The sequence below is a fragment of the Mesorhizobium sp. BR115XR7A genome (genome assembly GCF_020165315.1).
In the GTDB taxonomy this organism is placed as follows: domain Bacteria; phylum Pseudomonadota; class Alphaproteobacteria; order Rhizobiales; family Rhizobiaceae; genus Mesorhizobium; species Mesorhizobium australicum.
Genome location: NZ_JAIUHW010000004.1, coordinates 110,664 through 168,334, shown reverse-complemented (window position 1 = coordinate 168,334; position 57,671 = coordinate 110,664). Strand labels below are relative to the sequence as shown.

Genomic DNA, 57,671 nt, shown 5'->3' with positions numbered 1-57,671 from the left:
TTGCCCAGGCCAGGAACCAGGTTGGCTATACCGACCTCAAGGCCGACAGGGATGGCATCGTCACGGCGGTAAACGCCGATGTCGGCCAGGTGGTCGGCTCGGGCACGCCCGTGGTCACCGTCGCGGTCGACGGTGAAAAGGAAGTGCTGATCGCGGTTCCGGAAATGGAGATCGCCGAGTTCAAGCCGGGCAAGGACGTCAAGGCGGGCTTTTGGTCGGACGATGGGCTGAAGCTCGACGGCAAGGTCCGTGAGGTCGCCGGTAGCGCCGATCCGCAGTCGCGCACCTTTGCCGTCCGCGTCAGCCTGCCCAACGACCCGCGCGTGCTGCTCGGCATGACCGCCAATATCGAGGCGTCGGCGGCCAACGAAAAGCAGCTCGTGTCCATCCCGCTCAGTGCACTCGCTGAGAAAGACAGCCAGTCGATCGTCTGGACGGTCGATCGTGGCGCCGACACCGTGCATGCCCGTTCGGTCAAGGTCGCCGAGTTCGCCCCCGACGGCGTGCGTGTCGCGGAGGGATTGAAACCGGGCGACGTCGTGGTCGCCGCCGGTACGCAGTTCATGACCGAGAACCTGAAGGTGAAACTCCCCGGCGGCACCGCACAGCAGTCCGCCTCGGCCGAGGGCGACGAAGCCAGCCAGTTGCGCTGACGACAGACAGGTCGGCCGCGCGTTCCCGCGGCCGCAGGTTTCCGGGCGGCGTGCCCGAAGGTCGAGACGTCAAGGCCGATGTACCCCCGCATCGACCCTCGCGTCCCACCGCGATGAGTGTCTCTCCGCTTGAAGAGCAACGCCGCCCGGAAGCCAGTATCGAACGCAGATGATTTCGTTCCGCGCGCGCTTCCTCGAAGCCCCTTTTTCGAAGCACCAAGCGCCGGCAACCAAGCAAAGTGGACCACTTCCGATGACGACCCCCACTGAAGAAAAGCGTCCCTTCAACCTGTCCCGTTGGGCCATCGGCCATCCCTCCATTGCGCGCTTCCTGTTCGGGCTGATCATCATAGCCGGCGCGCTCGGCTTGATGCGCATGGGCCAGAAGGAGGATCCCGATTTCACCTTCCGCGTCATGGTCGTGCAGGCGATCTGGCCGGGCTCCTCAATCCAGGAGATGGAGGACCAGGTCGTCAACAAGATCGAGCGCAAATTGCAGGAGACGCCGCATCTCGATTTCGTGCGTTCCTTCACCCGCGCCGGCAGCGCCATCATCACCGTCCAGATCAAGGGTGACACCAACGCCGCCGAAGTGACGGATGCTTTCTATCAGGTGCGCAAGAAAGTCGGCGATATCCAGGGCGACCTGCCGCAAGGCCTGCTCGGCCCGTATTTCAACGACGAGTTCGGCGACACGTTTATCACCCTGCATTCGATCAGCGGCGACGGCTTCTCCTTTCCCGAATTGAAGAAGTTCGCCATCCAGGCGCGCGATATGCTTTTGACGACGCCCGGCGTCGAAAAGGCCGTCATCATCGGCGACCAGCCGGAAAAGCTCTATATCGACGTCTCGTCCAAGGCGCTGGCCGAACGCGGCCTGACGCTGACCGACCTGCAGAACGCGATCAAGGGCCAGAACAACGTCGACCCCGCGGGTTCCGTCGACACCGGCGTCAATTCGGTGCGCATCTCGGTCGAAGGCGACGTCGCCAAGGCGGCCGACATCCGCGAACTGCGCCTGCGCGCCGGCGGCCAGGTCACCCGGCTGGGCGACATCGCCACCGTCACTTCGGGCCTGGAGGACCCCTTCCAGCGCAAATACCGCTTCAATGGCCACGACAGCGTGCAGCTTGGCGTGGTCATGGCCAAGGGTTTTAAAGTCACCGATGTCGGCAAGGATGTCGAGGCGACCTACAAGCGCTTCGAGGAGGCGCTGCCCTATGGCGTTTCGGTCGACCAGATTTCCGACCAGCCGGGCGTCGTCACGGATGCCGTCAGCGAATTCATGCATGCGCTCGGCGAAGCGTTGCTGATCGTGCTCGTCGTCTCGTTCCTGTCGATCGGCTGGCGCTCGGGGCTGGTGATCGCCATCGCCATACCGCTGGTGCTCGCCGCCACCTTCGCCATCATGTACGAGATCGGCATCGACCTGCAGCGCATTTCGCTGGGCGCGCTGATCATCGCGCTCGGCCTGCTTGTCGATGATGCCATGATCGTCGTCGAGATGATGGAGCGCAAGCTCGAGGAGGGGCTGGTCAAGATCGAGGCGGCGAGCTTCGCCTATTCCTCGACCGCCTTCCCGATGTTGACCGGCACACTGATCACCACCGCCGGCTTCATACCGGTCGGGTTCGCTGCTTCGACGGCTGGCGAATATGTGCGCACCTTGTTCTATGTCGTCGGCATCGCGCTGATCGTGTCGTGGTTCGTGGCGGTCTATTTCACGCCCTGGCTCGGCTATATGATCCTTAAGCAGCGCAAGCATGCCGGCAGCCATCACGACGCCTTCGACACAGGCTTCTATCGTCGGCTGCGTGCCACGGTCAGCTGGGCCGTGCGCCATCGCATCATCGTTTTGGTGATGACGCTGGCAACTTTCGGCACCAGCCTTTGGGCGTTCCAGTTCATCCCGCAGAATTTCTTCCCGCAATCGTCGCGGCCCGAAATTCTTGTCGACCTCTGGCTGCCGGAAGGCACCAGCATCAAGGAGGTCGAGGCGCAGGCCAAGGCCCTGGAAGCCAAGATGATGGACGACAAGGACAAGCGTTTCATCGCCACTTATATCGGCGAGGGCGCCCCGCGCTTCTTCCTGCCGCTCGACCAGCAACTGCGCAACCCGAACTTCGCCCAGATGCTGGTCATGGCCAATGACGAGCCGGCGCGCGAGCGGCTGATCGTCAAGCTGCGCACGGTTCTGGCCGAAGACTTCCCGTCGATCCGTGCCAAGGTCGACCGCCTGTTCCTCGGACCGCCGACCGGGTGGCCCGTGCAGATGCGCGTCATGGGTCCGGACCGCCAGGAGGTGCGCCGCATCGCCGACCAGGTGAAGGCGAAGTTCCGGCAGGATCCCCTGCTCGGCGCCGTCCATGACGACTGGCTGGAGCCCGTTCCGGCGATGAAGCTGGTCATCGATCAGGATCGTGCCCGTGCGCTCGGCGTCACCTCGCAGCGCATCCGCCAGATGCTGCAGGCGACGATGTCCGGCGCGCCGCTTGACGATTTCCGCGACGGCGAGGAGACGGTGTCGATCGTCGCCCGCGAGCCGGATGCCAGCCGCAGCCTGCTGTCGTCGGTCGACTCGGTCTATATCCCGACCGATTTCGGCGGCTTCGTGCCGCTGTCGCAGGTGGCCAAGGTGGTGCCTGTGCTGGAGCAAGGCATCGAATGGCGGCGCGACCGCCTGCCGACGATCAGCGTGCGCGCCACATTGCCAGACGGCGTGCAGTCCAACGACGTCGTCACCAAGATGTACAAGGACATGCAGGGCCTGCGTGACGGCCTGGCGCCCGGTTACAAGATCGAGATCCAGGGCGGTGCGGAGGATTCAGCCGAAAGCCAGGCTTCGATCGCCGCCAAGGCGCCGATCATGCTGGCCATCATCGTCGTGCTCCTGATGATCCAGCTGCAGAACTTCGGCAAGGCGATGCTGGTGCTGGCCACCGGCCCGCTCGGCATCATCGGCGCGGCCGCGGCTCTGCTGATCAGCGGTGCACCGTTCGGCTTCGTCGCCATCCTCGGTGTCATCGCCCTGCTCGGCATCATCATGCGCAACTCGATCATCCTGGTCGACCAGATCGACCAGGACATTGCCAAGGGCATGGACCGTTCCGAAGCGATCGTCGGCTCGGCCGTGCGCCGCTTCAGGCCGATCGTGCTGACGGCGATGACGGCGGTGCTGGCACTGATCCCGATCTCGCGCGGCGTGTTCTGGGGACCGCTCGCCTATGCCATGATGGGCGGCATTCTGGTCGCCACCGTGCTCACCATCCTGGTGCTGCCGGCGGGCTATGCGCTCTTCTTCGGCCGCGAGCCGAAGAAGGCGAAGACCGACCAGCAGGCGCCGGAGCCAGGGGAGATCGAAGGCATCGAACGGCCGCAACTGCCGTTGGCGGCGGAATAAAAAACCGGCCGGTCGATTTGCGACCGGCCGGTTTTCCTTGATGCAATGATTTAGGCCGCAGTCAGACCATCAGATGACGAACACCCAATTCGCGATGAGCATGACCGCCACGCCGGCGACCAGCGTCAGATAGGGCAGCATGCCCGCCTTCTTGACCGAAAGGTCGGCTCCCGCCATGCCGAGATCGGCCAGCATGTGGTCGGGGAATTTGCCCTTGTCCTGGATGTAGTGGCGGAAGCAGAACACCGGGATGATCAGCGCCGCCGTGATCAGTCCGGCCCACAGCGCCATCGGGTTCCACACCTTGGCGCCTGCGCCCATGAAGATCGCGTTGACGTAGGCGAAGATCGCCCCGATCCCCAAGAGCCAGCTCGGTGCTTTCCACGGCCGTGCGATATGGCCGTTGTCGATGCGGTGGATCCAGCCGGCATTGAGGTTGAGGAAATTGAAGATGATGTAGCCGCAGTTCGACACGGCGAGGATGAAGAAGAAGCTCGTCGCGTCGGCCGAGGCGATCGCCAGCACGACCAGATTGAAGCAGAGATCGGTCCACATGGCCCGCGTCGGCGCGCCGTGCTCGTTGACGTGGCTGAGATAACGGGGCAGCCAGCCGTCGACCGAGCCCTGGTAGAGCGTGCGCGACGAGCCGGCCATCGCCGTCATGATGCACAGCACCAGCGCCAGGATCATCAGCATCACCAGCAGGCTGTGGATAAGCCTGCCTCCGCCGACCATGCCGGCCAGCGCATCGGCCACGCCGGAGCCGTCGACGATCGGTGTTGCCAGCATGCCGTTCAAGCCCAGCACGCCCTGGAAGGTGAACGGCACCAGGATGAACAAAAGCATGCAGAGCAGGCCGGAATAGAAGATGGCCTTGAACGTATCGGTACCCGGGTTCTTGAACTCCGACGTGTAGCAGACGGCGGTTTCGAACCCGTAGGTCGACCATGCGGCGATGAACATGCCGCCGAGCGCCAATGTCCAGCCGGCGATGTTCCAGGAGCCGGGCTCAGGTGCATAGGCGGCGGCGAGCGGCACCAGAGGCGAAAAGTTCGACCAGTCGATCTGGCCGGTGAAGATCGGCACCACGCCGACGATCAGCATCGGGATAATGACCAGCAGTCCGATATATTTCTGCACGCTGGCAGTGCCCAGAATGCCGCGATGTTGGATCGAGAAGATGATCAGCATCAGCACCGCGCCGATGAAGAAGGTGGCATTGAGCGTGAAGGACACCGGGCCTAGCGTGTGGCTCCACAGCGTCCAGTTGCGGATCGCCGGCGTCGCGGCGGCGGTCACCGCGGTGATGGCGTCGGCAGGTGCCGTTCCGGCATGCGCGGCGATGTAGGCGACGACATCGGGCGAGGCCTCGGTGAACAGCGGCACCGGCGCCAGCGCATTGAGGATATAGGCGGCGGCGATCGAGCAGCCGAGCGACAGCACCGGCGACCAGGCGAACCAGTTGCACCACACCGACAGCGGCGCGATGAACTTGGAGTAGCGCAGCCAGGCGGTGGCGCCGTAGATCGAGGCACCGCCGGACTTGTTCGGGAACAGGCCGGCGATCTCGGCATAGGTGAAGGATTGCAGGAAGCCCATGATCATGGAGACCGTCCAGATCAGGAACGCCAGCTTTCCCGTCGTGCCGGCAATGCCGCCGATCGAGAACAGGACCAGCGCCGGAACGCCACTCGCCACCCAGAAGGCGCCGCGCCAGTCGATATGCCTGAGCAGCTTGCTTTCGGCAGGCTGGTCCAGGACCGTACTTATTGTGCTCATGTGGATGAGTTCCCCTTTTTCGATGTTCCCCGCCAGTGGTGTCTCGGCTACGCGAAACTTACTCCCCGGCAAATGATCGTTCCGGCCGCAGTGTTTCCACTCAGTCGTATTTTTTTCTTAAGAGTGAAGATTGATCCGGCGCGGCGTCACGTCAAGCGATTTGTGAAACCATGCACATCACGCTTGCGCGCGCGAACATCAAAGCGTCCGGCGGTGCGGCCGGCGGGCGCTTTGCGAGTCCCAAAAGGGCAGGTCAGGAACGTGGTTTGGTCTTTTGCGGATCGTAGTGGGCAAAGGCCACGACCCGAGCCGGCAGCCGCTTGGCGTGGCCGTCGAGCTTGCCGATCTCGACCTCCGTGCCGACAGCGGCATGAGCGACGTCGAGCCGCGCCAGCGCGATGTTCTTGCTCAGCACCGGCGAGCGCATGCCCGACGTGACGACGCCGATCTGGGCGCGCCCGACATGGACGCAGTCGCCGTGGCCGACGGCGACATTGCTGTCGATGTCGAGGCCGACCAGCTTTGTCTGCGGATGATCCTTGCGCCGGATCAGCGCCTCGCGGCCGATGAAATCGTCGGTCTTGCTCTTCAGCGGCACGGTGAAGCCGATACCAGCCTCGAACGGATCGGTCTGGTCGGAAAATTCGTAACCGGCGAAGATCAGTCCGGCCTCGATGCGCACCATGTCGAGCGCCTGCAGGCCCATCGGCTTCAGCCCATGCGGCTGGCCGGCCTCCCAGATCGCGTCGAAGACTTTTTGCGCGTCGCGCGGATGGCACCAAATCTCGTAGCCGAGTTCGCCGGTATAGCCGGTGCGTGAAACGAGGACGGGGATGCCGTTGCCGCCGCCGATCCTGGCGACGGCGAAGCGGAACCATTCGAGTTCCTCGATCGATGGCTGCAGCGGCGAGGTCCACATCACCTCCTTCAGGATGGCGCGGCTCTTTGGCCCTTGCACGGCGATGTTGTGCATCTGGTCGGTGGACGAGCGCACCAGCACGTTGAGGCCGAGTTTTGTCGCCGTCTCGCGCAGCCATTCGCCGGACAGATCGTCGCCGCCAACCCAGCGGAAATTGTCCTTGCCGAGCCGCAGAAGCGTGCCGTCGTCGATCATGCCGCCATGTTCGTAACACATGGCGGAGTAGACGACCTGGCCGACGCCGAGCTTCTTGACGTCACGCGTCAGCGTATATTGCAGCAGCGCTTCGGCATCCGGGCCGGTCACTTCGAACTTGCGCAGCGGCGACAGGTCCATGATCACGGCATCCTGCCGGCAGGCCCAATATTCGGCGATGGCGCCTTCCCTGGCGAACGAATTGGCCAGCCAATAGCCCCTGTACTCGACGAAGTCGCGTGTGTGTTTGGCAAAGCTCGAATGGAAAGCTGTCTCGCGGGTCATTTTCGGTTCCGAATCAGGCGTCATGCGTCTGGCGATCGCTCGCGAGAATTTGTGCTGGCCGGAATAGGTCCGCACGTGGATGTCGGTCAGGTCCCAGCCATTGGCCGGCGTCGTGTCGTCGGGGCAGGCCGAGGAGACGCAGACGATGTCGGTCAGCGCTCTGAGCAGAACATAGTCGCCGGCCCGCGACCATGGCTCGTCCGACACCATGACGCCATGGGCGTCGATCGCCGTGTTGAAGAAGAAGTTGATCGCCATCCAGCCGGCGCGGGGATTGACGCCCTTGCCGTCCAGCGCGCGATTAAAGTTCTCCGAGCAGTTGGTGTGGCCGGGATAGCCGATGTCGTCATAATATTTCGCCGCGCAGGCGAGCGCGAAGGCATCGTGCCGGCCGCACGTGTCCTGCACCACCTCAACCAGCGGTTCCATGTCCTGGTCGTAATATTTCGAATGCAGGCCGGGCATCGGATAGCTCGCGCCCATCAGCGTGCGCGTCGTCGTGACGTCGAGCGGATGGTCGAGCCCCTTGTCCAGCTTGCGGGCCGAGAAACACTGGAAGTCGGTGCACTGGCGCCCGTCGACATCGATGATCTGCAGATAGTCGCCCGCCTTGACGAAATACGATTCCGCCGTCGCCGAATGAACGCGCAAATCGAGCACCGGATCGGCCAATGGATCGGCAAGCCGGGATTTCGTTTTCAGGCGGATCGTGTTGCGCCGCACGACGACGCTGAGCGGCGTCGCTGTGTCGTGCCCGTCGACCAGCATCGGACCGCCGGGTGCGGCGATCAGCATCGCGCCGTCGCGCGCGACTGTGAATGCCTGCTCGGTACCGGCTGGTGTGGTGCCGCCAAACACGCGCACCGCCTCGGCCTGCCCAAGCTGAACCTGGCGGCGTTCGAGGCCGCGGCGCACCGCCGAAAGACTGTCGTCGCCCTCGGTGAGCAGCGCCTTGATGCCGGCGGCATTGCTGTTGGATTTTTCACCGAGAATGCCGGGATCGCTGGCGCCTGACCTGTCCCAGGCCAGCAACTCGCAGGCCTGGCCTCCCTCGACGTTGCAAACCGTGATCGTATCGCCGGCCTCGACCTCGATCAGCACCGCGCCATTCCCCTGTACGGTATAGCGCTCCATGCCGGCCGGCAGCGCGATCTGGCCGGGCCGCAGGATCAGGCTTGGCCTGGGCGGTCCGGCTGTCACGGTGGGGTAGGGCGACTGGCTCATCTCAGCCTTGCGGTTCGAGAAACAAGTTTGCCTGTGTGTGAAATTATTTTAGCAGCAAGAATAGCAGCGGAGCGGAGTTTGGCAAGGCGGGGAAGAAGCGCAGTGCTACGCCAAGTCCTCCGAATGCCCGATCTCGACACCATACTCGGCAGCCGAGTCCAGCATCGTGTGCCACAGGCTTTCGGCGAAGGTCGAAAACACCAGAATGGTGAAAACAGCCTGTCCGTCCGGCGCATCATTGCCGCGCCACAGCGTGACGCTGGTGTGATCCATCGAGGTGGTTGCCGCGGCTCCGACCGGGAACGCCGCCGGATACAGATCGATCGACGACAGTTTGGCGAGCAGGGCGCGCGCCTTGGTGCCGGAAATGCTGATCAACACCCGCGCATGTGACTGGTCCGAGAGCGAAGCCGAGGTCGCGAAAACCGGGGCCAGCGACTCCACCGTGTGTCTGCCTTTCGACAGCACGAAGAACTGATCCGGTCCCGACCAGATGAGCGTGGCTTCGGCTGCTGCGGCCGTCTTCGGTGTTTCCGGCGCCGTCACGCCGAAATGCGCGTTCGCGGCGCTCGCCATCTCGGCCGTCTTGCCGCGCCGCGCCATCACCTGGACAAGGTCGAAATTGCGGATCTCGCTCAGGGTCACGCCGGCGTCGCCTCGCGCGCCGTGTGGACCGGCGACGAGTGCGCGGTGGAGAGGGCTGCGGGTTTCCCAGGAAAACTCAGCCACGCTGGCGCCCTCCATCCGGGTCATAGAAGACAGGGTTGCACAGTTCCAAATCGTAATCCTCGCCGCGTAGCGGATCGTGCGCATGCACGATCTCGCCGAACCGCTCGCGGCCGCGCTCGACAAGTGCAAGCCCGATCCATTGGTCTGATGTCGGCGAAAAGCAGACCGAGGTGACGTAGCCCTGGTCGTTGTCGGGCCCGGGTGTCTGCCCCTTCGGAATGATGTGCGCGCCGGAACGCAGGCGCCGGGCCTTGTCGGTCGGCTTGATGCCGACGACGACCTGCCGATCAGCTGCGATCAGCGCCTCGCGTCCGGCCATGACGCGGCCGATGAAATCCTTCTTGGTCGACATCATCTTGCCGAGGCCGAGATCGGCCGCGGTGGTCGTGCCGCTGAGTTCCGGACCCGCGACGTGACCCTTTTCGATGCGCATGACGCCGAGTGCCTCGGTGCCGTAAGGCGTCACGCCGAACGGCTTGCCCGCAATCATCAAATTGCGCGCCATCGCCTCGCCGTAGCGCGCCGGCACCGAAATCTCGAACGCCATTTCGCCCGAGAAGGAAATGCGGAACAACCGCGCCTTGACGCCGCCGCGCAACGCGACTTCGCGCGCGCCCATGAAGGGGAACCCTTCGTTGGAAAGGTCTTCCGAAGGATCGACGATCTCTTTCAACAGGTCGCGGGTTTTGGGCCCGGCAATCGAAAATTGCGCCCACTGGTCGGAGACCGAGGTTAACTGCACATCGAGTTCCGGAAACAGCACTTGCCGGCAGAATTCGAGATGCTGCATCACCAGCCCGGCCTTGGCCGTGGTGGTGGTGAGGAAATAGTGGTCCTCGGCCAGCCGCGACGTGGTGCCGTCATCATAGACGATGCCGTCCTCGCGCAGCATCAGCCCGTAGCGCGCTTTTCCCACCGCAAGAGTGGAGAAGGTGTTGATGTAGACACGGTCGAGGAAGGTGCCGGCGTCCGCGCCATGCACGTCGATCTTGCCCAGCGTCGAGACATCGCAGAAGCCGACGCCTGAGCGCACCGCCTTGACCTCGCGGGTCACCGATTCCAGCCAATCCTTCTCGCCGGCGCGCGGATACCATTGCGCGCGCTTCCACAGGCCGGTGTCGACGAAGATCGCGCCCTGTTCGGCGGCCCAGTGATGCGACGGCGTCAGCCGCGTGGCGTGAAAATTCTCGTCGCGATGATGGCCGGCGAAGGCGCCGATGGCGACCGGCACATAGGGAGGCCGGTAGATTGTCGTGCCGGTCTCGGGAATGGATTTGCCCGTGACCGCCGCCATGATGGCGAGGCCGGCGACGTTCGAGGTCTTGCCCTGGTCGGTCGCCATGCCGAGCGTGGTGTAGCGCTTCAGGTGCTCGACCGATTCGAACCCTTCGCGCTGCGCCAGCTCGATATCCGATGCGGTGACATCATGCTGCTGGTCGACGAAAGCCTTGCCTTTGCCGGCAACGTGCCAAAGCGGCGCCAGTGAAAAGGCTTCGTCGTCGGCCACCGGCGTGGAGCCTGAGCCATTGCCGTGTCCGGCATCACGTGCCGCAGCCGCGCCCGCCGCAAATCCTTCGCGCAAGCAGGCGCCAAGCCCGAAGGCGCCGTTGGCGGCACCAGCCGCGACCATTCCCGGAGGCGCGCCGTCGGGCACGAAGGCGGCGATATCGTCGCGCCATTTCGGCCGGCCGCGATGATAGGAGGTGAGCCCGACCGCCGGGTTCCAGCCGCCGGAAACGGCAAGCCCATCGGCTTCCACTTCGGCACGCGCGCCGCCGGTGAGTGAGACGGAAATCTTGCGCACACCATTCTTGCCGCCATCGATGCCGCTGACGGAGCCATGCAGAACCGCAAAGCCGCCCTTGCTGGCAAGCGAGCGGTGCTCGGACGAGATTTCGGCGCGCGCGTCGATCACGGCGGCGACCTGCAGTCCCGCCCCGAGCGCTGCCTCGACGGTGCGCCAGCCGTCCTCGTTGTTGGTGAACAGCGCGATGCGTCTCGCCGGTGCCGCGGCATAACGTGCGATATAGCTGCGCATGGCGGACGCCATCATCACGCCCGGCGTGTCGTTGCCGGCAAAGACGATTGGCCGTTCGAGCGCGCCTGCCGCGACGACGCAGCGCTTGGCCACGATCCGCCATAGCCGCTGGCGCACCTGGTGCTCCGGCGGCGAGGGCAGATGGTCGCTGACACGCTCGATCGCGCCATAGGTGCCGCCATCATAGACGCCGAACAGCGTCGTGCGCGTCATGATGCGGACATCAGGCATGGCGGCAAGCTCACTGAGCGTGCGCGCGATCCATTCGTCGGCAGGCATGCCGTCGATCATGCCGCCATCGGCAAGCAGGCGCCCGCCGGGAACAAAGTCCTCTTCACACAGGATGACGCGGGCGCCGCTGCGGCCTGCTGCGAGGGCGGCTGCGAGGCCCGTCGGGCCGGACCCGGCGATCAGCACGTCGCAATGCGCCCACGCCTTGTCGTAATGATCCGGATCGGCAATGCCGGCTGCACGGCCGAGACCCGCGGCGCGGCGAATCGCCGGCTCATAGATCGCTTCCCAGAACTTCGCCGGCCACATGAAGGTCTTGTAGTAGAAGCCGGCGACGAAGATCGGCGCGAACAGCTGGTTGACCGACATCACGTCGAAGGCGAGCGACGGCCAGCGGTTCTGGCTGGCGGCGTCGAGCCCTTCATAGAGCTCCGCTGTCGTCGCCTTGGTGTTCGGCTCGCGCCGTGCACCGCTGCGCAGCTCCACCAGCGCGTTAGGTTCTTCCGATCCCGCGGTCAGGATGCCGCGCGGGCGATGGTACTTGAACGAGCGGCCAACCAGCTTGACGCCGTTGGCAACCAGTGCCGAGGCAAGCGTGTCGCCTTTGAAACCGGAGAAGCTCTTGCCGTCGAACCTGAAATTCAGCGGCGCCGAACGGTCGACGAGACCGCCGGATGTGAGACGATGGGGTTGAGAGGTCACGATGTCCAGCCTCTCGTCGATTCGATGTCATGGCGGAGGGCAGCACTGCCCCTCATCGCCCTGCCGGGCACTTCTCCCCGTATAGTGACGGGGAGAAGGGGGCTGGCCGCTAAGTTGGCTTCCTTCTTGCAGCGCTGGCGATCGGCGAAACCGGGGACGGCAGCACCCCTGTCCCCGTCCCTATACGGGGAGAGGATGCCGGCAGGCAGGTGAGAGGCGGCGCCGAGTTGGCAGGAAATATTCATTTCGCAACCTGCCTCGCCCCGGCACCCGCTGCCGGTTCAACCGCCGAAATCTCGTGCGTCAGCGTGTTGCGGGTGACCTTCAGCCAGGCCCGGCAGCCGCCGCCATGATACCAGTTCTCATCCATCACGCCGGCGATGTTGTCGCGCAGATAGACGTAATCGTAGACCTCATCTTCCGACGCTCCAGGCGCCGGCCGCACCGGCTTGGCGTCGCCGAGATAGGTGAACTCGCCGAGCTCGCGTTCACCACAGAAGGGACAGACAATACGCATGTTTTTCGACTGTCCTCAGTGCAGGTTCGGTTGGGCGCCCTGGCCCTTTTCGTCGATGACAGCACCAGACCGGAACCGGTCGAGCCGGAAGCGGGCGGCCTCGGCGTGCGATTCATCGCGAGCAAGCAGATGGGCGAAGACGAAGCCTGAGCCGGGTGTCGCCTTGAAGCCGCCATAACACCAGCCGGCATTGAGGTAGAGCCCGTCGACCGGTGTCTTGTCGATGATCGGCGAGCCATCCATCGACATATCCATGATGCCGCCCCATTGGCGCAGCAGCCGGACGCGGCCTATCATCGGCATCAGCGCCATGCCGCCCTCGCAGACATCTTCCATGACAGGCATGTTGCCGCGCTGGGCATAGGAATTGTAGCCGTCGATGTCGCCGCCGAAGACCAGCCCGCCCTTGTCGGACTGGCTGACATAGAAATGGCCGGCGCCAAACGTCATGACGCCGGGAATGAGCGGCTTGATCGCCTCCGAGACGAAGGCCTGCAGCACATGGCTTTCGATCGGCAGCCGCAGGCCAGCCATCGCCGCGACGCGCGATGAGGACCCGGCCACCGCCATGCCGACCTTGCCGGCGCCGATCCTGCCGCGCGAGGTCTCGACGCCAGTCACCTTGCCGTTGCCGTCCCTGACAAAGCCCGTGACTTCGCAATTCTGGATGATATCGACGCCGAGTTCGCTGGCAGCGTGGGCGTAGCCCCAGACCACCGCGTCGTGCCGCGCCGTGCCGCCGCGTCGCTGCAGCAGCCCGCCCTGCACGGGAAAGCGCGCATTGTCGAAGTTCAGGAACGGGATCATCTTCTTGACCGCCGCCAGGTCGAGCAGTTCGGCGTCGATACCGTTGATGCGCATGGTGTTGCCGCGCCGTGCATAGGCGTCGCGCTGCGCATCGGAATGGTAGAGGTTGATGACGCCGCGCTGGCTGACCATCGCGTTGTAGTTGAGGTCCTGCTCCATCCGTTCCCAAAGCTTCATCGACAATTCGTAGAAGCCGGTATTGCCGGGCAGGCCGTAGTTGGAGCGGATGATGGTGGTGTTGCGGCCGGCATTGCCGGAACCGATCCAGCCCTTTTCCAGCACCGCGACATTTTTGATGCCGAATTCGCTGGCCAGGAACCAGGCGGTGGCCAGCCCATGGCCGCCGCCGCCGATGATCACCACGTCGTAGCGGTCCTTCGGCGCGGCGTCGCGCCAGGTGCGTTGCCAGTTTTTGTGGCCGGAAAGAGCGGCGCGGGCGAGCGAGAAGATCGAGTATTTCATACGTTCATTCCGAGGTCGCTCGCCCCAAACAGGAACTTTCTTGACGCATCGCCTTTGCCGAAAACCGTGTCACACTTTTCGGTCCGATGCTCTAGATGTCCAGCGTGTGGTCGCGCTCCCATTGCGTGAAATGCGAAGCATAGGAATTCCATTCCTGGTGCTTCAGCTTTAGATATGCCGACGAGAATTCCTCACCCAGCGCCGCCTTGAGCGATTTGTCCTTGTCGAACTCGCGCAACGCATCGAGCAGGTTGAGCGGCAGCTTAGGCGCGCCCTTCACCGTGTGGCCATGCTGGTACATGTCGATATCGTAGCGCTTGCCCGGATCGGCCTTCGAGCGGATGCCGTCGAGGCCGGCGGCGATGATGACCGCCTGCAGCAGATAAGGGTTGGCAGCGCCATCCGGGAGGCGCAATTCGAAGCGGCCGGGGCCGGGCACGCGCACCATGTGGGTGCGGTTGTTGCCGGTCCAGGTCACCGTGTTCGGCGCCCAGGTCGCGCCCGAAATGGTGCGCGGCGCGTTGATGCGCTTATAGGAATTGACCGTCGGGTTGGTGATCGCGGCGAGCGCCGAAGCGTGCTTCATGATGCCGCCAAGGAAGTTCTTGCCCTTGGCGGAAAGACCGAGCTCCATCGAATTGTCGGCGAAGACATTGGTCTTGCCCGATTTGTCCCAGACGGAGATGTGGGCATGGCAGCCGTTGCCGGTCAGGCCCTGGAACGGTTTGGGCATGAAAGTGGCGCGCAGCCCATGCTTTTCCGCGATCGACTTGACCATGAACTTGAAGAAGGAATGCTTGTCCGCGGTCGGCAGCGCATCGTCGAACGCCCAGTTCATCTCGAATTGGCCGTTAGCGTCCTCGTGGTCGTTCTGGTAAGCGCCCCAGCCGAGCGCCAGCATGTGGTCGCAGATCTCGGCGATGACATCGTAACGGCGCATCACCGCTTGCTGGTCATAGCAAGGCTTCGATGCCGTGTCGTACTCATCGGAGATGGTCTTGCCGTCCGGCGAGATCAGGAAGAACTCGGCCTCGACGCCGGTCTTGACGTGCATGCCGTCGGCGGCTGCCTCGGCTATCAGCCGCTTCAGTGTGTTGCGCGGCGCCTGGTCGACGTCCTTGTCGTCCATGATGCAGTTGGCGGCGACCCAGGCGACTTCCGGTTTCCATGGCAACTGGATGACCGAGTCCGGATCCGGCACCGCCAGCATGTCGGGATGCGCCGGCGTGAGGTCGAGCCAGGTGGCGAACCCGGCAAAGCCGGCACCGTCCTTCTGCATGTCGGCGATGGCTTGCGCCGGTACCAGCTTGGCACGCTGGCCACTGAACAGGTCAGTGTAGGAAATCATGAAATATTTGACGTTTTTCGCCCTTGCGAACTCTGCAAGATCAACTGTCACTGAAGTTCCCCATTTCTTATCGATTGTTGGCCCTTAAGCATATGGCCTTCGGCCCTTTGTTGATCAGAAGCCGTTCTTCCCCGGTATCCAGTTGGTGCCGGCCAGCGGCACGCCGGCCATGGCGGCAGCCTCGATCGTCAATGCGACGAGGTCCTCGGGTTCGAGATTGTGCAGGCTGTTTTTGCCGCAGGCGCGGGCGATGGTCTGCGCCTCCAGCGTCATCACCTTCAAATAATTCGCCAACCGGCGCCCGGCGGCCACGGGGTCGACCCGCTTCATCAGTTCGGGGTCCTGCGTGGTGATGCCGGCAGGGTCCTTGCCCTCATGCCAGTCGTCATAGGCGCCCGATGTGGTGCCGAGTTCGTTGTACTCCGCCTCCCAGCGGGGATCGTTGTCACCGAGCGCCACCAGTGCCGCGGTGCCGATCGACACGGCGTCGACGCCGAGCGCCAGCGCCTTGGCCACATCGGCGCCGTTGCGGATGCCGCCTGAGACGATGAGCTGCACCTTGCGGTGCATGCCGAGATCCTGCAGCGCCTGCACCGCCGGCCTGATGCAGGCGAGCGTCGGCTGGCCGACATTCTCGATAAACACTTCCTGCGTTGCAGCCGTTCCGCCCTGCATGCCGTCGACCACGACGACATCGGCGCCGGCCTTCACCGCAAGCGCTGTATCGTAGTAGGGCCGGGCGCCGCCGACCTTGACGTAGATCGGTTTTTCCCAATCGGTGATTTCGCGCAGCTCGAGGATCTTGATCTCGAGATCGTCCGGTCCGGTCCAGTCGGGGTGGCGCGAGGCCGAGCGCTGGTCGATGCCTTTGGGCAGCGTGCGCATCTCGGCGACACGGTCGGAAATCTTCTGGCCGAGCAGCATCCCGCCACCGCCGGGCTTGGCGCCCTGGCCGACGACCACTTCGATCGCATCGGCGCGACGCAGGTCGCGCAGGTTCATGCCATAGCGCGAGGGCAGGTACTGATAGACCAGTTGCTTGGAATGGCCGCGCTCTTCCTCTGTCATGCCGCCATCGCCGGTCGTGGTCGAGGTGCCCGACAGCGTCGCGCCGCGCCCGAGCGCTTCCTTGGCGGGACCGGACAGCGAGCCGAAGCTCATGCCGGCAATGGTGATCGGTATCTTCAGTTCGATAGGCTTCTTGGCGTGGCGCGAACCGAGCACCACGGATGTGTCGCAGCGCTCGCGGTAGCCTTCCAGCGGGTAGCGCGAGATCGAGGCGCCGAGGAACAGAAGGTCATCGAAATGCGGCAGCTTGCGCTTGGCGCCGGCACCTCTGATATCATAGATGCCGGTCGCCGCGGCGCGGCGGATTTCGGAGAGCGTGTAGTCGTCGAAAGTCGCGGATTTGCGCGGCGTCGTCGGCGGGTTGCGATAGGTCATGCTGCCTCAATACGCGTCGGCGTTGTCGATATTGAAATTGTAGAGCGTGCGCGCCGAGCCGTAGCGCTTGAACTCCGACGGCTTGACGCCGGTCACGCCGGCGCGGTCGAGCAGGCCTTGCAGCAGTTCCAGATGCTCGGGCCGCATCTCCTTGGCGATACAATCCGCACCGAGACTGTCGACCTTGCCGCGCACGAAGAGCCGCGCCTCGTAGATGGAATCGCCCAGTGCATCGCCGGCATCGCCCAGGACAACGAGGTTGCCGGATTGCGCCATGAAGGCCGACATATGGCCGATATTGCCGTGCACGACGATGTCGATGCCCTTCATCGAGATGCCGCAGCGCGACGAGGCATTGCCTTCGATGACCAGCAGCCCGCCCTTGCCGGTGGCGCCGGCATACTGGCTGGCATCGCCTTTGACGGTGATCGAGCCCGACATCATGTTCTCGCCAACGCCGGGGCCGGCCGAGCCGTGCACGGTGATGGCGCTGCCGGAGTTCATGCCGCCGCAGTAATAGCCAACGCTGCCGCGCACATCGATGCTGACAGGGTGGTCGACACCGACGGCGACCGAATGGCTCCCTTTCGGGTTGAGCACTTCCCACGCCGTCTCGTTCGAACCCGGAGCCAGATTGTGGAGCGCTTGATTGAGTTCGCGCAGCGACAGGACGTCGAGGTCGAAGACGCGCGCATGGCTGTCGCGCGTTGCCTTGGAGGTTGCCGGCATGAACTCAATGCTCCCAGAAATAAACGGTTGCGGGCTCCGGTTCCCAGACCCTCGCATTGTCTATGCCCGGCAGTTTGGTCAGGGCGCGATATTCCGAGCCGAAGGCGACATACTGGTCGGTCTCGGCCATCACGGCGGGCTTGCAGGCGATCGGATCGCGCACCACGCCAAAACCATTCTTGGTGCCGACGACGAAGGTGAAGAAGCCGTCGAGGTCGGACAGCGTGCCTTCCAGTGCCTCGCCGAGATTCTTGCCATGCGCCATTTGCGAGGAAAGGTAGGCGGCCGCCACTTCGGTATCGTTCTCGGTCTCGAATTTCATGCCTTCGCGGATCAATTCGCGGCGAACATTGTTGTGGTTCGACAATGAACCATTGTGCACAAGACACTGGTCGGCACCGGTCGAGAAAGGATGCGCACCCATCGTCGTCACTGCCGATTCCGTCGCCATGCGGGTATGACCGATGCCATGCGTGCCGGTCATCTTGCGCACGTCGAAGCGATCGACGACGGCTTCGGGCAGGCCGACTTCCTTGTAGATTTCCACCGCTTCGCCGGCGCCCATGATGCGGATGTCGGGCCTGAGCGACTGGAGGGCCTCACGCGCCGCGTCGACCTTGTCCGGCGTGGTCCTGACCACCGCGTGGGTCGATTTCACCGCAATGCTCACCGGCGCTCCGACGGCCTTCGCGAGTTCGGCGTCCAGGCCGCGGAAATCGCGTTCCGGCTTCGGCGATTGGATGGTGATCTTGGCCTCGTTGCCGGACGTCGCGCCATAGATGGCGATGCCGGCACTGTCAGGGCCGCGATCGCTGAGCGATACCAGCATCTCCGACAGCATCGCGCCGAGCTTCGGCTCCAGCGCCTTGTCCTTCAGGAAAAGTCCAACGATTCCGCACATGTCAGCCTCCCGACGTTTGTGACTAAGATGATGTACCGAATGAAATCCTCTAATTCAATGGCATGAAAGAAATTTTCCTCTGGTTACGTATGCGGCTCAATGCCGCTCTGCGTACCGCTTCCTTCCGGCCGGGCATTATGAGCCCATTTGGCGGTACGGATGCGGGCGATCTTGTAGGCGTCGAGGATCGACAGCGCATAGATCAGGAAGCCGCCGGCGTGACGGCCGACGAAGCTGGCGTCCGGCGGCGAAATCCTGGCGGTCACCCAGGCCAGGACGACCATGAAGAAAAGAAACTGCAGTCCGCGCACCGGGATGCCCAGAATGACATGGCCGCTTGCCGGCAGCACGATTGCGGCGCCCAGGACGAGATAAGGGCTCACTGGCGCCGGCGAAGTGTCTGAAGCGCTCATGCGGCCTGCCGTTCGCTTCGGTTGATGGCGTCGCGCAGATCCGAGAGTGATACGAGCAACCGGTCGATCAGCGCAGAATCGATCCGTGTGTCACCGAACGCGGCTTGCCGGAAGACACCGTAGCGTGCCCGCTCGGCCTCGGCCAGCAGCCACACGATGCGCACTCCGTTCGGCGTGATCAGCAGCTCCTTGGCGCGGCCTTCTGAAAACGGTTCCATATGGCCGGCGATGATGCTCTGCGGGAACCGTGTGCCCCTGCGGTCTGTCCGCAGCACCGCCTCGGCCGGAAAACCGGGCGCCTTCGGCAACGTATGCTGGAGATGGTCGAAATTGGAGAACGTCGTCGGCGAGCCCGGCCGCATCATCATGTCGAAGATGGCAGGTACCGAGACCTTCTCGGTGATCGAAACGCTGAGCCAGCGCGCCGGCAGTTTCCGCGTCGCCAGCGTGTCGACGATGGTGCGCACCTGCACGCGTTGGCCGTTCCATGATCCTTCCCAGGTGATGACGCCGGCGGTGCCGTCCGAGACATTGTCTGCATCCGCGACGACGGCGCGAATGCCCGCCTCGTCGGCGGCCAGCGCTGCCGAGGCCCTGTCGCGGCTGCGGCGCGCCTGCCACGCAAAGTGAAGGACGAGAGCCAGGACAATTGCCCCGGCAAGCAGTGCTGATGTCACGTCTGACATTTTATCGTGCAAGGCCCATCCAAATCCTGGACGGGCCTACTCCCATCAATAGCCCTGTGGTTTCGGCCACGGCATGGTGAACTGGTCCCCACGCCGCACGAATTTGTAGCGATAGAAATGGAACCACAGCGAAATCAGGAAATAGAAGGCGACCATGGCGATCAACTGCGAGCCGAAGCCGAGGAAGATGGCGAAGAAGGTCACTACGCACAGGCAGAACAGGACGATTGCCGGCAGCGGATGGAACGGGTGCGTGTAGCCGCGGCGGATCGAGCCCAGCGGCCACTTCTTCCTGAACATCATGATGTTGATGCTCATGAAGGTGTATTGCAGCACGCCCGACAGGATCGAGAAGGTGATCGCCTGGTTGAGGTCGGCGATGAAGGCGAAGGCCAGCGCGATCGGCAGCAGGAACAGGATCGAGCGATAGGGCGTGCGGTATTTCGGATGCACCGCCGAAAACCAGCTCGGCAGATAGCGGTCGCGGCCGAGCGAGAACCAAGCGCGCGCCGCGTCGTTGATGCAACCATTGGCGGAGGCAAGCGCGGCGAGCAGCGTCGCTATGAACAGGAGGTTCTCGAGCAGCGGGCTGCCGGTCAGTTTGCCGGCGTCCCACAGCGGATAATAGGTGATGCCGAGATACTCCCAAGGCATCAGCGAGGCGCAGACATACCAGGTCATGGCGGCCGCGATGAGCAGCGTGATCATGCCGGCCATGGTGCCGTAGGGCAGGGAGCGTGCCGGCGAGCGCACTTCCTCGGCGGCCTGGGTGGTCCCTTCGATGCCGAGATAATACCAGATGCCGAACTGGAAGGCGGCGATGACGCCGATCCAGCCATAGGGCAGCGCGTTGCCTGGAGTGACCAGTTCGTTGAGCTTCAGCACCGCGCCTTGCGTCCAGGGGCTGACCGAAAAGAACAGGACGACGATCGAGACATAGGCGATGGCAGTGATGACGAAGTTGACGTTGAGCGTCATCAGTACGCCGCGATAGTTGAGCCAGGCCAGCACCACGATGGTGGCGGCGATGAAGGAATTGTGGGTCAGCCCTTCCACACCCGCCTTGGCGACGATGGTGTCGCCGAGCAGGATGGCATCGGACACTTCCAGCATCGTATAGGCAAAGACCAGGAACAGCGCGACGTTGAACGCCATCAACGGCCCGACAATGTGCTTGGCCTGCGCATACTGGCCGCCGGCGGCGGCCACTGTCGACGTCACCTCGGAATCGATCATGGCCACCGAGGTGTAGAGCAGCCCGACGACCCAGCACACGATCAGGGCAGCCAGCGCGCCGCCCTTGTCGGCCGAGAAATTCCAGCCGGTGAACTCGCCGACCAGAACGATGCCGACGCCGAGCGCCCAGACATGGGCCGGGCCAAGCACCCGAAGCAGCGATACCCGGTCGCCGTGAATGGTGGTGGTGGTGGTGGTGTTTTCAAGCGCGACCGTCATCGATCAATCCCCACTCAGATCCGGTGTTTTTCGGAAGCGGCTTCAAGCTCGCCTTCACGCGACGAGGTCAAGACGTCCTCGGAGTAGTTCGTATCGACCTTGAACCAGTCGTAGAGCATCCACAGCGCGAGCACGATCGAGATGCCCCAGCATGCGTAAGAGAGTGCCACCCACATGATCGTGTCCCCAAATTCTTCGTCGTCGAACTTTACTTGTCGTCGAACTTCTCGTTGATGACATCGCGATATTCACGGTCGGATGCCCGGAACAGGAACACGAAATAACCGATCAGGACGGCCGCCATGATGATCAGCGTCGGCCAGTCGATGATGTAGTGGAACCGGTTCTGGATGATGTCGTGCGCGGTCTCGGGCGTATAGCCGAGCTTTTCCCAGATCGACGCCATGGTCGGATTCTGCCCGAGCGCTTCCCAGGTCTTGGCATCGAGCGCGTCGATTGATTTTGCGGCACCGGCAAGACCAAGCTTCAGCGGCAGCCACAGCGCCACGAAGATGGCGACCACGACAACGGCGATGTCGAAGACTTGGCCGGCCTTGCTCTGCTCCGGCGGCGTATAGCGGGACATTGTTCCTCCCTCAGGACTTGCGGTTGCGGGATGCGTCGGCGTTCTTGATGTCGAGCCCGTAGATGAATTCCTTGTCTTCTTTGTAATGTTTGACCATCGCCAGGATGGCTGCCGTGTTGAAGATGAGCACGGCGGCGGCGGCAATGGCGACGACGGCCTTGATGCCGCCCTGCGGAATGTATGGCCATGTCATGAAGAGGACGAAGAGGATGGTCGCCCACAGGCAGATGATCAGGAGCGCGGATCCGCGCAAGTCGGAGCGGTACAGCGCCTCGATGCGCTGCTGCAGGTCTGCCATCGGTTTTCCCCTTCTTTGCCGACGCCCGGTTCCGAATCCACCGCCCGCCGCTCTCTTTCAAGAGAGTGAAATTTTTTTCATAAATTCAGACCGAATTCCGCAATTGTCAAGGCGAATTTACGCTGAGTTAACCGCTCAGTTCGCACGAGCGATTTTGCCTGACAATGAAATTATTTGCTTTTAGGGGATTGCGGGCCTCTCGCGTTTGCGATCAATATTCGACCAAGCTCCCGGCCTGGCGCACGGGAGCAGGGAACAGCAGCATTTTCGAATGGAGGACGAGCGGATGACGGCATCCTGGAGATTTTCGACCCTGGCGGATCGCCATCGTGCGCTGGGTTCGAAACTCGAAGACTGGAGCGGCATGGGTACCGCCTGGACCTACGACAAGGATGCCGACGAGGAATATATCGCCATCCGCACCAAGGCCGGCCTTATGGATGTTTCCGGCCTGAAGAAGGTGCACATCACAGGGCCGCACGCCTCGCATCTGATCGACCTCGCCACCACGCGTGACGTCGAAAAGATCTATCCCGGCAAGTCGGCCTATGCCTGCATGCTGAACGAGACGGGAAAATTCACCGACGACTGCATCCTCTACCGCATGGGACCGAATTCCTGGATGGTGGTGCACGGCTCGGGTACCGGCCATGAGGAACTGCAGCGGGCGGCGATGGGACGGGACGTGTCGCTGCGCTTCGACGACAATCTGCACGATTTGTCGCTGCAGGGGCCAACAGCGGTCGACTATCTGGCCAAGCACGTGCCCGGCATCCGCGACCTCAACTACTTCCATCACATGCAGACGCAGCTGTTCGGCTTTCCCGTCATGATCTCGCGCACCGGCTATACCGGCGAACGCGGCTACGAGATCTTCTGCCGTGGCCAGGACGCCGGCACGATCTGGGACAGGATTCTCGACGAGGGCAAGAACGCCGGCATCATTCCCTGCCGCTTCACCACGCTCGACATGCTGCGCGTCGAAAGCTACCTGCTGTTCTACCCCTACGACAATTCCCAAAAGTATCCGTTCGAGAATGAAGGCCCCGGCGATACGCTTTGGGAGCTCGGCCTAGACTTCACCGTCAGCCCCGGCAAGACCGGCTTTCGCGGCGCCGAGGAGCACTATCGCCTGAAGGGCAAGGAGCGCTTCAAGATCTATGGCGTCCTGCTCGACGGCAAGGAGCCGGCGGACGAGGGCGCTCCGGTCTATCGCGACGGCAAAAAGGTCGGCGTTGTCACCTGCGCCATGTATTCGCCGCTGGTCGAGAAATCGATGGGCATTGCCCGGCTCGACGTCGACTGCGCGGTCAAGGACACCACGCTCGAGATCCGCAACAAGAGCGGATCGATCAAGGCGACGGCGCAGCCCTTGCCGTTCGACGATCCCAAGAAGACCAAGCGCACGGCGAAAGGCTGAGGCATAATCGACAGCGAAGGTTTTCGAGGCACAAAGAGAGAATGGCAGCCAAGACCATCATCAGCCGGCCCATTTACGGAACTCTGTCTCCGCAGCCTGGCAGGCATCATCTGTTCATCGCCGACGCCGAAGGCGCGCTGGCGATTACCGATATGGCCCGAACCGCGCCACCTGGCTTTTTCGATTGTGCCGAGATCGTCTTCATTCCCGGTCCTGACGGCAAATATATTGCTGCCCTCGAAGGGTTGAAGCCGGCGCAATTTCACACCGCCCCGTCCTTCGCCAGTCTGCTGCCGCGTCTGAAGCAGACGCTTGATAACGCGCATATGGGTCTGCGCCTCTATCTCGCCGGCACCGAAGGGCTGATCGGGCAGGCCATGCAGGTGGCGCTCGAAGCCGGCATCGACCACACCTCCATGCAGACCGAGCATCGCGGCTCGCTGGCGCGGCGCATGCAGTGCGTGCACTGCAAGGGCATCACCGAGAATGTGACGACGCAGCCGGCGACCTGCTCGCATTGTGGCCTGCTGCTTCTCGTGCGCGATCACTATTCCCGGCGCCTTGCCGCGTTCCAGGGCGTCTGCATCAATGCCGAGGATCGCAGTGAAATTCCTCCGATGGAGGAGATATTTCGATGAGCACCGGCACCACCAAGCTCGACGTCGTCGTCAGCGATGTCGTCCCGGTCAATGAGCTGGTCACCCGGTTCCATTTTCGCCGGCGTGATGGCGAGCTGTTGCCGACCTTTTCCGGCGGCGCCCATGTCGTGGTCGAGATGCGCGATGGGGAGCGCACAAGGCTCAATCCCTATTCGCTGATGGGCTCGCCGCTAGACACGCGCGAATACACCATCTCGGTGCGCCGCGACGACGTCGGTCGCGGCGGCTCGCTGTTCATGCACAGGTCGGTCAAGCCGGGCCTGGAGATGGTGATCAGCTATCCGGTCAATCTTTTTTCGCTCGATCTGCGCGCCAAGAAACACCTGATGCTGGCCGGCGGCATCGGCATCACGCCGTTCATGGCCCAGACCGCGCAACTGGCGGGGGAGGGCGGCAATTTCGAACTGCACTACACCTGCCGCACCGCTTCGCTTGGCACTTATGCCGACGTGCTGCGGGAACGCTACGGCCGTCGCGTCCGGCTCTATCACGATGACCTCGAGGAGCGGATCGAACTCGACCGGTTGCTATCCTCGCAGCCGCTCGGGACGCACCTCTATGTCTGCGGCCCGGCCGGCATGATCAACTGGGTGCGCGACCGCGCAGCTAGCCTGGGCTGGCCGCCGGAGACCGTCCACTACGAGCATTTCGCGGCACCGCAGCCCGGCCTGCCATTCGACGTGACGCTTGCCGTCAGCGGCAAGACGATCCGCGTCGGCGAGCAGCAGAGCCTGCTGGAAGCCATCGAAGCCGCCGGCGTCGATCCGCCCTATCTCTGCCGTGGCGGCGTCTGCGGCCAGTGCGAGACCAACGTCATCTCTTGTGACGGCAAATTCATCCACAACGACCATTGGCTGAGCGAGGAAGAGCACCGTTCGGGCAGGAAGATCATGCCGTGCGTGTCGCGCTTCGAGGGCAGGTCGCTGGTCTTGGAAAGATAGGAGGCGAGAATGGGCATCACCTTTCGCAAGGAAACGTTCCGCGACGACTTCACCTTCAAGAACAGCCCCGAGCACATCAGGCGGTTTCCGTTCCCCTTCCATGAAGACAGCTACATGTACGCGGTCAACATCGAGCCGCATGTCGTCGGGCCCAGGGGCTCGGTGCTCGAAAACCTGATCGACGTCGACGAACACTATGTCGCAGAGATGCAGGACCGCGCCTTGGTGCTCGCCGAGGATCCCCTGCGCTGCCAGTCGCTGCCGCACATGACGCTCGCCGGCTGGGATCTGCTGGAGCTTTTGATGGAGCAGCAGGCGCTGGGCTATCCCGAGCATTTCACGCTGACGCGCGACGGCGACCGCTGGCGCTGGATCAACCGGCCGCTCGGCATCGATGATACTTTCACCTTCGGCGACACCTCGACTTTGCCTTACGGGCCGATGGAATACATCACCCGCCAGAGCCAGGGCGATTTCTGCATCCTCGACCAGCGCGACGGCAATCTATGGATGGACGCCGGCATGGTCACCACCCAGGCCGACTGGTCGCTCGATTTCGACATCGGCATGAATTTCTTCGAATGGCACGCGCCTGTGCCGCTGGCACATGAGAAGGGTATTTTCACGCGCGCGCTGAAGTTCCTCACCAACATCCAGCAGGGCAAGCCGGCACGGCGCCTGAACTGGACGATGACCATCAATCCGCGGCTGGATACCAGCCCGGAGAATTATCACAAATGGGGTCCGGACCGCGCGACAGTGACGTCGGAGAATGTCGGCGACAAGGTGCATCTGCGGGTCGAACTGCAGAGCTTCTGGCGGCTGCCGCGCTCCAATGGCATCGTCTTTCCGATCCGCTGCTACCTGATCAAGATGGACGAACTGGTGACGCAGCCGAAATGGGCGCGGCGCCTGCACCGCGTCATCCGCGACCTACCCGAGGAACTCGCCAGCTACAAAGGCCTCACGCGCTTTCGCCCGACACTGGTCGAATGGCTGTCGAAGCTGGACGATGGGAGCCCGACGAGCCCGGGGTTCGGACCGGATTGAAAGCCCCCTCATCCGGCCGCTTCGCGGCCACCTCCCCGAGGGGAGAAGAGATCGCCAACGCTGGCGTCGGGCTCCTCTGCCCTGGGGGCAATCCGGGTGAGGGGCTGCGGCGGCCCGCCTACCCAGCACTGCCCTGCGGGTAGCAGATAATCGACAAATACCGCATCGGCAGTTTCGTCAGTTGCTCCGGTCCGTGCGGCGCGTCGGCGTCGAAGAACAGGCTGTCGCCGGGCTTCATCGGGTAGAGGTTGCTGCCGTGCCGGTAAACGACCTCGCCCTCGAGCATATAGAGGAACTCCATGCCCTCGTGCTGGAAGGTCGGGAATACGTCGGAATCCTCGGTCAGCGTGATCAGATAGGGCTCGACGACGACGCCGCTGGTGTTCGAACCGATATGGCCAAGCAGATTGTACTGGTGGCCGGCGCGCGTGCCGCGGCGCTCGACATCGAGGCCCTGGCCGGCCTTGACGAAGACGGCGCTGCGTTCTTCCTCGAAGCGGCGGAAGAAGGCGGTGACGGGAACGCCGAGCGCCCGCGACAGTGCCTGCAAGGTGGTCAGCGACGGCGAGGTGATGCCGTTCTCGATCTTCGACAACATGCCCAGTGAAATATCGGTGGCGACCGCGAGATCCGCCACGGTGATGCCGAGCTTCTTGCGGAAGGCCCGCACCTCGCGGCCGATCGCGACCTCCAGCACTTTTTCGCGGGTATCGCGAATAGCGTGCGGGTTTTGTGTCAGCGGCGCGCGTATCGTCCTGCCGTCCGCCGACACTTTCGGCGACGGCTTTGCCTTTGCGCTCGCGGGAGCCTTGGAATCCGAATTAGCCTTTGCCATGTCGCCCCCAATCGTCAGGATTTATTTCACTCAAGGTGAACATGTCAGGTGCCGATACAGGAGCGCAACCGCAACGGCAAGCCATCTTATGTTGCGCGCGGCAGTGCGACCCTCGCGACGCCCGCGGGTTTTCCGCCAGGAATCCACTGCGCGCAAACGCCGTTCCAGCAGATGTCTGTTGACAGCACCAAGAGGCCAATTACTGTCACTGCCAGTGAAATTTGTTTCGCTGGGGAAATCAAAAAAAGGAGGCCCGGAATGAACACTCGCGTTGCCGTCATCGGAGCCGGACCGTCCGGTCTGGCCCAACTCAGGGCTTTCAAGTCGGCGGCCGACAAGGGCGCCGAGATTCCCGAGATCGTCTGCTTCGAAAAGCAGTCCGACTGGGGTGGCCTGTGGAACTACACCTGGCGTACCGGCCTCGACGAACATGGCGATCCCGTGCACGGCTCGATGTACCGCTATCTCTGGTCGAACGGGCCGAAGGAATGCCTGGAATTCGCCGACTACACATTCGAGGAGCATTTCGGCCGGCCGATCGGCTCCTACCCGCCACGTGCGGTGTTGTGGGACTACATCAAGGGCCGCGTCGAGAAGTCGGGCCTGCGCAAATGGGTGCGCTTCAACAGCCCGGTGCGCATGGTCACCTTCTCGGACGAGACGAAGAAATTCACCGTCACCGCGCATGACCGCACCAACGACGTGACCTATTCGGAAGAGTTCGACAATGTCGTCGTCGCCTCGGGGCATTTTTCGGTGCCCAACGTGCCCTATTTCGAGGGCTTCTCGACCTTCAACGGCCGCATCCTGCACAGCCATGATTTCCGCGACGCCATGGAGTTCAGAGGCAAGGACATCCTGATCATCGGCCGCTCCTATTCGGCCGAGGACATCGGTTCGCAGTGCTACAAATATGGCGCCAAGTCGATCACCTCCAGCTATCGTTCCAAACCGATGGGTTTCAAATGGCCCGAGAATTGGAAGGAAGTGCCGCTGCTGCAAAAGGTCGTCGGCAAGACGGCGCATTTCAAGGACGGCACGACCAAGGATGTCGACGCCATCATCCTGTGCACCGGCTATCTCCATTCCTTCCCGTTCCTGACCGACGATCTCAAGCTCAAGACCGCCAACCGCATGTGGCCGTTGGACCTCTACGAGGGCGTTGTCTGGGAGAAGAACCCGAAGCTGTCCTATATCGGCATGCAGGACCAGTTCTACACCTTCAACATGTTCGACGCGCAGGCCTGGTTCGCGCGCGACGTCATCATGGGCCGCATCAAGCTGCCGTCGGCCGAGGCGATGGCAGCGCATGGCGCCAAATGGCGCGCCCGCGAGGAGACGCTGGAGGACGCCGAGCAGATGATCTGGTTCCAGGGCGACTACACCAAGGAATTGATGGACCAGACCGACTATCCCGGCTTCGACGTCGAGGCGGTCAACCAGACCTTCATGGAGTGGGAGCACCACAAGGCCGAAGACATTATGAGCTTCCGCGATCATTCTTATCGCTCGCTGATGACCGGCACCATGGCGCCGCTGCACCATACGCCCTGGCTGCAGGCGCTGGACGATTCCATGGAGAGCTATCTCGAGGTGAAAGGAGTGGCGGCCGAGTAGGCCGCCGCCGCTATCCAAGCCTCGCGCGCGCCTTGGCCGTCCAGGCATTGAACAGCCGGTCGGCGACGATGCCGATGAAGGCGATGGCGAGGCCGGCGACGATGCCGCGGCCGGAATCGGCTTTCGACAGCGCGATGAACACTTCCTGGCCGAGATCGCGCGTGCCGACCATGGCGCAGATGATGATCATTGCCAACGCCATCAGGATGGTCTGATTGACGCCGAGCATGATCTCCGGCAGCGCCAGCGGCAGTTGCACGCGGAAAAAGGTCTGGCGCGGGGTGCAGCCCGACACTTTCGCTGCCTCGATCAGTGCCGGCGGCACCTGCCTTATGCCGTGATTGGTGTAACGGATCGCCGGCACCACGGCGAAGGCTATCGTTGCAATCATCGCCGTCACGTCGCCGACCCTGAACAGCATCACGACCGGGATGATGAAACAGAAGGACGGCAGCACCTGCAGGGTGTCGATGACGGGTGTGACGATCTTTTCGAAACGGTCGCTACGGGCAGCCATCAGCCCGATGGGAATGCCGATCAGGCAGGCGATGAAGGCGGAGATGCCGCAGAGATAGACCGTCGCCATGGTCTTTTCCCACAGGCCGGTGGCCGCGCAGAAAGCGGTCAGCATTGCCACCAGGACGGCCAGCCGCGGGCCGGAAAGCTGGTAGCCGGCAAGGCCGAGCAGGAACACCGCGCCCAGCCAGGGGAAGCCCTCGCAGAAGGCGCGCAGCGGATTGAGCACATTGAGGATCAGCGCCACGCGGAAGGCTTCGATGAGATCGAAGAAGTTGATCGTCACCCAGTTCACCGCCGCTTTCCACAGTGGCGCGGTGGTGAAGGTGATCGCCTTGGGCACGGCCGCGAAGGCGGGTACGAACAGGCCGAGCAGAGTGGTGACGGCAAGGATGGCGACTGCGAGCGTCAGATTGGGATAGCGGCGCCAGAAACCCGGGCTCGCGGACCGGTGGACATTGCCCTTCGCCTGCTTGTGGGCGATGGCCTGGCTCAGCCGGTCGAGCGCGATGGCCAGTGCGACGATGGCAAGCCCGGCTTCCATCGCCTCGCCGACCTTGAGCGCGCGTAGCGCCAAAAGCACGTCGTAGCCTAGGCCGCCGGCGCCGATCATCGAGGCGATGATCACCATGTTGAGTGCCAGCATGATCACCTGGTTGACGCCGACCATCAGCGTCGGCCGCGCCGACGGCAGCAGCACGCGCCACAATTTCTGCCGCGCCGTGCAGCCTGCCATCTCGCTGAAATCGTCGATCTCGGACGGCACCCGAGACAGGCCCAGCATCGTCGCCCGCACCATCGGCGGCGTGGCGAAGATGGCGGTGGCGATCATCGCCGAGACCGGGCTGTTGCCGAACAGCAGCAGCATCGGGATGAGATAGGCGAAGGTCGGGATCGTCTGCATCAGGTCAAGCGCTGGGGAGACCACAAGCCGCTCGGCCCACGGCCTGCGCCAGGCCCAGATGCCGGCGAACAGCCCGGTGAGAATGCAGAACGGCACCGCGATCGAGATCAGCGCCAGGGTCAGCATGGCACTGGTCCACTGGCCGAACAGCGCGATGTAGAGGAAACATCCGCCAACCAGCAGGCTGAGCTTCCTGCCTCCTGCCGCATGGCCGGCGAGGAAGGCGACGGCGCAGACGCCAACCCAGGACAAACGCGGCAGCACGAAAGCGTCGGCGCCATGGCCGAACTTGAAATTCTTGGCCAAGAGATTGAGCGCGAAGTCGAGCGGCACGCCGAGCACCGCGGTGACCGAGCGCGTCAGCCAGGACAGGTTCGACTTGATCCAGCCCATCAGCGCGCTGACCCAGTCGGCGACGGGGACGACCCCCTCGACCGGGTAGTTGACGGCCCATGGCAGCCTGTCCTGCAGCAGGAACATCACCAGCACGGCGGCAAGCGCCAGCACCCAGATCACCAGCCACCGTTGGATCGGCGGCCTTGTCCGGCTGGCGTTTGCCGTTACCGTCATGCGCCGGCTCGCTCGATGCCGGCCAGAAGATCGATCACCGCTTGCGGCGTCACCTCGCCGATCGGGATGCCGGTGCCGTTGATCACGGCGAAGGGTTTGCCGGCGGCAACGATGCTGGCCGAAAAACTCGATATCTTGGCCTCGGGCGCCACCGTGCCGCCGTGCTCGGCGCCATCGCAGCTACGCATCAGGCTGCGCGCCGAGATCACCTTGGCGCGGTCGACGTCGCGGGTGAACTCGGCGACATAGTCGGTCGCCGGATTGACCACCAGTTCCTCCGGCGTGCCGATCTGGATGACTTGGCCGTCCTTCATGATAGCGATGCGGTCGGCCAGCCTGATGGCCTCGTCGAAATCATGGGTGATGAAGACAATGGTCTTGTGCAGCATGGTCTGCAGCCGCATCAGCTCGTCCTGCATCTCGCGGCGGATCAGCGGATCGAGCGCCGAGAACGGCTCGTCGAGAAACCAGATCTCCGGCTTGGTGGCGAGGCTGCGGGCGATGCCAACACGCTGCTGCTGGCCGCCCGACAGTTCGCGCGGATAGAAATGCTCGCGGCCGCGCAGACCGACGAGTTCGATGACTTCCCGGGCGCGCGCCTCGCGTCTCGTCCGATCCTGTCCCTGGATACTCAGAGGAAAGGCGATGTTGTCGAGCACGTTGAGATGCGGCAACAGCGCGAAATTCTGGAACACCATGCCCATGCGATGGCGCCTGAGCTCGATCAGGGCGACATCGGAAATCTTGAGCAGGTCCTTGCCTTCGAATTCGACCTTGCCATGTGTCGGCTCGACCAGCCGCGACATGCAGCGCACCAGCGTCGACTTGCCGGAGCCGGACAGGCCCATGATGATGAAGATCTCGCCCTGGCGGATTTCGAGATCGACGGCGCGCACCGCCCCGACAAGGCCTGCCGCCGAAACCTCCGCCATGCTGGCCTTGCCGTCACGCTCGCGGATGAAATTGGCGGCGTTCGAGCCGAACAGTTTCCAGACGTTGCGGCAAGCAAGTTTTATCGGGCGGGCATCCGTCGCGTCGGATGCCTGTTCAATCGCTTCCGTCATTCAGTCGCCCTTCTGGAACATCAGGAATTGAGGCCCGGCCGGTCAACAGCCGGGCCTCCCTTTCCAGTCGGAGGTCACTGCGCCCAGGCTTTCCAGTCTGCCTCGTGAGCGGCGATCCAGGCGGCTGCGACGTCTTCCGGCGTCTTGCCGTCAAGATCGATCTCGCCGCTCATCTTGTTCAACTCGTCGGTGTCGATCGTGTAGGCCTTGGCCACTTTGTAGGCGACCGGCCATTTGTCTTTCATGCCGTTCCAGGAGTACTTCCAGATCTCGCCATGCGGCTTGCCGCAGTCGTATTTGGCGTCCGGGTTCACGCCCCATTTCGGGTCGGTGTAGCATTCGGGCGTGTATTCGGGGAATTGCACCCATTCGCCCTTGTATTTTGCAGGCGCCCAATGCGGCGAATAGATCCACAGCATGATCGGCGCCTTGCGCTGATAGGCGGAATCCAACTCGGCGAACATCGCGGCATCAGTGCCGGCATGGATCACGGTGAAGGGCAGCTTCAGCGCCGCGACACGCTCGTCGTCAAACCCTTCCCAGGTCACCGGGCCGCCGAGATAGCGCCCCTTTGGCGCCGTCTCGGCGGTCGAGAACGATGCCGCGCAAGTGGCGTCGAGCAGAGCGTGCCAGTCCGGCAAAGTCGGACATTTCTCCTTCATGTATTCGGGAAACCACCACTCTTCCTTGGCCTTCGGGCCGAGCTTGCCGAGCCTTTCGGTCTGGCCCGTGGCGTCGGAGGCCTTCATCGCTTCGCCTGCCGTCGTATCCCAGAATTCCAGGCCGACATCGATATCGCCATTGGTGAGGCCGGTTGTCAGGCTGGAGAGATAGTCGGCGGTCGGGTATTCGACGGTATAGCCGAGCTTTTCCAGGATGCCGCCGAGGATCTTGGCGTTGAGATTGACGCTGGTCCAGTCGAACAGCGCGATCTTGATCGGGTCGTTGGATTCCGGCGCCGCTGCCCGCGCTGTCGGCGTCAGGACACTTGCCGCGGCAAGCGCAAAAGCTCCCACTGAGAATTTCGATATCACACTGCGAAATGGCATTGCTTGGTTCTCCTTCAAGCTGTGACGGTTATTGGTCGTTCCCTTGTTGCGTCTTTTCTTGATTGTGTTGGAAAGGCCGGCGGTTGTGCAAGACCGTTCTCGCCATGTCGGGACCAAAGCCGGCACAGGCGCGATGAGGCTCGATTTCGGTGATGACGGACGCTGCCGAGACAGCCAGTCTCATGGCCGATCGATCGCCGCGATGGCGATCGTCCGCGGATCAATTGTCAGTCCTGCGGCGCCCTGCAACATGCGAGCCATCAAGGTCCCATGATCCCGAGCATTTCCGGCGGAATTGCTCTCGGCTATCGCCTGGCAAGCCCCATCTCGCCAGCGCGGTTTCATAGGATGAAAATATATATACCAACGTTGATGCCGCGCAACGACTAACGCCGCGAAGAAGCAGAATTCCAGACCGCAGGCGAAGCCGGCCGACGACGGCGGGACATGGTTCGCATGGCCTGTTTACCAGCACACGTAGCCGCCATCGACGATCAGGTCGAGGCCGGTGACGAAGCTCGACGCGCGGCTGGCCAGGAAAACCGTCGGCCCGACCATTTCCTCCGGCGCCGCCATGCGTCCCATCGGCGTGTCGCGTTTGAAGATCTTCACCTCTTCGGCCACCTCCGGCCGTTTGTTCATCGGCGTCAACGTGTAGCCCGGGCTGACGACATTGACGCGCAGCCCACGATCGGCCCACTCCATGGCCAGGCTCTTCGACATGTGGATGACGGCGGCCTTCGAGGAATTGTAATGCGCCTGCGTCAGTCCGCGATTGACGATGGTGCCCGACATCGAGGCGATGTTGATGATCGAGCCCTTGCCCCGCGCCAGCATCTTGCGCGCTTCTGCCTGGCAGGACAGGAACACGCCGGCGACATTGACCTCGTGCACCTTCCGCCATTTTTCCAGCGCCAGTGTCTCCGCTGGTTCGGAGCCGGCAATGCCGGCATTGTTGACGGCGACCGTCAACGGACCGAGTTCGGCTTCGGCGCGATCGATGGCCGTGGCCAGGTCGCCCTCCGACGTCACCGTGCCCGTCAGCACCAGCGCCCTGCGGCCGAGTGCCGTGATCCGGTGAGCGGTTTCGTCCAGCCCGCCCTTCGACGCATGGCCAAAACAAGCGACATCGGCGCCTGCCTCGGCCAGTCCGATCGCGATTGCCTGGCCAATGCCGCTGCCAGCCCCGGTGACCAGCGCAACGTCGCCGTCCAGTTTAAAAAGATCCATCGATAGCCCTCCTTCTCAAGGAGGGTATGCGCTGACCTATATCTCGATCAAGCCTTCAGCGGGCTGCGGCGTGCCTAGAAATATCCGTCGGACGCGGCCGTGGCTTCCTTCGAGATTTCGACCCCATCGACCAGGATCTTGTCGACCAGTTCGTGGTGGAAGCAGACCAGTCCCTTGATGCGTTCTGCCTCGTGCACCGGCTCCGGATAGTACCAGACCATGTTCTCGTGCCGTTTCTTGGGCGTGGTCACGTGATAATAGTTGGAAATGCCCTTGTAAGGGCAGCGTGAGATGTAACGGCTGGGCGCGAACATATCGAGCCGCGTGTCGGAGATCGGCAGATAGTGGCGCACCGGGTGGCCGGTTTCGAACAGGAACACGCCGCGCCGTGAATCGGCGACCTGCTCGCCATCGAGGATGACCTGGACGCGCCGCGACGACGGCAGGCAGTCGACGCGCCGGAACGGGTCGCGGGCGTGCACGAAGATCTCCTCGTCTTCCTCGAACCAGTGGCCCATCTTGCTCCACACGAACGACATGTAGCCCGCGATCGGCGGACAACCCTTGACCGGATCGAGATAGCGCCATGCACCGTCTTCGACCAAGGTGATGCCTGTATTGAGCGAGTAGTGCGTGGCGACGCCCTTGTACGGATCTTCCGTCGTCGTCTTTGAGGGCAGCAGGAATTCCTCGCGCACGTCCTCGATCGGGAAATAGTAGACCGGCAGATGGTCGGATTCGTACAAAACCAATGCCCTGGTGGTGTCGGCAACGGTCATCGAGCCGACCTGGACCCGCAGCCGCTTCAGCGACGGCATGGTGAAGGCGACATAGCCGGGCTCGAACTCGTACTGCTCGATGGTGTCGAGCACGGGGAAATGCGGTCCGCGACCGCGCAGATGAGGCTTGCGAATGGTAGTCTCCTGTTTCTGTCTGTCGTCGGCGCGTGGTTAGGACGATATGAGGCTGGGCCGACGGCCGGCGAGGGCTTCCGTACGGTGGGCGTTTGCCGGTGTCGAACCGTTGGAGCGATGGCCCCCCATCGTTCGTCGCGGGCCTGTTGCCGGATAGCCTCACCGCCCGAAACACGGAGCCGCCCAATATTGCTTCTGCCTGCCGAGCATGATCTTGGCAGCATCTACCCCAGCGACACCCGATCGAGCAGCAGCCCGGCGGCGATCGGCGGCAAGCCGCTGACATTCTTGCGCACCGGCACCAGGAGATCGGGGAAGTAGCTGAAGATGATGGGTGTCTCGTCGAGCAGCAGTTTCTGGACGTCGGAGGCTGCCGCGCGCTGCGCGCCGATATCGAGCGCCTTGAGATAGCTCGTGACCATGCCGTCATAGGCAGGGCTCTTGAAATGCGCCGCGTTCCAGGGGCCGTCGCTGACCAGCGGGCTTTTGAGGAACACATTCGGCACGCTGCGATGAGCGTAGTCGGTGATGCCGAGCGGGCTGTCCAGCCAGTCCGATTGGCCGAATACGGCCTTGCCGTAATATTTGTCCTGGTCTTCTATGTTGAGCGAGATGCGGGCGCCGATCTCCTTGGCGAAATTCTGGAACAGCTGCGCGTAGCCGGGAATATCGGAGTAGCGCAACGTCGTCAGTGTGATGTCGAAACCATCGGCAAGCCCCGCCGCCTCCATGAGTTGCTTGGCCTTGGCGATATCCTGCGTGCGTTGCGGCACCGACTTGTCGGTGGCCGGGAAGGCCGGCGCGAACGGGCTGTCATTGCCGGTCGCCGCCATGCCGCGGCACAGTCCGTCGACCAGCTTGGACCGATCGATGCTAAGCGCCAGCGCCTGGCGCACGCGCTTGTCGGTGAAGGGCGCCATGTCGCAGCGCATGTGCAACTGGCGATGCGCGGTCGAGGCGACGCGCAGCACCGTGATGTCGGGGCTGTTCAGCACCACCTGGCTGACATCGAGCGGAACCGCGTCGAGAATGTCCACCTCGCCGGCCTGCAGCGCCAGGATGCGCGGCTGCACGTCGCCGTAGAACTTGAATTCGAGCCGGTCGGGCAATGCCTTCTCGCCCCAATAGTCGGGATTGCGCACGAAGGTCGCGCCGACCTTCGGCGTATAGGTCTCCATCCGGAACGGCCCGGTACCCTCAAAAGTCTTTTCGTAATCACCTTTGTAGCTCGCCGGCAGGATGACGGCGTTGTAATTGTCGATCGACACCGAATAGGGAAAGCTGCCGTTCGGCGCATCGAGATGGAAGGTGACGGTGTGATCGTCGACCTTCCGGGTTCCACCCTTCGACAACAGGCCCTTGAACACCGACAGCGCGTTGGAGGCGCCGTTGGGATCGGCCAGCCGGTCGAACGTTGCGACGACGTCATCGGCTTTGAATTCCTCACCATTGTGGAATTTCACGCCCTTGCGCAGCTTGAAGGTCCAGACGCTGCCGTCCGCATTGGGCGACCAGCTTTCCGCTAGAACCGGCTTCAAGGTCAGATCCGGCTGGGTGATGCAAAGGAATTCGGCGGTCTGGAAAACCAGCTGATAGCTGCCACTGTCATAGAAGGTGACGGGATCGATGGCCCCGCCGGGCATGGCCACGCCGGCACGCACCGTGCCGCCCGGCTTGCCCTCGGCGCTGGCCTTCCGCGTGCCGAAACCGGCCGCTCCCAAAATGCCGCCAAGCAACGGCAGCGACAGGCCAAGCATGCTGCCGTGGCGGAGAAAATTACGCCGGTCGAGCCTGCCTGCCAGCAACTCGTCGACAGCGGAATTTTCGATTTCCGTGAGGCTTTTGCGGGCGGCTTCGATCGTCATGAAATGCCTTGGCATGGCTGCATTCCTCGCTTGCCCTCGGGAGAGTGGCCATTTAGGTCATTGTTGACCGCGACCGGAAAGCGATATTTTTTGATGGGGCCCATCGAAATTTTCGATGCTGGAATGATGGCATGGACACCGAAAACCTGCGCAGCTTCCTGGAGGTCGCCGAGCATGGCAGTTTCACGGTCGCTGCCAGCCGGCTCAATCTCGCGCAGTCAACCGTCAGCGCCCGGATAAGGGGGCTGGAGGAGCAGTTGGGGCGCCGGCTTTTCGTAAGGGATCGCGACGGCGTCACGCTAACGCCGGCTGGCCGGCAGTTCCTCCCGCACGCCTCCTCCATCACCCGTACTTGGGAGCAATCGCGGCAGGACATCGCTGTTCCCGACGGTTACGAGTCGCTGTTGCGCTTCACCGCGCCCGCCTATCTCTGGGATCGCGTCACCTCGCCATGGATCGCGTGGATGCGGGCCCAGCGGCCGAACGTGGCGCTGCGGCTCGAAGGAAGCTTTCCCGACCTGGCGATCGACCAATTGGCCGAAGGACTGCTCGACATCTGCATTCTCTATCTGCCGCGGCCGCATCCCGGCATCGTCTACGAGACGCTGGCCGTCGATCAGGTCGTGCTTGTCCAGCATTCCGCACAGGCAGGACCGTGGACGCAAAACTACATCCTGATGGATTGGGGGCTCGAATTCCGCATCGAGCACGACCGTGCCTTCGCTGGGATGGTGCAGCCGGCAATCTCGGCCGGGCTGGTCTTCATCGGCCTGCAGCACGTGCTGTCGCAAAAAGCCGCGGCCTATCTGCCGCTCAGTGCCGTCAGCGGCTACATCGAGAACGGTGAGATGAAACGCATCGAGGATGCGCCTGTGTTTCAGCGGCCGATCTATCTCGCCTATCCCAGCAATCCCGCATCGTCGGATGTGCTCGACGTCGCGTTGACCGGATTGCGGACACTGGCAAGGGACTGGACCGGTGATCGGGGCTTTGCCGAGGGGGACCGCTCCTTCAGCATGACCGGCCAGGCGTGATCGATGCGGGCCGCTTACGCCGGCAGGGCTGCGACCGCCGCCGGTTTCTGCAGCCGCCTCAACTCGGCATAGGGAATGTGGCAACGGATCGAATGCCCCGGCTGGGCCTCGGCGAGCGGCGGCTCCTGCTGTTCGCAGATCGGCCCGATCTTGCGTGGGCAGCGCGTGTGGAAGACGCAGCCCGATGGCGGGTTGGTGGCGCTGGGGATTTCGCCATCGAGCCGGATGCGTGCCGTCTCGGCCTGATCGAGCTTGGGCACGGCCGATAGCAGCGCCTCGGTATAGGGGTGATGCGGTCCGGAAAAAACGTCCTCCGATGGCCCGATCTCCATGATGCGGCCGAGATAGAGCACGGCGATCGTGTCGGAGAGATAACGCACCACGCCAAGGTCATGCGAAATAAAGATGTAGCTGACGTCTTCCTTGGCCTGCAGGTCGGCGAGCAGGTTGAGGATCGCCGCCTGGACGGAAACGTCGAGCGCCGAGGTCGGCTCGTCGCAGACGACGATGCGCGGGTCGCCGGCGAAGGCACGGGCAATGGCGACCCGCTGCTTCAGCCCGCCCGAAAGCTGGCGCGGCTTGACCGCCAGATGCCGGTCGGTGAGCCGCACCGAGCGGACGAGATCGTTGAGGCGCGCCTCCAGGGCTGCACCCCTCAAGCCCGCCAGCCGCTTCAGCGCACGGCCGATCAGATGGCGGATCGAATGCGAGCGGTTGAGGGCGGAGTCCGGGTTTTGGAAGACGATCTGCATCGCCTTGACCTGGTCGTCGCCGCGGTTCTCCAGCTTCGGCGCCAGCGCCTTGCCCTCGAGCTCGATGGTGCCGCCCTCATCGGGAGGCACCAGCCCGAGCAGCAGCCTGGCGAAGGTGGTCTTGCCCGAGCCGGATTCGCCGACCAGCCCGAGCGTCTCGCCGGGCCTGAGATCGAGCGAAACGTCCTTGACGGCGCGCAGTGCATGGCCGTGGCTGGCGTAGGTCTTGTTCAGCCGGGCGACGCGCAGCACCGGCGCCGTCGTGGGTTTCGGTGCGGGCACCACGTTGGCGGGCGTGGCACGTGGCAGGGCCTGCGCCTGGTCGTGGTAGTGGCAGCGCGACAGCCGCCTCCCGCGCTCGTCGGTCAGATCATAGAGCGGCGGCAATTCGGTGCGGCAGCGGTCGGTGGCCAGCGCGCAGCGGTCGGCGAAGGCGCAGCCCTTGATGTCAGCGCCGATGCCGGGCAGGAAGCCCGGGATGGTGTCGAGCCGGCCCTGGTCCTTGCGCTGGCCGCCGCGCGGCAGGCAGCGCAGCAGCGCCACCGTGTAAGGGTGGCGCGGATCGTTGAAGACGACATCGGTCGGTCCTTCCTCGACCAGCATGCCGGCATAGAGCACGCCGACCCGGTCGCACATGTTGGAGACGACGGCGAGGTTGTGGCTGATGAACAGGATCGAGGCCGACAGTTCCTGCCTGAGCTGCGCGATGAGGTCGAGCACCTCGGCCTCGACCGTCGCGTCGAGGCCGGTAGTCGGCTCGTCGAGGATCAGCATCGAGGGATCGTTGGCCAGCGCCATGGCGATCGCCACGCGCTGCTGCATGCCGCCCGACAGCTGGTGCGGATAGCGCTGCATGACGCTTGGCGGATCGGAGATGCGCACGCGGTTCAGCATGGCGATGGCGCGATCGGTGGCAGCTTGGCCCGTGATGCCGCCAAGCTCGAAAATTTCGGTCAATTGCCGGCCGATGCGGATCGACGGGTTCAGCGCCTTTCCCGGGTCCTGATAGACCATGGAGACGCTTTCGGCGCGCGCGCGCCGAAGCGCCTCCGCGTCGAGCTTCATCACGTCCTGGCCGTCGAGTGAGATGGCGCCACCTGATATCGAGCCGTTGCGCGGGAGGTAGCGCACCACCGTGAGGGCTACAGTCGACTTGCCGCAGCCGGATTCGCCGACCAGCCCATAGGCCTCGCCCTGGCCGATGGTGAGGCTGAGATCGCGCAGCACCGCGCGATTGCGGCCGGCGACCCGGTAGGCGACCGACAGGTCCTTGATATCGAGCGCGTCCTTTGCCTTCCCTGTCGTTGTATTGGCGGGTTCAGTCATTGAAGGCCCCATGCACGCCGTCGGCGGCCAGGTTGACGCCGATCACCAGCGAGGCGATGGCGAGCGCGTCGAACAGCACCGTCCACCAGAAGCCGCCGCCGATCATGCCGTAATTGCTGGAAATGGAGAGCCCCCAGTCGGGTGACGGCGGCTGGATGCCAAAGCCCATGAAGGAGAGGGTAGCGACCGCAAAGATGGCGTAGCCCAACCGCACCGTGGTCTCGACCAGGATCGGCGGGATGACGTTGGGCAGTATCTCGACGAACATCGTATGCAGCGCGCTCTCATGCCTGAGCTGTGCGGCGGCGACATAGTCGAGCTCGCGCTCGGCCAGCACCGCCGAACGCACGGTACGTGCGATGATCGGCGCGAAGCTCAGGCCGATGACGATGATGACGGTGGTCTTGGACGTGCCCAGCGCGACGATGGCAAGCAGCGCCACGATCACCACGGGGATCGCCATGAAGGCTTCAAGGATGCGGCTGACGACATCGTCGACGATGCCGCGGAAATAGCCGGTGAGCAGGCCGAGCGCGGTGCCGGCGACCGTCGCCAGCAAGGTAGCCAGGGGCGCGACGGTGAGGATATCGCGCGAACCGACGATGACGCGCGAGAACACGTCGCGGCCGATCTGGTCGGTGCCGAACCAGTGTTCGCGCGAAGGCGGCGCCAGCGCGTTGATGATGTCGTCGGCGAGCGGATCGTAGGGGACAAAATGTTCGCCAAACAGCGCGCAGGCAACCCAGAACAGCACGATGGCGATGCCGACGAGGAACGTTCGCGAGCGCAGCAGTGAAAAAAACACTTCGGCCAGCGGGCCGCGGCGCCGCATGTCGTCCTGCGCGGGGGAGGGGGTCTGGACGGCGCTCATTGGTCTGACCCCAGGCGGATGCGCGGATTGAGCACGGAGTAGAGGAAGTCGGCGATCAATGTGGCCACCGCATAGACGATGCCGATGGTGAGGATGCCGGATTCCAGCATCGGAAAATCCTTGCCGCGCGCGGCGGTGAAGATCAGCGAGCCGATGCCCTGGTAGCGGAACAGCGTCTCGATCACGACAAGGCCGCCGATGAGATAGCCGGTCTGGGTCGCGATGACGGTGATGGTCGGCAGCAGCGCATTGCGCAGCACATGGCGCCAGATCACAGTGCGCCAGGGCAGGCCTTTGAGCACGGCGGTTCGCGTATAGTCGGAATCGAGCGCCTCGATCATGCCGGAACGCGCCATGCGCGCAATATAGCCGAACAGCACCAGGAACAGCGGCAGCGACGGGAGGATCAGGTAATAGAGCTGGGTGAAGAAGCCGGCATCCCTGGGCCACGCGGCCGAGATCGGCAGCCAGCGCAGCCACACGCCGAAGATCAGGATCAGGATGATGCCGGTGACGAATTCCGGCAGCACCGTCACCGACAGGCCGCCGAGGCTGATCATGCGGTCGAGCGGGCGATTGAGGTTGAGTGCGGCAATGACGCCGCCGAGGATGCCGATCGGCACCACCAGCACGAAGGCGACCGCCGCCAGCTTCATCGAATTGCCAAGCGCACCGATGACGAAGGGCGCCACCGGCGAGCGGAATATGTAGGAGGTGCCCATGTCGCCCTGGACGAAGTTCGAGATCCAGCTCCAGTACTGGGTGAGCAGCGGGCGATCGACGCCGAGCGTGTGATTGAGCGCGTCGACCGCGCGTTGGTCGGCGAACGGACCGAGGATCGCGCGCCCGACATTGCCAGGCAGGACCTGGCCGCCCAGGAACACCATGATGCTGAGCAGGAACAGCGTCACCAGGGACAGGGACACACGCCGCGCAAAGAAGGAGAGAATGGCTAAGACTCCTTGCAAAGCCAGCCCCCCCGGGGGAGCTGGCTGTTAGAGGACTGGCTTTCCCTTTTCGCTTACGCCTTCGATGCCTTTTCGAGGAACAGCTGCGACATGGCTGTCGGTTGCACGCCGGCCACGCCCTTTGCCGTCGCCGTCAGGTAGTCATAGAAATAGCCGAAGATGACAGGCGTTTCCTCGAGCAGAAGCTTCTGGATCTTGCCGGCGTCGGCCTTCTGCGCCTCGAGGTCGAGCGCCGCGATATAGCTGGTCGCCAGCGCGTCGTAGTCCTTGTTCTTGAAGTGCGCGGCATTCCAGGTGCCGTCGCTCTTCAGGGGAGCGGCAAGATAGACATTCGGCACGCCGCGATGGCCATAGTCGGTGATGCCCATCACCGAATCCAGCCAGTTCGATTTGCCGAACACCGCGTCGCCATAATAGGCGCTCTGGTCGAGGATGTTGAGTTCGAGCTCGATGCCGATCTCCTTGACCCAGTTCTGGATGAGCTGGGCATATTCGGGGATTTCGAGATAGCGCTCGGTGGTCAGCGTGATCTTGAAGCCCTTGCCGGCACCGGCCGCTTCCATGAGCTGCTTGGCCTGCGCGATGTCCTGCTTGCGCTGCGGTATGCTCGTATCGGTCGAGGGGTAGACCGCGGCGAATGGGCTGTCATTGCCAAGCGCCGAGCGTCCCTTCATCAGGCCGGCGGCGAGCTTGTCGCGATCGAGGCAGAGCGCGATGGCGCGGCGCACGCGTGCATCCTTCAATGGGCCGTCGTCGCAGCGCAGATGCAGTTGCTGGTGAGCCGACGACTTCAGGCTGATGATTTCGAAGCCCGGATCGTTGAGCAGGGCCACGCCGGCCAGCACCGGCATCTGGTTGATGATGTCGACCTGCCCACCCTGCAGCGCCAGGATCATCGGCTGCACGTCGGTAAAGAAGGTGAACTCGGTACGGTCAGGCAGCGCCTTCGCTCCCCAGTAGTTCTCGTTGCGGACGAAGGAAGCGCCGACCTTCGGCGTGTATTTCTCCACCTTGAACGGGCCGGTGCCATCGAAGCTCTTCTCGTAGTCGCCCTTGTAGTCCGCCGGGATGATGACGGCGTTGTAATTGTCCGACGAGACCATGTAAGGAAAATTGCCGTTCGGCGCGTCGAGGTGGAATTCCACCGTGTAATCGTCGACCTTCTTGCTGGCCCCCTTCGACAGGATACCGGTGAACACCGACAGCGCGTTGGATGAGTTTGCCGGATCGGCCAGGCGGTCGATGCTCGCCACCACGTCCTCGGCCTTCATTTCGCCGCCGCTGTGGAATTTCACGCCCTTGCGCAATTTGAAGGTCCAAACCGAGCCGTTGTCGTTCGGCTTCCAGCTCTCGGCCAACGCGGGCTGCAGCACCAGGTCGGGGCCGTCGACGCAGAGGAATTCCGCAACCTGCTGCATGATCAGCAGGCCGCCGGCGTCGGCGATCGTGACGGGATCGATGGCTGCCGCCGGCACGCTGCTGGCGACACGGATGGTGGCGCCGGGTGCGCCCTGGGCGCGCGCCAGCGACGGCATGCCGCCAAGGCCGGCAGCCGTGGTGATGCCTCCAAGCAGCGGCAGCGACAGGCCAAGCAGGCTGCCATGGCGGATGAAGTCGCGGCGGCTGACACGGCCGTCGACGAGGCCGTCGATCAGGTGATTTTCAAGCGGCGAGCGATTGCGCCGGATCAGGTCGAGAATGCGGTAGTTCTTGATCATGGGTTTAACCCTTCCCCTGTTTCTTATGGTTTGATGAATGCGTTTTTCAGTTGACGAAGTCCGTGGAGTTCTCCTGTCCCGGCTATCAACGATGTCAGTCGCACGGGACTGTAGCATGCGGTTTTTCCTGGTCCATCCGATCCTTGCGGCGCGGGGGTCAGATTTTCTTGAGCAATGCTTCCACCCGTCCGTTCCTGCCGTCGCCATCGATCGCGGCGGCGGACTCTTGTTCTTGAAATACGTCTCCTTTCCCGTGTCGTTCTCCTAGTTCAGCGGCAAACGGCGATATGTCCCGGGCTTGGCCGGGTCGTGATATTTGTTGCAAGGGCCGTTCTCGGCAAAGTCGCGATGGCACGCCGTGAGATTTTCCCGCGACAAGGTGACACCAAGACCGGGACCTTCCGGGACACGCACCGTATTGTTCCTGGGGCAAAACGGCCCCTCCTCGGTGATGTCCATAGGTTGCATACGAAACAGCGACTGGTTCGGCTCCCGGATCCAGCCGAGTGCCGCGCACAGATGCAGGTAGGCCGCGCTGCCGATGCCGCTGTCGCCGCTGTAGCACCAGAAATCGATGCCCGCGTGCTCGCAGGCGCCGACAAAGCGCAGCATCCGGCCGATGCCGCCATGCGCGGTCGGGTTGCCGACGAATGCATCCGGCACCTTGAGGTCCATGGCGCGCGCGATGTCGATATTGTGGGTCGAGAACGGGATCGAGCAATGGCGGCGCAGTTCGCGCATCTCCTCTGATGTCGCCACCGGATCCTCCCAGTTGCGCACGCCGAGCTCTTCCAGCGGCCGCACCAGCCGCCGCGCCGTGCTGAGCGAATAGGCCTGGTTGGAATCGATGCGGATCATCGCATCGTCGCCGAGTTTTTCGCGGATCAGCTCGACCATTCTCAGCGAGATCCTTGGGTCGTCGGTCGAGAACTTACCTTCGAAGAAGGTCGTGCCGTGTGTCTCGTGCAGTTCCACGCAATAGTCGGCGACTTCTTCCGGCGTCGTCTCGCCCTTGACACCATCCCCATCGCCGCGCAGCGAGAAGTAGTCGGTGAACGGGATGTCCTTGCGCACGGCCCCGCCGAGCAACTGATAGAGCGGCTGGTTCCAGGCTTTGCCGCGCAGGTCCCAAAGCGCCATCTCGATGGCGCCGAAGGCCATGATGCGGGTGCGGTCGTTGATCGACTGCACGCCGGTCCAGAACGGCAGGCAGACATGTTCGGCGGCGGCAATGTCGAAGGCGTCGCGGCCGACCAGCCGCTGGGCAAGAACATCATTGATGATGGCGGCCGCTGCCGGCGTAGGCGCTTCGCCCAGCCCGACAAGGCCGTCCTCGGTCTCGACTTCGACGATAACAGGCGAAAAACCGTCGAGTTCGCCGAACACCCAGGCATAAGGCGCTTCGAGGCGAAGATTGATCGGCGTGGCCTTGATGCCGCGGATCTTCATCTCAGCGTCCAACTTCGAAGAAGGGCTTGCCGAGCAGGTCTGGAACGACGTCGATGCCAAGGCCTGGGCCGGCGGGAATACCCATGCGGCTGCCGGTGACCGGCGGCGCGTTCGACGCGGTGCGCACCGTCACCCATTCATGGAAGGCGATCGCATGCAGCCGACGCTCCTCCGGCGTCGACAGTGACAGATGCGCCATGGCGGATGTGTCGATCTCGGCGCCGCCGGTATCCTCGACCGTGATCATGAAGCCGAGATCGACGGCGACGTCACGGATCAGCCGGGTCTTGGTGACGCCGCCGAGCCGCGAGATCTTCAGTGTCAGCCCGTCCGCCGCGCCGAGGCGACGGATTTCCAGCATCGCCTCCAGCGAGGTGACGGATTCGTCGAGCACCATCGGCTTGTCGAGCATGCGGCGCACCGACATGTTTTCGTCGATCGTCGTGCAGGGCTGCTCGAACGTATAGTCGATCGCCCGCGTCGCGTCAGTGAACTGCCGCGCCTGGTATGGTGTCCACCCGGCATTGGCGTCGCAGAAAATGACAGTGCCTTTCGGCACCGAGGCGGCGACCGCCGTGACGCGCTCGACGTCGTCATGGACATTGCCGCCGACCTTGACCTGGAGCCGGCGGAAACCGTCCTCGACGATGCGCTTGGCAAGTGCGGCCATTTGATCGACCGTGCCATGGGTGACGACCTTGTAGAGTTCGGCCGTGTCGCTTTCCCTGCCGCCGAGCAGCGTCACCAGCGGCACGCCGGCGGCACGCGCCGCGAGATCCCAGCAGGCCATGTCGAGCGCCGATTTGATGTAGGGATGGCCCTTGAACACCGTGTCCATCAGCCGGCCGATGCTCGCCAGCCCACGTGGATCGTGGCCAATGAGATGCGGCGCGATTTCCGGGACGCCGGCGCGGGTGCCGGCCGGGAAGGCGGGCGAGTAGAAATTGCCGAGCGGCGCCATCTCGCCCCAGCCGGTCAAGCCGCTGTCCGAGCTGATGGCGACGATCACAGCGTCGAAGCAGTCGGCCACACGCCCCTTGGACATGCGATAGGGGCCGTCTACGAAAGGCTGCACGACGTGATAGGCTTTGATGGTTTCGATTTGCACGTGGGGTATCCATTATCCGCGATGGGGGAGGGTCAGGCGCCTTTCGACGAACGCTTTTCGAGGTCGCGCGCGTAGGCAAGAAGCTCTTCGAAATCGTGGTCGATATGCTCGCGTGCGTGGCGCTGGGCGGCACGCATGTCGTCGCCCTTGAGCAGCGCCACATAGGTTTCATGAACGTCTTCGGCGGGCACGGCTTCCTTGCGCGCCTGCTGGTGCAGGGCGAAGTACATCTGCAAACGGCTGGTCAGCCTTTGCCAGGTTTCCAAGAGCACGGAATTGTCGGCCCATTCATGGATCAGGCCATGCAGTTGCAGCGCGGTCTCGATCTGCCTTGTGGTGTCGCGGTCGCGCGTCGCCTGCTTCACCGCCTCGTGGCGCCGCTCGAGCTCATCGAAAAAGCGCTGGTCTCGCAGTTCCCACGTCCGCTCGATGGCGAATTCGTCGAGCACCTTGTTGAGCGAATAGACGTCGTCGATGTCCTTGGCGGTGACATTGATGACGAAGGTGCCTGCATAGGGAATGCTGGTCAGTATGCCTTCCTGCACCAGCTCGCGCATCGCTTCGCGCAACGGCGCGCGGCTGACCCGCATCTGTTCGGAAATCCTGAGTTCGTTGAGCTTCTGGCCTGGCTCGAGCTGACCAGTCAGGATCGCGCGTCTGAGCAATGCCACGATTTCGGCACGGCGTGTCGTGTCGGCAATCGGACTGAATTCCGTCTTTACCATCCGGCCCACTCCCGCGAAAACAGAAGCACAGACAATCAGATTGTCGACAATCTAACAAGAGCCGGTGATCGAATTTTTCTATGGCCGCCCTGGTGGGTCTGCTCGTGAAAACGGCGCCCGCGACCTGAGAAAAGGTCGGGGGCGCCGCGCGGAAACCGGGCCTGCGGGGAGTCAGGTAGCCGGTTTCTGTGGCAGGGGCGAAATCGGCATTCCGGGGCCGATCTTCTGCAGATTGCCTGTGATCACCTGGTCGCCTTCAGCGACGCCGCTGAGGATGGCGACCATGTCGCCGCTGGTCGGCCCCAGCGAAACCAGCCGCTGGTCGACCGTATTGCCCCTGCCGACGACATAGAGATACTTGCCGAGTTGGCTCGATCCCAGTGCGACCTGCGGCACCATCAGCGCATCGGGCTGTTGTTTGACGTGCAGCCGCACGCGAACATACTGGCCAGGCAAGAGCGTGAACTTGGCGTTGCCGATTGTGGCGCGTGCGGTGATCGTGCCGGTCGAGTGATCGATCGTGTTGTCGACAAAGGTGAGCTCGCCCTTCTGGTGGGCCTCGGTCTCACCGGGAAGCAGGACCTCGACCTCGATCGGGCCGGCGGCACGCGCTTCCTCGATCTGCGCCAGATCCGTCTCGCTCGGATTGAAGGTGACGTAGATTGGGTCGAGCTGCACCAGGGTGTTGAGCACGGTGCCGGCAACGCTGACCAGCGTTCCCACGGAAGCCTGGTTGCGGCCCAGACGTCCAGCGAACGGCGCGTGGATTTCAGCGTAGCTCAAATTGAGCTCGGCCGTGCGCACAGCCGCCTGGTTCAGCGCCAGCGACGCCTGCGCCTCGCGCAAGGTGCTGGTGCGCTGGTCGAAGCTGTCCTTGTCCAGGTAGCCGCTCTTGGCGAGTTCGGTACCGCGGCCGAGATTGGAACGTGCATAATCGAGGGTCGCCGTGTCGCGCTGAACCTGTGCCTTCGCCTGGTCGAGCGAGGCCTGGAAGTCATCGGGCGAGATCCTGTAGAGCAGGTCGCCTTGCCGCACGTCGGCGCCGTCTTGCGCCGTCTGTTCCTGCAAATAGCCGGGGACGCGTGCCTGCAGCGTGATGCTGCGGATCGGCTCGGTCCGCGCGGCATAGTCGAGATAGATCGGGATCGTCTTCTTGACCACGTTCGCCACCGGCACCGGCATGACGAACGCTGCTGGAGCCGGCGCGGCCCCGGCCGTGCCGGCATTCAGGCTGAGATTGCCCATGTCCAGCAGGTGGACACTGGCCACCGAGATCGCACCCAGCGCGACAGCCGTTCCCAACGCGATTTTCCATTTACGCATGATGATTCTCCAATCTTATTCGGCCGCTTCCGCCAGGGGAGGAAAGGCGGGTTTGGCCGTTGGTTCAGTGTGTTGAGAAGCGGGCTCGTCGCCGCCGCGCCGTTCGCGCAGCTGTTCGATGACCGCGTAGAAGACCGGCACGAACACCAGCGACAGGATGGTCGCGGCGACCATGCCGCCGAACACGGTGGTGCCGATGGACTGGCGGCTGGCGGCACCCGCACCGGTGGCGATCATCAGCGGCACCACGCCGAGGATGAAGGCAAACGCGGTCATCAGGATCGGCCGCAGTCTCAGCCGGGCGGCCTCCATTGATGCCTCGACGATGCTGAGGCCTTCCTCGCGCCGCCGTCTTGCGAACTCGACGATCAGGATCGCGTTCTTGGCCGCCAGGCCGATCAGCATGACGAAGCCGATCTGCGAATAGACGTCGATCTGCATGCCGCGCACCCAAAGTGCGGCGAACGCGCCGAACAGTGCGAGCGGCACGGCCAGCAGCACCATGAAGGGCATCGCCCAGCTCTCGTACTGCGCCGCCAGGATCAGGAAGACGAAGACGATGGCGAGGGCAAAGACCACCGACGCGATCGACCCCGCCTTGAGCTCCTGGAAAGTGATGCCGGTCCATTCGAAACCGAAATCCCTGGGCAGCGCGGTCGCCGCTGCCCGTTCCATGGCGGCGACCGCCTGGCCCGACGAATAACCGGGAGCGGCGCCGCCATTGATGGTGGCCGAGGCGTTGTTGTTGTAGTGCGGCACGGTTTCCGGGCCGACGAACGGCACCAGTTTCCCCAACGTGCTGAGCGGCACCATGCCGCCGGAGGCATTGCGCACATAGAGCCGTGAAATGTCGGCTGCACCGGCACGTGAATCCTTGTCGGCCTGGATGGTCACCCGGAAGGTGCGGCCAAACAGGTTGAAGTCGTTCACGTAGAGCGAGCCGAGATAGATCTGCAGCGTGTTGAAGACGTCGGGCAGGTTGAGGCCGAGCAGCTTCGCCTTGGCGCGGTCGAGATCGTAGTTGAACTGCGGCGTCGAGGTCGAGAACGGCGAAAACAGCTGCTGCGGATTGATTTCAGGCTGCTTGCGGGCCTCGGCGATCACCGCTTGCGTGGCGTCGTTGAGGGCCGTGCTGCCGCGGCCAGTGAGGTCCTCGACGACGAATTCGAAGCCGCCCGTGGTGCCGATGCCGGGGATGGAGGGTGGATCGAAGGAGAGCGCAAAAGCCTCCGGAATCTGCATCAGCTTGCCACGCACGTCGCCGACGAGCTTCGAGGCGCTCTGGTCGGGGCCACGCTCCTCCCACGGCTTGAGGATGGCGAACTCGACCGCCGAGTTCGACTGCGCCGCGCTGGTGAGGAAGTTCAGGCCGCTGATCGAGCCGACGATGTCGACGCCTGGCGTCGCCTGCAGGATGTCGCGCGCCTTCTGGGCCACCGCATCGGTACGCTCCAGCGAAGCGCCGTCGGGCAGCTGGATGACGACGAAGAAATAGCCCTGGTCCTCGACCGGAAGGAAGGTCGAGGGCAGCTTTTGCCAGACGAAGTAGGTGGCGACCAGGCCGGCGGCGAACAGGCCAAGCATGATCCAGCGCAGCCGGATAAGGATGCGCACGCCATGGGCATAGGCATGCGACAGCCTGTCGAAGCCCGTGTTGAACCAGCGGAACAGGAAGAATTGCGTCTCGCCTCGATGGCGCAGGAAGGCTGCACTGAGCGCCGGGCTGAGCGTCAGCGAGTTGAAGGCGGAGATGCCGACGGAGATCGCCACCGTCAGCGCGAACTGGTTGTAGAGCTTGCCGGAGACACCGGGAATGAAGGCAACCGGCACGAACACCGCCATCAGCACGGCGGTGGTCGCAATGATCGGGCCGGTGACCTCGGCCATGGCGGCCTTTGTCGCCGCCAGCGGTTTCAGTCCGGCCTCGAGCTGTCGTTCGACATTCTCGACCACGACGATGGCATCGTCGACGACAAGGCCGATCGCCAGCACCATGCCGAGCAGCGAGAGCATGTTGAGCGAAAAACCCATCATCTCCATGATGACGAGCGTCGCCACCAGCGACACCGGAATGGCGATGGTCGGAATGATGGTCGTGCGCCAGCTCTGCAGGAAGATGAAGACCACGGCGACGACGAGCACCAGGGCTTCGCCAAGCGTGATCAGCACGTCATGCATCGAGGCCGAGACGAAGCGCGTCGTATCGTAGTGCATCGCATAGTCGACGCCCTTGGGAAAACGGGCCGACAGTTCCTGCATCTTGTCCTTGACGCGCTGCTGCAGATCGAGCGCGTTGGAGCCGGGCATCTGATAGACGGCGAGCACCACGGTCGGGTCCTTGCCGAAAAAGGCCGAGGACGAATATTGCAGGGCGCCAAGCTCGATACGGGCGACGTCGCGCAGCCGCACCAGCGAGCCGGTGTCGGTGTTGGCACGCACGACGATGTCGCCGAATTCCTTCGGGTCGCTCAACCGGCCGACGGCGTTGACCTGCATCTCGAAGGCGGTGCCGGCGGGCGCCGGCGACTGGCCGATCTTGCCGGCCGCCACCTGGACGTTCTGTTCGGCGATGGCATTTTGCACATCGACCGCGGTGATGCCGAGATTGGCGAGCTTGTCCGGATCGAGCCAGACGCGCATCGAATAACGCCGTTCGCCGAAAATCTGCACGTCGCCGACACCAGGCAGCCGCTTCAGCGGATCCACCACCTGCAGATAGGCAAGGTTGGAGAGCGCCACCGGATCGACCGAATGGTCGGGCGAGGTCAGGTTGACGATGAGCACGAAGTTCGGGTTCTGCTTCTTGATCGTCACGCCGCCCTGGTTGACGATCGCCGGCAGCGACGAGGCGGCCTGCGAGACGCGGTTCTGGACGTCGACGGCGGCCGTGCTCAGGGAATAACCGACATCGAAGGTGATGGTGATGGTCGACGAGCCGTCATTGGAGCTCGTCGAGGACATGTAGGTCATGCCTTGCACGCCGTTGATCTGCTGCTCCAGCGGCGTCGTCACCGTGTCTGCCACCACTTGCGCGCTGGCGCCCGGATAGTGGGCGCTGACGACGACTTGCGGCGGTGTGATGTCCGGAAACTGCGAGACGGGCAGCAGGAAATAACAAATCGTGCCGGCGAGGACCATGATGATGGCGATCGCCGAGGCGAAGATCGGACGATGGATGAAGAAGTTTACCACGACACGCACGCCTCTCCGGCCGCTCTTGCCCGCCCGAAGGCGCTGGCCACCCTGGACAACTGCCCGCGCCCGTCCCGGGACCCTTCCCGTGAACGCAGCAACGGCACCTCGCGACGCTGCCCATCGGCAAGCGAGCGCAACATGTTCTCGAACGCGCGGGGGTCGACCCCGTCTGCCTTCATGACCAGCCGGATCATCGGATCCCGGACGGCCTCATCTATGGTAAGATCGCGGCGCTGTGGCATTGGCCGGCTCCTTGTCTGTCGATTCGCAGCCCGTGCTCACGAACCGTTTTTCATCTCTTCACCGGCCGAGGCCGCATGATTGGCAATCTTTTCGTCCATCTCGATCTGGTAGGACCAGTTCACGACCTTGTTATTGACGACGGACGATATAGGTGTTACCAGTAAGTAACATTCTGGAAGTTACAGACCGGTAACACCCTAGTCAAGAGGTGGCCGAGAGTTTTTTGGAAACGAAAGGAGATCATGATGACAGACGGCGTCGTGGAGCGCTCTCGTCCCCGGGATCGGATTCTGGAGACGGCGCGTGACATGTTCCACAAGCACGGCATCAAGGGCGTCGGCGTCGACGCCATCACCGAGGCTGCCGGCACGAACAAGATGACGCTCTATCGTCACTTCGAATCCAAGGACGAACTGATCGTCGAATGCCTGCGCGCCAACGCGCTGAAAGCTGGCGCGATGTGGGAAACGTTCGAGGCCGAGCATCCGGGTGACAAGCTCGCTCAACTTCATGCCTGGGTTCGCAAGGCCGCCGCCATGCTCAACACCGACGGCCGTGGCTGCGACATGGCCAACGCCGCCGCCGAGCTGACCGAACCCGATCATCCGGCAAGGCGCGTCATCAAGGAACTCAAGGAAGCCCAGCGCGAACGCCTGGTCGGACTCTGCCGGGATGCCGGCATCGGCCAGGCCGAGCTTCTCGCCGATACGCTGTCGCTGCTGTTTGAAGGTGCGCGGGTCAGCGTGCAGACCGTCGGTGCCGAGGGCCCGAGCACGCAGTTCGTGCGGATGGCTGAAGGACTGATCGTTTCCTTCCGGGGCACTGCCGCCGGTTAAGTATTGCCGTGGCTGCTGGTGATTTTGCGGTCGCGTGACCGAAATGATGTCTGCTGCCCTATAGGCAGCACGCTATTTCCCGTTGACTGAACGAAAAAAGCCCGCTGCCGGGAGGAGGTGGCAGCGGGCTCGATTTCGAATGTGGCGCGGGAGGAGGTGCACCCCATTCAGCGTCGGCATCGCATCTGGGAGGAGTAGATGGCCGACAACCAGAACCTACGAGTTGCCCAATGATTCGGCAACAATGAATTGTGCATAGCTGCTGTGCAGATTTGCCGGGGCGGTCATGTTCCCCAGGAGATGCGGGATCTCACTGCACGGGCACGTTTTCCCGGAAGATCAGTCGCGGCTCGATGAATTTGCGGGTGAGATAGGGCGCCGATGATGCGATCGAGCCGAGCAGTTGGATCACCGACTGCTCCGCGATCAGCCTGGCGTTCTGGTCGATGACGACGTCGGCGAGGTCGTCGACGAGGTAGCCGCGTGTCTCCCTTGTCAGATCGTGGCAGATGAAGACCGGCTTGCGGTTGGGCCTGGTTTCCCGGATCGCCTTGGCAATGCCGGAGCGCCCGGCGCCGACGCAATAGATACCGAGCAGTTCCGGCTCGTTGCGCAACGCTTTCATGGTTGCGGCATAGCTGGCATCGGGCTCGTCATTGATCTCGACGGCGCTGCTGACGGTGAGGTTGGGAAACTCCTCGCCAAGCACGGAGCGGAAGCCCATCTCGCGCTCTTCATGGCCGCGGTAGGAACGCGAGCCGACGACCATCGCCAGCTGCCCCTCGCGGCCACCGAGGAAGCGTCCCATCAAAAGTGCCGCCGTCCGCCCCGCCACGCGGTTGTCGATGCCGACATAGGCCGAGCGGGGAGCGGCCGGAATATCGGACACCAGCGTCACCAGCCGGATACCGGCCTCGACCATGTCGCGCAGGATATTGCGCGTCCTGGGATGATCGACCGCGATGACACCGACGCCGTTGGCGCGCAGCGACAGCTTTTCGACCGCGGTCTGCAAGGCATTGGGCGAGATACCGGCGAGATTGTGAATCCGGCAGGACGCCACCAGCGGCAGGCGCGAGGCGTAGTCCTCGATGTGCTTTGCCAGGTCGTGCATGAAGTCGTTCGAGCCGATCGGCAGGAAGAATTCCAGGTTTGCGGGCCTCGAGGGAAGCGTCACCTGGTCGGCGACCGGCAGATAGCCGAGCTGCTTGGCGGCCTCCATGACGCGTTGCCGGTTGGCGGCACTCGCTCCGGGCCGGTTGTTGAGCACCCTGTCGACCGTCGCGGTCGACAGCCCGCAGTTCCTGGCGATGTCGGAGACGGTAGCCTTCATGCCGCAATCCTACACGTCGCTCCGTACGTCCTCAGTGCGCCGGCTTGCCGTCGGCGAGAGCGTCGCGGATGTCCTTGTCCGACATGCCGGTGATGATGCGCTCGACTTCCGTCACGGTTGTCGTCTTCGGATCGATGTCGTCGGCGACCACCTTGCCCCTGCGCATGACGACGATGCGGTCGACCACCTGGAAGACATGGTGGATGTTGTGCGCGATGAAGATGCAGGAGTGGCCGGAATCGCGGGCGTTGCGCACGAAGCTGAGCACGCCTTGGGTCTCGGCCACGCCGAGGTTGTTGGTCGGCTCGTCGAGGATGATCAGGTCGCTGTCGAAATGCATGGCGCGCGCGATCGCGACCGCCTGGCGCTCGCCGCCGGAGAGCGAGCCGATCGGCGTCGTCGGCGGGATGTTCTTGGAGATGCCGACCTGTTTGAGCAGATCGCGGGCGACCGTGTTCATGGCGTCCTGGTCCATGCGGTTGAGGAAGCGCGGCGGCTTGATCGGTTCTCGACCCAGGAACAGGTTGCGCGCGATCGACAATTGCGTGACCAGGGCGGAGTCCTGGTAGATAGTCTCGATGCCGTGGGCGATGGCGTCGCTGGTATCGCGCAAGGTGACCTTCTTGCCGCGGATGAAAATATCGCCGCTGGTCAGCGGCACCGCGCCGGAGAGAACCTTGATCAGCGTCGATTTGCCGGCGCCATTGTCGCCCAGAAGGCCGACGATCTCACGCTCGTTGACATGGAAATTGGCGTCCACCAGCGCCTGCACGCGGCCATAGGACTTGCGGATGTTGTGCATGCGGATCAATGGCTCGGCCATGGTTCAAGTCCCCGCCTGGTGCCGGCGTTCCAGCCATGAATGCAGCGCCATCATGCCAAGGATGATCGCGCCGATGAAGATGTTGTAGGCAAGGCCGGGCACGCCGATCAGCACGATGCCGTTGCGCATCACGCGCAGGATCAGGATGCCGAGCACGGTGCCGATGATGGTGCCGCGCCCGCCGGTGAGTGCGGTGCCGCCGATCACCACCATGGCGATCACCTCGAGCTCGTAGCCGGTGCCGCTGTTGGGGTTGGCGGCGGATGTGCGCAGCGAGGAGATGACGCCGGCAAGCGAGGCCATGACCGACGACAGGACGAACAGGCCGACCTTGACGCGATTGACATTGACGCCGCGGGCACGCGCCGCGTTGGGATTGCCGCCCGCCGCCTGGATCCAGTTGCCTGTCCGGCTTTGCGTCAGGACAAAGCCGAGCGCGATCGCCGCGGCGATGAACCAGAACAGCGACATGTAGATGCGGAACGGCCCGATGAAGAAGTCGCCGACCAGAGCCTCCGCCAGCCAGCTGCCCTCGGCACTCCAGGTGCGCTGCGGAAACCCGTCGGTGATGAAAAGCGCGCTGCCGCGCACCACCAGCAGCATGCCGAGCGTCACCAGGAAGGACGGGATCTTGAGCTGCGTGACGAACCAGCCATTGACCAGGCCGATCAAGGCGGCAACCACCAGCGCGACAAGGAAGCCCATTTCCAGCGAGGTGACGCCGGCATTGAACAGCGTCCACATCAGCACGGGCGAGAAGCCGAACAGGGACCCGACGGAGAGGTCGAATTCGCCCGAAGTCATCAACAGCGTCATCGCCAGCGCGATCAGGCCGAGCTCGACCGTGAAGGCCAGCGTGTTGGAGATGTTCTGCGGCGACAGGAAGTCGTGGTTGAAACCCCAGAAAACGGCGATCTCCACGATGAGCAGAATGAAAGGTCCGAATTCCGGCCGCGCGATCAGGCGTTGGATGAGCGAATGATTTTCCACTGGGAACCCGCGACATGGTTGGGACGGGCCGCGAGCTCCACCGCATCGGGTGGCATGCCACGGCGCAGGAAGATATCTGGCGCCGTGCGAAAACGCGCGGCGCCAGGGGATCGCGGATTATTTGCCGGACAGGATCTTGTCGTAGACCGCCGCGGTGTCCTTCTCATAGAGCGCGCCGGTGATGACGTTGAAGCCCGGAGGAATGCCGCTGGCCGCCATGTTGGCGAGCGACAGCGCCACATAGCTGGTCGCCTGCGGATCCTGCCACTGGCCGGCATTGACATAGCCGTTCAGCACTTCCTGGGTGGTGTCGAGCGAGTTGCCCCAGCCGACCACCGGGATTTCGCCCGGCTTGACGCCGACCTGGTCGAACACGCGCTTGATCGAACCGGTTACGAGGTCGCCCAGGCCGATGATGGCGTTGACCTTGCCCTTGTGGGCGGTGAGGTAGTCGACCATGCGGTTGATCACCTCGGCCTGGTCGAGCGTCGCTTCGGTCACTTCATAGGTGATGCCGAGCGGGCCGAAGACGCTCTTGATGCCTTCTTCTTCCTGCACGCCGTAGGTGGCGCCGGGGATCTCGACCGGCATCCAGACGAAGTCGCCCTTCTTCACCAGGCCCTTGTCGACCAGATACTGCGCCCAGTGCTTGCCGAAAGTGACGTTGTCACCGCCGACATAGGCGTTGAAATTGGCCTTGGGATCGGGCGTGTTGAAGTTGATGATCGGGACGTTGGCCGCGCGCGCTTCCTTGACGATCTCGACCAGGCTGCCCGGATCGGGGCTGGTGGTGACGATGCCGTCGGCCTTGGCCGAGAGGGCGGCACGGACCGCCTCCTGCTGCGAGGCGACGTCGCCATTGTGGAACGACGTGTTGACGGTGTTGCCGGTGTCCTTGGCCCATTGCTTGGCGCCGGCGAGGAAGTAGGTCCAGACCGGGTCGGCCGGCCCGCCATGTGAAATCCAGTAGAACGTCTTGGCCTGCGCGGCTGCCGGAATGACCGTCAGCGCGATCAGCAGGCCGTAGAGCACAAGTCTTAGTCTCGTCAGCATTTGATTTCCTCCCGGTTGAAGATGATCCGTCCCTTGTTCCGGCTTCAGCCGGATTGCGTCTTTTTGCCAGCGCCGCTCGGATGCCTAAGAGCATTCCCTTTTTCGACGAATGGCAAGCCTCCATCTGCAGATGTAGTTGGCGCCTGACGCGGCGCCATCAGCGACCCCATCAGATCGCATCAGTCGGGATGATTTTTCCCGGGCAGTCGGATGATTGTCGCCGAGAGCTCAGCCGGGCGGACTATCCCGATCACGTCTGGGCGGTCTCTGAGGGCGAAAGCCCCCAAAGAGCCGCTTAGAGCAGGCCGGCCTTGGCCAGGTCGCGCATCAAATGGCTGGCGCCGTAGGTCCAGTGCGGGCAATCGGGCGACAGCCGCACGCGGTTGACCAGCGCGCCGAATTTTTCCGACGAGATGGTGACGATGTCGCCGACCTTGTGCGTGAACCCCTTGCCCTTTTCGCCGCGATCCTTCGACGGCACGAACATGGTGCCGAGATAGAGCGCCAGCCCGTCCGGATACTGGTGATGCGGGCCCATGGCCGCGGCAACCAGCTCCTCCGGCGAGCGGCTGATCTCGGCCATCGAGCTTGCCCCCTCCAGCGAAAACCCGTCCTCGCCCTCGACCTTCAGGCGCACGACGGCCTGCTTCACGTCGGCGGTGGAGAACGTGTCGTCGAACAGCCGGATGAAGGGGCCAAGCGAGGCCGAGGCGTTGTTGTCCTTGGCCTTGCCGAGCAGCAGCGCCGAACGCCCCTCGACGTCGCGCAGATTGACGTCGTTGCCGATGGTGGCGCCGACGATCCTGCCGCTCGAGGCGGCGATCATGGCGATCTCCGGCTCCGGATTGTTCCAGGTCGAAACCGGATGCAGGCCGACATCGGCGCCGAAGCCGACCGAGGCCATCGGCTGGCACTTGGTGAAGATCTCGGCATCGGGGCCGATGCCCACTTCCAGATATTGCGACCAGGCGCCGCGCGAAATCAGCTTGGCCTTGATCTCCATCGCCTCTGGCGAACCGGGCTTGAGCTTCGAAAGATCATGGCCGATCAGACCCGCAATGTCGGCGCGGATGGCGTCGGCCTTATCAGCCGAGCCACGCGCCTGTTCCTCGATCACCCGTTCGAGCAGGCTGACGACGAAGGTGACGCCGGAAGCCTTGATCGCCTGCAGGTCGACCGGCGACAGCAGAAAGGGTTTTGCCCGGTCGCGCGTGGCTTCGAAACTGTTGGACGCGATATCGTCGAGTGAACCGATCGGCTTGCCCGTGGCCGAGCGCACATGGCCGGCCGGGTCGGCCAATTCGCAGACGTCACGCACGGTGGGCGCCGCGCTGGATGTGATGTCGAAGACGGTGCCGTCGCGCACCGTGACGACCAGGGGGTGCGAGGCATCGCCGCTCCTGGCGCGGCCGACAAACAAGCCTTCAGCGGGCAGATGTGTCGGGTTGGTCATGAGTTGGGTTCCTCGTTGAATCGAAAATGCTGGCCCG

47 protein-coding genes (1 of these 47 only partly in view) are annotated in these 57,671 nt (G+C 63.4%); 9 read left to right on the top strand and 38 right to left on the bottom strand.

What is annotated here, in order from left to right; genetic code table 11:
- Both LB557_RS10295 and LB557_RS10290 read left to right on the top strand, forming a co-directional pair.
- Window positions 1-653: the 3' portion of an efflux RND transporter periplasmic adaptor subunit gene (locus tag LB557_RS10295; RefSeq protein WP_224640892.1), read on the top strand. It extends 490 nt beyond the left edge of the window; 653 of the gene's 1,143 nt are visible here — the last part of the coding sequence; its start codon lies beyond the left edge, outside the window; its stop codon occupies window positions 651-653.
- Between the two features lie 253 nt (window positions 654-906).
- Complete coding sequence (locus LB557_RS10290; protein ID WP_224595721.1) at window positions 907-4,053, top strand: efflux RND transporter permease subunit; 3,147 nt, start codon at window positions 907-909, stop codon at window positions 4,051-4,053.
- A gap of 69 nt (window positions 4,054-4,122) precedes the next feature.
- On the opposite strand, the gene LB557_RS10285 is transcribed toward LB557_RS10290, so the two are convergent.
- From LB557_RS10285 to LB557_RS10210, 16 genes are all read right to left on the bottom strand, one after another.
- The gene (locus tag LB557_RS10285; protein ID WP_015318922.1) at window positions 4,123-5,832 is read right to left on the bottom strand and encodes an APC family permease; all 1,710 of its coding nucleotides are present in this window, start codon (window positions 5,830-5,832) and stop codon (window positions 4,123-4,125) included.
- 253 nt (window positions 5,833-6,085) lie between these two features.
- A complete protein-coding gene (locus tag LB557_RS10280) occupies window positions 6,086-8,455 on the bottom strand; it encodes a DUF1989 domain-containing protein (protein WP_224640889.1) in 2,370 nt (789 codons plus the stop codon).
- Between the two features lie 105 nt (window positions 8,456-8,560).
- Entirely contained in the window at window positions 8,561-9,184 is a 624-nt protein-coding gene (locus LB557_RS10275; protein WP_224640999.1) for a sarcosine oxidase subunit gamma, read from the bottom strand.
- Window positions 9,177-12,155 (bottom strand): sarcosine oxidase subunit alpha, encoded by a 2,979-nt coding sequence (locus LB557_RS10270; protein WP_224640887.1) that lies wholly within the window; start codon window positions 12,153-12,155, stop codon window positions 9,177-9,179. Before LB557_RS10270 ends, LB557_RS10275 begins: the two co-directional genes overlap by 8 nt.
- 241 nt (window positions 12,156-12,396) lie before the next feature.
- A complete protein-coding gene (locus LB557_RS10265) occupies window positions 12,397-12,672 on the bottom strand; it encodes a sarcosine oxidase subunit delta (protein WP_140617375.1) in 276 nt (91 codons plus the stop codon).
- A 15-nt stretch (window positions 12,673-12,687) separates the two neighbouring features.
- Complete coding sequence (locus tag LB557_RS10260) at window positions 12,688-13,941, bottom strand: sarcosine oxidase subunit beta family protein (RefSeq protein ID WP_140715124.1); 1,254 nt, start codon at window positions 13,939-13,941, stop codon at window positions 12,688-12,690.
- Between the two features lie 91 nt (window positions 13,942-14,032).
- Window positions 14,033-15,340 carry a type III glutamate--ammonia ligase gene (glnT, locus tag LB557_RS10255; protein ID WP_015318915.1) on the bottom strand — a complete coding sequence of 436 codons (1,308 nt, stop codon included), beginning with the start codon at window positions 15,338-15,340 and terminating at the stop codon, window positions 14,033-14,035.
- Between the two features lie 63 nt (window positions 15,341-15,403).
- Complete coding sequence (locus LB557_RS10250) at window positions 15,404-16,732, bottom strand: FMN-binding glutamate synthase family protein (RefSeq protein ID WP_015318914.1); 1,329 nt, start codon at window positions 16,730-16,732, stop codon at window positions 15,404-15,406.
- 6 nt (window positions 16,733-16,738) lie between these two features.
- Window positions 16,739-17,461, bottom strand: coding sequence for a GXGXG domain-containing protein (locus LB557_RS10245; protein WP_015318913.1), 723 nt, complete (start codon window positions 17,459-17,461; stop codon window positions 16,739-16,741).
- Between the two features lie 4 nt (window positions 17,462-17,465).
- A complete protein-coding gene (locus LB557_RS10240; protein WP_015318912.1) occupies window positions 17,466-18,362 on the bottom strand; it encodes a class II glutamine amidotransferase in 897 nt (298 codons plus the stop codon).
- A gap of 83 nt (window positions 18,363-18,445) precedes the next feature.
- Window positions 18,446-18,775 carry a hypothetical protein gene (locus LB557_RS10235; RefSeq protein WP_224640885.1) on the bottom strand — a complete coding sequence of 110 codons (330 nt, stop codon included), beginning with the start codon at window positions 18,773-18,775 and terminating at the stop codon, window positions 18,446-18,448.
- A complete protein-coding gene (locus LB557_RS10230) occupies window positions 18,772-19,461 on the bottom strand; it encodes a hypothetical protein (protein WP_224640883.1) in 690 nt (229 codons plus the stop codon). The genes LB557_RS10235 and LB557_RS10230 overlap by 4 nt, the downstream gene beginning before the upstream one ends.
- 45 nt (window positions 19,462-19,506) lie before the next feature.
- Window positions 19,507-20,916, bottom strand: coding sequence for an APC family permease (locus tag LB557_RS10225; RefSeq protein WP_224640882.1), 1,410 nt, complete (start codon window positions 20,914-20,916; stop codon window positions 19,507-19,509).
- Window positions 20,917-20,930: 14 nt separating this feature from the next.
- Window positions 20,931-21,092 carry a hypothetical protein gene (locus LB557_RS10220; protein WP_015318908.1) on the bottom strand — a complete coding sequence of 54 codons (162 nt, stop codon included), beginning with the start codon at window positions 21,090-21,092 and terminating at the stop codon, window positions 20,931-20,933.
- Window positions 21,093-21,124: 32 nt separating this feature from the next.
- On the bottom strand, window positions 21,125-21,502 hold the full coding sequence (locus LB557_RS10215; RefSeq protein WP_127280938.1) for a hypothetical protein: 378 nt from the start codon (window positions 21,500-21,502) through the stop codon (window positions 21,125-21,127).
- Between the two features lie 10 nt (window positions 21,503-21,512).
- The gene (locus tag LB557_RS10210; RefSeq protein ID WP_140617370.1) at window positions 21,513-21,800 is read right to left on the bottom strand and encodes a hypothetical protein; all 288 of its coding nucleotides are present in this window, start codon (window positions 21,798-21,800) and stop codon (window positions 21,513-21,515) included.
- 286 nt (window positions 21,801-22,086) lie between these two features.
- Between LB557_RS10210 and LB557_RS10205 the strand changes: the two genes are divergently transcribed.
- The 4 genes from LB557_RS10205 to LB557_RS10190 are packed head-to-tail and all read left to right on the top strand — an operon-like array spanning window position 22,087 to window position 25,870.
- Window positions 22,087-23,220 (top strand): aminomethyltransferase family protein, encoded by a 1,134-nt coding sequence (locus LB557_RS10205; RefSeq protein WP_224640880.1) that lies wholly within the window; start codon window positions 22,087-22,089, stop codon window positions 23,218-23,220.
- A 41-nt stretch (window positions 23,221-23,261) separates the two neighbouring features.
- Complete coding sequence (locus LB557_RS10200) at window positions 23,262-23,858, top strand: dimethylamine monooxygenase subunit DmmA family protein (RefSeq protein WP_140617368.1); 597 nt, start codon at window positions 23,262-23,264, stop codon at window positions 23,856-23,858.
- The gene (locus tag LB557_RS10195; protein ID WP_224640878.1) at window positions 23,855-24,820 is read left to right on the top strand and encodes a PDR/VanB family oxidoreductase; all 966 of its coding nucleotides are present in this window, start codon (window positions 23,855-23,857) and stop codon (window positions 24,818-24,820) included. The genes LB557_RS10200 and LB557_RS10195 overlap by 4 nt, the downstream gene beginning before the upstream one ends.
- Before the next feature lie 9 nt (window positions 24,821-24,829).
- Window positions 24,830-25,870: a heme-dependent oxidative N-demethylase family protein gene (locus tag LB557_RS10190; protein ID WP_140715112.1), complete on the top strand. Its 1,041-nt coding sequence runs from the start codon at window positions 24,830-24,832 to the stop codon at window positions 25,868-25,870.
- A 118-nt stretch (window positions 25,871-25,988) separates the two neighbouring features.
- Here the strand turns inward: LB557_RS10190 and LB557_RS10185 are convergent, their stop codons facing one another.
- The gene (locus LB557_RS10185; protein ID WP_015318901.1) at window positions 25,989-26,705 is read right to left on the bottom strand and encodes a helix-turn-helix domain-containing protein; all 717 of its coding nucleotides are present in this window, start codon (window positions 26,703-26,705) and stop codon (window positions 25,989-25,991) included.
- A gap of 258 nt (window positions 26,706-26,963) precedes the next feature.
- Between LB557_RS10185 and LB557_RS10180 the strand changes: the two genes are divergently transcribed.
- The gene (locus tag LB557_RS10180; RefSeq protein WP_140661467.1) at window positions 26,964-28,322 is read left to right on the top strand and encodes an NAD(P)-binding domain-containing protein; all 1,359 of its coding nucleotides are present in this window, start codon (window positions 26,964-26,966) and stop codon (window positions 28,320-28,322) included.
- A gap of 10 nt (window positions 28,323-28,332) precedes the next feature.
- On the opposite strand, the gene LB557_RS10175 is transcribed toward LB557_RS10180, so the two are convergent.
- The 6 genes from LB557_RS10175 to LB557_RS10150 form a co-directional block, all read right to left on the bottom strand.
- Window positions 28,333-30,312, bottom strand: a complete 1,980-nt coding sequence (locus tag LB557_RS10175; protein ID WP_224642990.1) for an ABC transporter permease — start codon at window positions 30,310-30,312, stop codon at window positions 28,333-28,335.
- Window positions 30,309-31,376, bottom strand: a complete 1,068-nt coding sequence (locus LB557_RS10170) for a glycine betaine/L-proline ABC transporter ATP-binding protein (protein ID WP_224642989.1) — start codon at window positions 31,374-31,376, stop codon at window positions 30,309-30,311. The genes LB557_RS10175 and LB557_RS10170 overlap by 4 nt, the downstream gene beginning before the upstream one ends.
- Window positions 31,377-31,450: 74 nt before the next feature.
- Window positions 31,451-32,425 (bottom strand): ABC transporter substrate-binding protein, encoded by a 975-nt coding sequence (locus LB557_RS10165; RefSeq protein ID WP_140715104.1) that lies wholly within the window; start codon window positions 32,423-32,425, stop codon window positions 31,451-31,453.
- 465 nt (window positions 32,426-32,890) lie between these two features.
- Window positions 32,891-33,655, bottom strand: a complete 765-nt coding sequence (locus LB557_RS10160) for an SDR family oxidoreductase (protein WP_140715102.1) — start codon at window positions 33,653-33,655, stop codon at window positions 32,891-32,893.
- A gap of 74 nt (window positions 33,656-33,729) precedes the next feature.
- The gene (locus LB557_RS10155) at window positions 33,730-34,527 is read right to left on the bottom strand and encodes a DUF427 domain-containing protein (RefSeq protein WP_181172951.1); all 798 of its coding nucleotides are present in this window, start codon (window positions 34,525-34,527) and stop codon (window positions 33,730-33,732) included.
- A 266-nt stretch (window positions 34,528-34,793) separates the two neighbouring features.
- Window positions 34,794-36,449 carry an ABC transporter substrate-binding protein gene (locus LB557_RS10150; RefSeq protein ID WP_224642988.1) on the bottom strand — a complete coding sequence of 552 codons (1,656 nt, stop codon included), beginning with the start codon at window positions 36,447-36,449 and terminating at the stop codon, window positions 34,794-34,796.
- Between the two features lie 116 nt (window positions 36,450-36,565).
- Between LB557_RS10150 and LB557_RS10145 the strand changes: the two genes are divergently transcribed.
- On the top strand, window positions 36,566-37,468 hold the full coding sequence (locus tag LB557_RS10145; RefSeq protein ID WP_140715096.1) for a LysR family transcriptional regulator: 903 nt from the start codon (window positions 36,566-36,568) through the stop codon (window positions 37,466-37,468).
- A gap of 14 nt (window positions 37,469-37,482) precedes the next feature.
- On the opposite strand, the gene LB557_RS10140 is transcribed toward LB557_RS10145, so the two are convergent.
- The 10 genes from LB557_RS10140 to LB557_RS10095 form a co-directional block, all read right to left on the bottom strand.
- Window positions 37,483-39,546: an ABC transporter ATP-binding protein gene (locus LB557_RS10140; protein ID WP_140715094.1), complete on the bottom strand. Its 2,064-nt coding sequence runs from the start codon at window positions 39,544-39,546 to the stop codon at window positions 37,483-37,485.
- Window positions 39,539-40,417, bottom strand: a complete 879-nt coding sequence (locus tag LB557_RS10135) for an ABC transporter permease (RefSeq protein WP_140715092.1) — start codon at window positions 40,415-40,417, stop codon at window positions 39,539-39,541. Before LB557_RS10135 ends, LB557_RS10140 begins: the two co-directional genes overlap by 8 nt.
- Window positions 40,414-41,367, bottom strand: coding sequence for an ABC transporter permease (locus LB557_RS10130; protein WP_083883283.1), 954 nt, complete (start codon window positions 41,365-41,367; stop codon window positions 40,414-40,416). The genes LB557_RS10135 and LB557_RS10130 overlap by 4 nt, the downstream gene beginning before the upstream one ends.
- A 71-nt stretch (window positions 41,368-41,438) precedes the next feature.
- Window positions 41,439-43,103, bottom strand: coding sequence for an ABC transporter substrate-binding protein (locus tag LB557_RS10125; RefSeq protein WP_015318889.1), 1,665 nt, complete (start codon window positions 43,101-43,103; stop codon window positions 41,439-41,441).
- A 264-nt stretch (window positions 43,104-43,367) separates the two neighbouring features.
- Window positions 43,368-44,552, bottom strand: coding sequence for a mandelate racemase/muconate lactonizing enzyme family protein (locus tag LB557_RS10120; protein WP_224642987.1), 1,185 nt, complete (start codon window positions 44,550-44,552; stop codon window positions 43,368-43,370).
- Between the two features lies 1 nt (window position 44,553).
- Window positions 44,554-45,660, bottom strand: coding sequence for a mandelate racemase/muconate lactonizing enzyme family protein (locus LB557_RS10115; protein ID WP_224642986.1), 1,107 nt, complete (start codon window positions 45,658-45,660; stop codon window positions 44,554-44,556).
- A 32-nt stretch (window positions 45,661-45,692) separates the two neighbouring features.
- Window positions 45,693-46,385 carry a GntR family transcriptional regulator gene (locus LB557_RS10110; protein ID WP_140661455.1) on the bottom strand — a complete coding sequence of 231 codons (693 nt, stop codon included), beginning with the start codon at window positions 46,383-46,385 and terminating at the stop codon, window positions 45,693-45,695.
- Window positions 46,386-46,556: 171 nt separating this feature from the next.
- A complete protein-coding gene (locus LB557_RS10105; RefSeq protein WP_224642985.1) occupies window positions 46,557-47,708 on the bottom strand; it encodes an efflux RND transporter periplasmic adaptor subunit in 1,152 nt (383 codons plus the stop codon).
- 15 nt (window positions 47,709-47,723) lie between these two features.
- Window positions 47,724-50,900 carry an efflux RND transporter permease subunit gene (locus LB557_RS10100; protein WP_140617599.1) on the bottom strand — a complete coding sequence of 1,059 codons (3,177 nt, stop codon included), beginning with the start codon at window positions 50,898-50,900 and terminating at the stop codon, window positions 47,724-47,726.
- Window positions 50,894-51,145, bottom strand: coding sequence for a hypothetical protein (locus LB557_RS10095; RefSeq protein ID WP_015318880.1), 252 nt, complete (start codon window positions 51,143-51,145; stop codon window positions 50,894-50,896). Before LB557_RS10095 ends, LB557_RS10100 begins: the two co-directional genes overlap by 7 nt.
- Window positions 51,146-51,391: 246 nt before the next feature.
- Here LB557_RS10095 and LB557_RS10090 point away from each other — a divergent pair, with 246 nt between their 5' ends.
- Window positions 51,392-51,982, top strand: a complete 591-nt coding sequence (locus tag LB557_RS10090; protein WP_015318879.1) for a TetR/AcrR family transcriptional regulator — start codon at window positions 51,392-51,394, stop codon at window positions 51,980-51,982.
- A gap of 310 nt (window positions 51,983-52,292) precedes the next feature.
- On the opposite strand, the gene LB557_RS10085 is transcribed toward LB557_RS10090, so the two are convergent.
- From LB557_RS10085 to LB557_RS10065, 5 genes are all read right to left on the bottom strand, one after another.
- Complete coding sequence (locus tag LB557_RS10085; protein ID WP_015318878.1) at window positions 52,293-53,315, bottom strand: LacI family DNA-binding transcriptional regulator; 1,023 nt, start codon at window positions 53,313-53,315, stop codon at window positions 52,293-52,295.
- A 31-nt stretch (window positions 53,316-53,346) separates the two neighbouring features.
- Window positions 53,347-54,138, bottom strand: coding sequence for an ATP-binding cassette domain-containing protein (locus tag LB557_RS10080; protein ID WP_015318877.1), 792 nt, complete (start codon window positions 54,136-54,138; stop codon window positions 53,347-53,349).
- Window positions 54,139-54,141: 3 nt separating this feature from the next.
- Window positions 54,142-55,128, bottom strand: coding sequence for an ABC transporter permease (locus LB557_RS10075; RefSeq protein ID WP_140661452.1), 987 nt, complete (start codon window positions 55,126-55,128; stop codon window positions 54,142-54,144).
- A 117-nt stretch (window positions 55,129-55,245) separates the two neighbouring features.
- The gene (locus LB557_RS10070; protein WP_015318875.1) at window positions 55,246-56,181 is read right to left on the bottom strand and encodes a substrate-binding domain-containing protein; all 936 of its coding nucleotides are present in this window, start codon (window positions 56,179-56,181) and stop codon (window positions 55,246-55,248) included.
- Between the two features lie 295 nt (window positions 56,182-56,476).
- Window positions 56,477-57,634, bottom strand: coding sequence for a fumarylacetoacetate hydrolase family protein (locus tag LB557_RS10065; RefSeq protein WP_224642983.1), 1,158 nt, complete (start codon window positions 57,632-57,634; stop codon window positions 56,477-56,479).
- Window positions 57,635-57,671: the final 37 nt, after the last annotated feature.

Bases quoted from the DNA above. Each gene is read 5' to 3' on its own strand.
- LB557_RS10180 (WP_140661467.1), top strand. From the start codon at position 26,964: ATGAACACTCGCGTTGCCGTCATCGGAGCCGGACCGTCCGGTCTGGCC.
- LB557_RS10085 (WP_015318878.1), bottom strand. From the start codon at position 53,315: ATGAAGGCTACCGTCTCCGACATCGCCAGGAACTGCGGGCTGTCGACC.
- LB557_RS10110 (WP_140661455.1), bottom strand. From the start codon at position 46,385: ATGGTAAAGACGGAATTCAGTCCGATTGCCGACACGACACGCCGTGCC.
- LB557_RS10120 (WP_224642987.1), bottom strand. From the start codon at position 44,552: ATGAAGATCCGCGGCATCAAGGCCACGCCGATCAATCTTCGCCTCGAA.
- LB557_RS10280 (WP_224640889.1), bottom strand. From the start codon at position 8,455: ATGAGCCAGTCGCCCTACCCCACCGTGACAGCCGGACCGCCCAGGCCA.
- LB557_RS10200 (WP_140617368.1), top strand. From the start codon at position 23,262: ATGGCAGCCAAGACCATCATCAGCCGGCCCATTTACGGAACTCTGTCT.
- LB557_RS10160 (WP_140715102.1), bottom strand. From the start codon at position 33,655: ATGGATCTTTTTAAACTGGACGGCGACGTTGCGCTGGTCACCGGGGCT.
- LB557_RS10105 (WP_224642985.1), bottom strand. From the start codon at position 47,708: ATGCGTAAATGGAAAATCGCGTTGGGAACGGCTGTCGCGCTGGGTGCG.
- LB557_RS10250 (WP_015318914.1), bottom strand. From the start codon at position 16,732: ATGACCTATCGCAACCCGCCGACGACGCCGCGCAAATCCGCGACTTTC.
- LB557_RS10170 (WP_224642989.1), bottom strand. From the start codon at position 31,376: ATGACGGAAGCGATTGAACAGGCATCCGACGCGACGGATGCCCGCCCG.
- LB557_RS10090 (WP_015318879.1), top strand. From the start codon at position 51,392: ATGACAGACGGCGTCGTGGAGCGCTCTCGTCCCCGGGATCGGATTCTG.
- LB557_RS10185 (WP_015318901.1), bottom strand. From the start codon at position 26,705: ATGGCAAAGGCTAATTCGGATTCCAAGGCTCCCGCGAGCGCAAAGGCA.
- LB557_RS10235 (WP_224640885.1), bottom strand. From the start codon at position 18,775: ATGAGCGCTTCAGACACTTCGCCGGCGCCAGTGAGCCCTTATCTCGTC.
- LB557_RS10210 (WP_140617370.1), bottom strand. From the start codon at position 21,800: ATGGCAGACCTGCAGCAGCGCATCGAGGCGCTGTACCGCTCCGACTTG.
- LB557_RS10290 (WP_224595721.1), top strand. From the start codon at position 907: ATGACGACCCCCACTGAAGAAAAGCGTCCCTTCAACCTGTCCCGTTGG.
- LB557_RS10125 (WP_015318889.1), bottom strand. From the start codon at position 43,103: ATGATCAAGAACTACCGCATTCTCGACCTGATCCGGCGCAATCGCTCG.
- LB557_RS10135 (WP_140715092.1), bottom strand. From the start codon at position 40,417: ATGAGCGCCGTCCAGACCCCCTCCCCCGCGCAGGACGACATGCGGCGC.
- LB557_RS10150 (WP_224642988.1), bottom strand. From the start codon at position 36,449: ATGCCAAGGCATTTCATGACGATCGAAGCCGCCCGCAAAAGCCTCACG.
- LB557_RS10260 (WP_140715124.1), bottom strand. From the start codon at position 13,941: ATGAAATACTCGATCTTCTCGCTCGCCCGCGCCGCTCTTTCCGGCCAC.
- LB557_RS10140 (WP_140715094.1), bottom strand. From the start codon at position 39,546: ATGACTGAACCCGCCAATACAACGACAGGGAAGGCAAAGGACGCGCTC.
- LB557_RS10205 (WP_224640880.1), top strand. From the start codon at position 22,087: ATGACGGCATCCTGGAGATTTTCGACCCTGGCGGATCGCCATCGTGCG.
- LB557_RS10245 (WP_015318913.1), bottom strand. From the start codon at position 17,461: ATGCCGGCAACCTCCAAGGCAACGCGCGACAGCCATGCGCGCGTCTTC.
- LB557_RS10175 (WP_224642990.1), bottom strand. From the start codon at position 30,312: ATGACGGTAACGGCAAACGCCAGCCGGACAAGGCCGCCGATCCAACGG.
- LB557_RS10285 (WP_015318922.1), bottom strand. From the start codon at position 5,832: ATGAGCACAATAAGTACGGTCCTGGACCAGCCTGCCGAAAGCAAGCTG.
- LB557_RS10165 (WP_140715104.1), bottom strand. From the start codon at position 32,425: ATGCCATTTCGCAGTGTGATATCGAAATTCTCAGTGGGAGCTTTTGCG.
- LB557_RS10240 (WP_015318912.1), bottom strand. From the start codon at position 18,362: ATGTGCGGAATCGTTGGACTTTTCCTGAAGGACAAGGCGCTGGAGCCG.
- LB557_RS10215 (WP_127280938.1), bottom strand. From the start codon at position 21,502: ATGTCCCGCTATACGCCGCCGGAGCAGAGCAAGGCCGGCCAAGTCTTC.
- LB557_RS10220 (WP_015318908.1), bottom strand. From the start codon at position 21,092: ATGTGGGTGGCACTCTCTTACGCATGCTGGGGCATCTCGATCGTGCTC.
- LB557_RS10095 (WP_015318880.1), bottom strand. From the start codon at position 51,145: ATGCCACAGCGCCGCGATCTTACCATAGATGAGGCCGTCCGGGATCCG.
- LB557_RS10195 (WP_224640878.1), top strand. From the start codon at position 23,855: ATGAGCACCGGCACCACCAAGCTCGACGTCGTCGTCAGCGATGTCGTC.
- LB557_RS10070 (WP_015318875.1), bottom strand. From the start codon at position 56,181: ATGCTGACGAGACTAAGACTTGTGCTCTACGGCCTGCTGATCGCGCTG.
- LB557_RS10065 (WP_224642983.1), bottom strand. From the start codon at position 57,634: ATGACCAACCCGACACATCTGCCCGCTGAAGGCTTGTTTGTCGGCCGC.
- LB557_RS10080 (WP_015318877.1), bottom strand. From the start codon at position 54,138: ATGGCCGAGCCATTGATCCGCATGCACAACATCCGCAAGTCCTATGGC.
- LB557_RS10145 (WP_140715096.1), top strand. From the start codon at position 36,566: ATGGACACCGAAAACCTGCGCAGCTTCCTGGAGGTCGCCGAGCATGGC.
- LB557_RS10265 (WP_140617375.1), bottom strand. From the start codon at position 12,672: ATGCGTATTGTCTGTCCCTTCTGTGGTGAACGCGAGCTCGGCGAGTTC.
- LB557_RS10190 (WP_140715112.1), top strand. From the start codon at position 24,830: ATGGGCATCACCTTTCGCAAGGAAACGTTCCGCGACGACTTCACCTTC.
- LB557_RS10230 (WP_224640883.1), bottom strand. From the start codon at position 19,461: ATGTCAGACGTGACATCAGCACTGCTTGCCGGGGCAATTGTCCTGGCT.
- LB557_RS10225 (WP_224640882.1), bottom strand. From the start codon at position 20,916: ATGACGGTCGCGCTTGAAAACACCACCACCACCACCACCATTCACGGC.